The organism is Novipirellula herctigrandis (genome assembly GCA_007859835.1).
In the GTDB taxonomy this organism is placed as follows: Bacteria; Planctomycetota; Planctomycetia; order Pirellulales; family Pirellulaceae; genus Novipirellula_A; species Novipirellula_A herctigrandis.
In genome coordinates this window covers 2,819,941-2,877,611 of the sequence record SJPJ01000001.1, presented here as the reverse complement: position 1 = coordinate 2,877,611, position 57,671 = coordinate 2,819,941, and the positions used below count along the sequence as shown (strand labels likewise).

37 protein-coding genes and 1 pseudogene (2 of these 38 only partly in view) are annotated in these 57,671 nt (G+C 51.2%); 15 read left to right on the top strand and 23 right to left on the bottom strand.

The features are described from left to right. Positions 1–305, bottom strand: the 5' end (the start) of a protein-coding gene (locus tag CA13_RS10580; RefSeq protein WP_146396184.1) for an alpha/beta hydrolase. 634 nt of this gene lie to the left of the window's left edge; only the first 305 of its 939 coding nucleotides appear in the window; the start codon lies at positions 303–305; its stop codon lies off the left edge, out of view. A gap of 302 nt (positions 306–607) precedes the next feature. Here CA13_RS10580 and ribA point away from each other — a divergent pair, with 302 nt between their 5' ends. From ribA to CA13_RS10505, 14 genes are all read left to right on the top strand, one after another. Continuing rightward, entirely contained in the window at positions 608–1,819 is a 1,212-nt protein-coding gene (gene ribA, locus CA13_RS10575; RefSeq protein WP_146396181.1) for a GTP cyclohydrolase II, read from the top strand. A 75-nt stretch (positions 1,820–1,894) separates the two neighbouring features. Next, a complete protein-coding gene (locus CA13_RS10570; RefSeq protein ID WP_146396178.1) occupies positions 1,895–2,755 on the top strand; it encodes a prephenate dehydrogenase in 861 nt (286 codons plus the stop codon). An 11-nt stretch (positions 2,756–2,766) separates the two neighbouring features. Then, positions 2,767–5,709, top strand: a complete 2,943-nt coding sequence (gene purL, locus CA13_RS10565; protein WP_146396175.1) for a phosphoribosylformylglycinamidine synthase subunit PurL — start codon at positions 2,767–2,769, stop codon at positions 5,707–5,709. A gap of 230 nt (positions 5,710–5,939) precedes the next feature. After that, positions 5,940–8,117, top strand: a complete 2,178-nt coding sequence (locus tag CA13_RS34995; protein ID WP_419194168.1) for a hypothetical protein — start codon at positions 5,940–5,942, stop codon at positions 8,115–8,117. Between the two features lie 137 nt (positions 8,118–8,254). Then, positions 8,255–9,202 carry a DNA integrity scanning protein DisA nucleotide-binding domain protein gene (locus tag CA13_RS10550; RefSeq protein ID WP_146396168.1) on the top strand — a complete coding sequence of 316 codons (948 nt, stop codon included), beginning with the start codon at positions 8,255–8,257 and terminating at the stop codon, positions 9,200–9,202. A gap of 115 nt (positions 9,203–9,317) precedes the next feature. Further along, entirely contained in the window at positions 9,318–11,036 is a 1,719-nt protein-coding gene (locus tag CA13_RS10545) for a hypothetical protein (RefSeq protein WP_419194167.1), read from the top strand. 190 nt (positions 11,037–11,226) lie between these two features. Further along, entirely contained in the window at positions 11,227–12,114 is an 888-nt protein-coding gene (locus CA13_RS10540) for a DUF1571 domain-containing protein (protein WP_419194166.1), read from the top strand. Between the two features lie 234 nt (positions 12,115–12,348). Further along, complete coding sequence (locus CA13_RS10535) at positions 12,349–14,460, top strand: TolC family protein (RefSeq protein ID WP_146396164.1); 2,112 nt, start codon at positions 12,349–12,351, stop codon at positions 14,458–14,460. Between the two features lie 215 nt (positions 14,461–14,675). After that, entirely contained in the window at positions 14,676–15,611 is a 936-nt protein-coding gene (locus CA13_RS10530) for a CBS domain-containing protein (protein WP_146396161.1), read from the top strand. Between the two features lie 106 nt (positions 15,612–15,717). Next, positions 15,718–16,449 (top strand): zinc ribbon domain-containing protein, encoded by a 732-nt coding sequence (locus CA13_RS10525; protein WP_146396158.1) that lies wholly within the window; start codon positions 15,718–15,720, stop codon positions 16,447–16,449. Between the two features lie 57 nt (positions 16,450–16,506). Further along, positions 16,507–16,893, top strand: coding sequence for a heavy-metal-associated domain-containing protein (locus CA13_RS10520; RefSeq protein ID WP_146396156.1), 387 nt, complete (start codon positions 16,507–16,509; stop codon positions 16,891–16,893). Positions 16,894–16,916: 23 nt separating this feature from the next. Next, entirely contained in the window at positions 16,917–17,696 is a 780-nt protein-coding gene (locus tag CA13_RS10515; protein WP_146396153.1) for a sirohydrochlorin chelatase, read from the top strand. Positions 17,697–17,798: 102 nt separating this feature from the next. Next, complete coding sequence (locus CA13_RS10510; RefSeq protein WP_146396150.1) at positions 17,799–19,154, top strand: SAM-dependent methyltransferase; 1,356 nt, start codon at positions 17,799–17,801, stop codon at positions 19,152–19,154. 94 nt (positions 19,155–19,248) lie between these two features. Continuing rightward, complete coding sequence (locus tag CA13_RS10505) at positions 19,249–21,774, top strand: glycoside hydrolase family 95 protein (RefSeq protein ID WP_419194165.1); 2,526 nt, start codon at positions 19,249–19,251, stop codon at positions 21,772–21,774. Positions 21,775–21,799: 25 nt separating this feature from the next. Here the strand turns inward: CA13_RS10505 and CA13_RS10500 are convergent, their stop codons facing one another. The 22 genes and pseudogenes from CA13_RS10500 to CA13_RS10395 all read right to left on the bottom strand — a co-directional run bounded on the left by CA13_RS10500 (position 21,800) and on the right by CA13_RS10395 (position 50,753). Continuing rightward, positions 21,800–22,306, bottom strand: coding sequence for a GNAT family N-acetyltransferase (locus CA13_RS10500; protein WP_146396145.1), 507 nt, complete (start codon positions 22,304–22,306; stop codon positions 21,800–21,802). Positions 22,307–22,422: 116 nt separating this feature from the next. Then, the gene (locus CA13_RS10495) at positions 22,423–23,184 is read right to left on the bottom strand and encodes an FkbM family methyltransferase (protein WP_146396142.1); all 762 of its coding nucleotides are present in this window, start codon (positions 23,182–23,184) and stop codon (positions 22,423–22,425) included. Between the two features lie 77 nt (positions 23,185–23,261). Next, complete coding sequence (locus CA13_RS10490; protein WP_146396139.1) at positions 23,262–24,152, bottom strand: sulfotransferase family protein; 891 nt, start codon at positions 24,150–24,152, stop codon at positions 23,262–23,264. Further along, the gene (locus tag CA13_RS10485; RefSeq protein ID WP_419194164.1) at positions 24,149–25,399 is read right to left on the bottom strand and encodes a glycosyltransferase family 4 protein; all 1,251 of its coding nucleotides are present in this window, start codon (positions 25,397–25,399) and stop codon (positions 24,149–24,151) included. Before CA13_RS10485 ends, CA13_RS10490 begins: the two co-directional genes overlap by 4 nt. Positions 25,400–25,416: 17 nt before the next feature. Next, the gene (wecB, locus tag CA13_RS10480) at positions 25,417–26,598 is read right to left on the bottom strand and encodes a non-hydrolyzing UDP-N-acetylglucosamine 2-epimerase (RefSeq protein ID WP_146396135.1); all 1,182 of its coding nucleotides are present in this window, start codon (positions 26,596–26,598) and stop codon (positions 25,417–25,419) included. Between the two features lie 14 nt (positions 26,599–26,612). After that, a complete protein-coding gene (locus tag CA13_RS10475; protein ID WP_146396132.1) occupies positions 26,613–27,890 on the bottom strand; it encodes a DegT/DnrJ/EryC1/StrS family aminotransferase in 1,278 nt (425 codons plus the stop codon). A gap of 50 nt (positions 27,891–27,940) precedes the next feature. Further along, positions 27,941–28,576, bottom strand: a complete 636-nt coding sequence (locus CA13_RS10470; protein ID WP_146396130.1) for a sugar transferase — start codon at positions 28,574–28,576, stop codon at positions 27,941–27,943. A 3-nt stretch (positions 28,577–28,579) separates the two neighbouring features. Continuing rightward, positions 28,580–29,719, bottom strand: coding sequence for a polysaccharide biosynthesis C-terminal domain-containing protein (locus CA13_RS10465; protein ID WP_146396127.1), 1,140 nt, complete (start codon positions 29,717–29,719; stop codon positions 28,580–28,582). A 3-nt stretch (positions 29,720–29,722) separates the two neighbouring features. Continuing rightward, complete coding sequence (locus CA13_RS10460) at positions 29,723–30,808, bottom strand: SDR family NAD(P)-dependent oxidoreductase (RefSeq protein WP_146396125.1); 1,086 nt, start codon at positions 30,806–30,808, stop codon at positions 29,723–29,725. Between the two features lie 187 nt (positions 30,809–30,995). Continuing rightward, positions 30,996–31,910, bottom strand: coding sequence for a sulfotransferase family protein (locus CA13_RS10455; RefSeq protein WP_419194163.1), 915 nt, complete (start codon positions 31,908–31,910; stop codon positions 30,996–30,998). 1 nt (position 31,911) lies between these two features. After that, positions 31,912–33,060: a glycosyltransferase family 4 protein gene (locus CA13_RS10450; protein ID WP_146396119.1), complete on the bottom strand. Its 1,149-nt coding sequence runs from the start codon at positions 33,058–33,060 to the stop codon at positions 31,912–31,914. Between the two features lie 43 nt (positions 33,061–33,103). Next, the gene (locus tag CA13_RS10445; RefSeq protein ID WP_146396117.1) at positions 33,104–33,886 is read right to left on the bottom strand and encodes a sulfotransferase domain-containing protein; all 783 of its coding nucleotides are present in this window, start codon (positions 33,884–33,886) and stop codon (positions 33,104–33,106) included. Positions 33,887–34,003: 117 nt separating this feature from the next. After that, positions 34,004–35,197: a glycosyltransferase family 4 protein gene (locus tag CA13_RS10440; protein WP_146396115.1), complete on the bottom strand. Its 1,194-nt coding sequence runs from the start codon at positions 35,195–35,197 to the stop codon at positions 34,004–34,006. Next, complete coding sequence (locus tag CA13_RS10435; protein ID WP_146396113.1) at positions 35,194–36,372, bottom strand: polysaccharide pyruvyl transferase family protein; 1,179 nt, start codon at positions 36,370–36,372, stop codon at positions 35,194–35,196. The genes CA13_RS10440 and CA13_RS10435 overlap by 4 nt, the downstream gene beginning before the upstream one ends. A 572-nt stretch (positions 36,373–36,944) precedes the next feature. Continuing rightward, positions 36,945–37,166, bottom strand: a pseudogene (locus tag CA13_RS34990) (acyltransferase); the annotation flags it as partial. Positions 37,167–37,632: 466 nt separating this feature from the next. Then, complete coding sequence (locus CA13_RS10425) at positions 37,633–38,868, bottom strand: lipopolysaccharide biosynthesis protein (protein ID WP_419194162.1); 1,236 nt, start codon at positions 38,866–38,868, stop codon at positions 37,633–37,635. 32 nt (positions 38,869–38,900) lie between these two features. After that, the gene (locus CA13_RS10420) at positions 38,901–40,274 is read right to left on the bottom strand and encodes a hypothetical protein (protein WP_146396108.1); all 1,374 of its coding nucleotides are present in this window, start codon (positions 40,272–40,274) and stop codon (positions 38,901–38,903) included. Between the two features lie 105 nt (positions 40,275–40,379). Next, a complete protein-coding gene (locus CA13_RS10415) occupies positions 40,380–42,374 on the bottom strand; it encodes a nucleoside-diphosphate sugar epimerase/dehydratase (protein WP_146396106.1) in 1,995 nt (664 codons plus the stop codon). A gap of 111 nt (positions 42,375–42,485) precedes the next feature. Further along, positions 42,486–44,852 (bottom strand): GumC family protein, encoded by a 2,367-nt coding sequence (locus tag CA13_RS10410; protein WP_146396105.1) that lies wholly within the window; start codon positions 44,850–44,852, stop codon positions 42,486–42,488. Between the two features lie 17 nt (positions 44,853–44,869). Then, positions 44,870–47,578, bottom strand: a complete 2,709-nt coding sequence (locus CA13_RS10405) for an O-antigen ligase family protein (protein ID WP_146396103.1) — start codon at positions 47,576–47,578, stop codon at positions 44,870–44,872. Between the two features lie 662 nt (positions 47,579–48,240). Then, positions 48,241–48,933: a zinc metallopeptidase gene (locus CA13_RS10400; RefSeq protein ID WP_146396101.1), complete on the bottom strand. Its 693-nt coding sequence runs from the start codon at positions 48,931–48,933 to the stop codon at positions 48,241–48,243. Positions 48,934–49,097: 164 nt separating this feature from the next. Beyond that, positions 49,098–50,753, bottom strand: coding sequence for a peptidase U32 family protein (locus tag CA13_RS10395; protein ID WP_419194161.1), 1,656 nt, complete (start codon positions 50,751–50,753; stop codon positions 49,098–49,100). Positions 50,754–51,019: 266 nt separating this feature from the next. Between CA13_RS10395 and CA13_RS10390 the strand changes: the two genes are divergently transcribed. Further along, positions 51,020–57,671 carry the 5' portion of a secretin N-terminal domain-containing protein gene (locus CA13_RS10390; protein WP_146396098.1) on the top strand. 1,697 nt of this gene lie beyond the right edge of the window, so the window shows 6,652 of its 8,349 coding nt (coding positions 1–6,652); the start codon lies at positions 51,020–51,022; its stop codon lies beyond the right edge, outside the window.

Genomic DNA, 57,671 nt, shown 5'->3' with positions numbered 1-57,671 from the left:
GCCAAGTACCGCGAGTAACGTTCGATGGTCCATTTGCTTCCGCTCATCCAAGCTCCGCCGTGAATGACGAGCACGGTTGGGTAGCCGCTGGGCGATGGGTCGACCGTAGGAAGCAAAACATCGCATAGTCCTGCTTTTCCCTCAACATCGTTGTAGCGTTGGTTCGGAAAGCAAGGAAGCGGCGTGACCGATTCCGCAGACGCGGAAGCTGGATTCACAGCACCCGCCCACACGGCGAAGGCCAAAAGGAGTGCTCGACCGAGGCAGGCAAATTGCTCGCGATCCAATTTTTGGGGGAACAGCATCGATTTGTATTTTGATAATTCGTTTTTGCAGGATGGTTTGCTACGAGCATTCTAGCGTGCTCTGCAAGGATGCAATGGTCCGCTAATTCCCGCTGACCCGATTCATGCAAATGGCGGTTGCCCTTAGCACGGGGGGATGCCATTCGATTTCAGTGTTTGGAGCGAGCGGCTAGGGTATCAGAACGTGAGCGGTAGGGCGGTGGGAGGTTTTCGCCCTCAGACGTATAATAGGGTCCGTTGGACCGTCGCGCGGTCGAGTTTCCCCAAACGCTTTGTATTTAAAGCATTGAAAAAGTTCCCCAATGGCCATTGAGCTCAATTCTGTAACCGAAGCTGTCGAGGCGATTCGCCGCGGCGAAGTGATTATCGTTGTTGATGCGGAAGACCGCGAAAATGAAGGCGATTTTGTCTGTGCGGCTGAAAAAGCGACCCCCGAAGTGGTCAATTTCATGCTTTCCGGACGAGGCCAATTGTGCGTCTCGATTTTGCCCGAAGTCTGCAAACGGCTCGAACTACAGCCAATTGTCGCAAATAACGATGCCCCCCTGAAAACCGCCTTCATGACGCCGGTGGACATCCGAACGGCTCGAACAGGAATCACCGCGGCTGAGAAAAGTGAAACGATTTTGCGGATGACCGTCGACTCGGCATCGGCCAAAGAATTTGTCCGCCCCGGTCACGTCTACCCGCTTCTTGCCAAACAAGGTGGCGTGCTGCGTCGAGCCGGTCATACGGAAGCCGCAGTCGATTTGGCGCGCATGGCAGGGCTAAAACCAGCCGGCGTCGTTTGCGAAGTGCTTGATGAAAGTGGAGATCGAGCGAGCCGAGACGGGTTGGCTTCGATCGCCAAGAAACACAACCTGAAAATTATCAGCATCGAACAACTGATTGCCCATCGCCGAGTGAGCGAAAAGTTGATCAGCCGAGCAGCCGAAACGTCCTTGCCGACGATGTATGGGGAATTTCGGATCGTAGTGTATTCGGTTGAATATGAAGGCCAACAACCGATTGCACTTTTCTGCGGTGACCTAACTGCGCCCGGACCGGCACCATTGGTTCGGATGCACAGCAGCTGTTTCACCGGTGACTTGATCGCTTCGCTTCGCTGTGATTGTGGCGACCAATTACACATGGCGCTCGAAATGATCAGCAAAGAAGGTCGCGGCGCTTTGGTTTATTTGCCGCAAGAGGGCCGCGGCATTGGATTGGCACAAAAGATCCGAGCCTACGCGTTGCAAGACAAGGGGCTCGATACGGTCGAAGCGAATCATGCGCTCGGGTTCAAAGCGGACATGCGAGACTACGGAATCGGTTTGCAAATTTTGAAAGATCTCGGATTAAGCGATATGCGATTGTTGACCAACAATCCTAAGAAGGTTGAAGCGTTTAACTTACGTGGATTCGATTTGAAAGTCGTCGATCAGGTCGCGCTTGTGTCGGAGGCTAACGATCACAACAAGCGTTATCTGGATACGAAACGAGAAAAGATGGGGCATTTGTTGCCACCGGCTTAGTTTCTGTAGGCACACTACCTAGAGCGTTCACCATCCAAATGACTCCTCTTTCCACTTTAGATTCCTGAATCACCTATGCAACATTGGCCTCGACGAATTGCGATTGTTGGCGTGGGGTTGCTGGGCGCCAGTGTGGCGAAATCGTTGCGTGAGTCGTTCGGAGAGTTGCATGTCACGGCGGTTGTTCGTGATCCGCGTAAAGGTGAAGTCTTAGTCGAAAATCGAGTCGCTGACGTATTTACCCATTCGGTCGCGGTTGCCAGTGAAGCGGCGGATGTCGTGGTCATTGCAACACCCGTGGATCGGATCGCCGACTTCGTGATGCAAGCCGCGGTTGCGTCAAAGCCCGATTGCTTGGTGACGGATGTTGGAAGCACCAAACGTGGAATCGTTGACGCCGTGGCAATGGACGCTCTTGCTGCAAAGAAATTTGTCGCCGCTCACCCGATCGCTGGCAGCGAAAAAACGGGGGCCGAGCATTCTTGTGCGGACCTGTTTCGCGGCAAAGTAACGGTGCTGACTCCCAGTGACCAAACGCTCCCTGAATTGCTGAGTCGGGCCGAAGCGTTCTGGCAAGCCACCGGTAGTCGCACGGTCGTCATGTCACCGGCCGACCATGACCTCCACTTGGCATCGGTCAGCCATGTGCCACACTTAGCCTCGTCGGCGGTTGCCAAGTTGGTTTGCCCTGAATCGGCGGATCTGGTCGGTAGCGGATGGCTCGACATCACTCGCGTCGCTGCAGGTGATCCAGCGATGTGGTTGGCGATTTGCCAAGAAAACCGCGTGGCGATTGAGAACCAGTTGGCTTGCTTGATTGACTCGATTGACGATTGCCGACGAATGCTCAAAGATCATGACGACGCGGGGCTTCTGCGTTGGCTTGAAGAAGCGAAGACGATACGAGATCAAACCAAACCCTCCACCTTGGATTAGGAAACGCAAAGATGCCACTTTGGCAAATTGATATTTATCCCGCTGAAGGACAAACCGACCGTGAAGGCCTGCGGACGCAGGAAGAAATTCACGAACTTGGCCTGCATGATTCGTTGCAGGTTGATTTTGCGCGCGGCTTTTTGGTCCAGGGCGATTTTGCTCACGATCAAGCAGTCCAATTGGCTCAAACGCTATTGGCCGACAGTGTCACCGAACGATCCGTCGTCGCAATTGCTGGCCAAGATTCGCTCAACGAACCGCCCGGCGATAACATGACGTTGGTTAACGTGTTGCCCAAACCGGGAGTGATGGACCCGGTTGCTGCCAGTACGATCGCGGCCGCAAAGGATATCGGCTTTGATGTGCATGCCGTCCGCACGATGCGAAAGTATTGGCTCAGTGAGTTGGACGACACGGTGCTCGATTCGATTTGTCGTCGTGCCCTGTCAAACGATTCGGTCGAACAAGTAATCGTCGGCCCGTTGGAAATGGACCAACTTGACGTGGGGGAGCCTCATGACTTTAAGTTGACGACGGTGGCGATCCGCGAACTGCAGGGCGAGCAACTCGAAAAGCTGTCTCGTGATGGCCAGCTTTACCTGACGCTCGTCGAGATGGAAACGATCCGCGATCACTTCATTTCGATCGGTCGCGATCCAACGGACATTGAGCTAGAGACCATTGCACAAACATGGTCGGAACATTGCAGTCACAAGACCTTGGCCGGACGCATTCACTACCGCGGCCCGGGTGCCGATGGAACGCCCGAAGCGGATGAGCGTCAATATGAAAACATGCTGAAGGAAACCATCTTTGCCGCGACACAATCGATTCGCAAGTCGCTCGGCGAAGACGATTGGTGCGTAAGCGTGTTCAAGGATAACGCGGGCGTGGTTACGTTCGATGACGAGTACCACGTTTGCTTCAAAGTGGAAACGCATAATCATCCCTCGGCACTTGAACCCTACGGTGGCGCAAACACGGGGTTGGGCGGTGTGATTCGCGACCCGATGGGAACCGGGATGGGGGCGAAGCCCGTTTGCAATACGGATGTGTTCTGTTTTGCACCGCCAGACACCGATCCCACGACGCTGCCGCCGGGTGTGTTGCATCCGCGTCGAGTGATGAAGGGCGTTGTGTCGGGGGTTCGAGATTACGGTAATCGGATGGGGATCCCTACCGTCAATGGTGCGGTCTACTTTGATCCACGTTACCTCGGCAACCCGCTGGTTTATTGTGGCAACGTTGGCATGATCCCGATTGGCATGGAAGAAAAGGAAGTGATGCCCGATGATCTGATCGTGGCGATTGGTGGGCGAACCGGGCGCGATGGTATTCACGGAGCGACCTTTAGTTCGGCCGAATTGACTAGCGAATCGGAATCGTTGTCTGGCGGAGCGGTGCAAATTGGTAACGCCATCACTGAAAAAATGGTCCTCGATGTCTTGATGCAAGCACGCGACCGCGGACTTTACAGTGCGGTGACCGATTGCGGTGCCGGTGGTTTTTCGAGTGCCGTTGGTGAAATGGGGGAAAAAATCGGTGCCGAGGTATGGCTTGAAAAAGCTCCACTGAAATACGAAGGATTGACCTACACCGAAATATGGATCTCCGAAGCACAGGAACGAATGGTCGTTTCGGTGCCGCCGGAATCTTGGGAAGAACTGCGAGAGCTTTGCGAGAGCGAAGGGGTTGAAGCAGCCGTGCTCGGGCGATTCTCACCCACGGGCCGATTGACGTTGACCTATCACGGTCAAGTTGTCGGCGATTTGTCCATGGATTTCATGCATGATGGCCGACCGCCAATCATTCGTGATGCGGTTTATCATCCACAACCGACCACTTCGGTCGATTTGCCGGCGCTTGATGCAAAGGGACATGCCGATGTGCTGCTAAAGATTATGGGTAGTCTGAATGTTGCCAGTAAACACTGGATCGTTCGCCAGTACGACCATGAAGTCCAAGGTGGCAGTGTTGTGAAACCGCTCGTTGGGCCTTTGTGCGACGGGCCAAGCGATGCCGCCGTGGTGAGGCCGCGCATTGAAAGTCGACGTGGGTTGGTGATGTCGTGTGGCATGAATCCTCACTATGGGGATTTTGATACCTACCACATGGCAACCTCCGCGATTGACGAAGCGATGCGGAACGCGGTTGCAGTTGGTGCCGCTCCGGACAAAGTTGCGATCTTGGATAATTTTTGCTGGGGATACACCGATCGGTCTGAAACGCTCGGTTCGTTGGTCCGCGCCGCGATCGCCTGCCAAGACATGGCAGTCACACTCGGTACGCCATTCGTCAGTGGCAAAGACAGTTTGAACAACGAGTTCAGCTTTAACGATGCCGATGGAAAACGCCAAACGATTGCGATCCCACCAAGTTTGTTGATTAGTGCAATGGGGCAAATCGAGGATGTGTCACTGGCCGTAACCATGGACGCCAAAGAGGCTGATAACGTCGTCTTCTTGGTTGGTCAAACGAAATCGGAACTAGGAGGCTCGCACTTGCTATTGAATCTTGGCATGTCGGGCGGGCAAGTGCCAACGGTGGACCAACCATTGGCTAAGACGACGTTTGAAGCGATGCACCAAGCAATTCAGAACCGCTTGGTCCGTTCGTGTCATGATTTGTGCGAAGGAGGCTTGGCCGCCGCCGCGACGGAGATGGCAATGGCGGGCGGGCTTGGTATGGCGTTGGATATTTCGCCAATGGCAGCGACGGGATTGGCGGCCACGGAAACGCTCTTTAGCGAATCGAATACCCGATTCTTGTGTGAAGTCACAAGCGAAAACGCGGATGCCTTCGATAAGCTGTTTGCAAAGGCGGGGGTCAGTGCGATTCGTCTAGGTGTCATTGATGATTCCGGTCAATTAGCGGTCACCTCAGCAGACCAAACTGTGTTGGAGCTGGATCTTGCGGCAGCGAAACAGGCGTGGCTTGAACCGCTCAATTGGTGATCCGCAGATTCTATTTGTGTCACGCGGCGGATTGTTGGGGGTGACTCTCGTGTCCACTATGACCTTTAGCTATTCGTCGTAGTCCTGTCTATTTTTTCTAGTTTCGCAAGGTTCCCGGGGGGGCGGTCACGATCCCCGCGGTACCGCGCGGGAATGCTGTTTCTTAGTCAACTTGTTCGCGCCGATTTCCGATAGCTCTTCTTGTGCCCTTTCGCATCTCGGAGTAACTCGTGACCAAGAATTTAAATCGCTCCCGCAAGCGATCTTTCCTTGCTCTTTTGCTAGCAATTACATTTCCGTCGTCAGGGCTTTTACCTAATGGGTCTTCGTCGCAAGTTTTTGGCGACGAGGCTGAGGTTAGTGCTGTGGAGGGTGTGGCCGAACTCGTTTTGGCTCCCGCAACCGACATTGAGTTAAAGGATGTCCGCATTGCGCGTCGCCCGTTGGCGATCGACGCATCGCAGAAGACTCGCCAGGAGCTTGGAAAGAAAGCTCCGTCAACGCAAACCCCCGATCCGCCATCGATGCAACCGCGTGTTCCACAGCGGCGATATGAATCGCGGGCAACGCCAACCACAGCAATGGTGATTAACGATGGTTGGGTCGCTCGCGATGCGATGTCCAATCGCCAGCCGTTGACGGATCCTCGTCCCGTAAAGCAAATGCCTATTGATCAAGCGCCGGTCGGTCGGCCGCCAGCAACTCAGCAGGCACAGGCACCCGCAACGAAACAGGCACCCGCAGCGAAACAGGCACCCGCAGCGAAACAGGTACCCGCAGCGAAACAGGTACTGCGATCCGCTGAAGAATTTGCTGAAGTCGTCGTCAAACCGTTGCCAAGTGAGACGACCAAACCAACAGAGAAAGCAGCATTGTCGTTGGCACCGGCTCGCAAAAGTGCGTCAACGAAATCGCTTGACGTGGTTGATTCGAGCGAGAACCTTCCGACGCTTGAGAGTTTAAACGCTCCGAATCGCTCGCAAGAAGCTGAGCCTCAAACTGCTGAGCCTCAAACTGCTGAGCCCCAAACTGCTGAGCCCCAAACTGCTGAGCCCCAAACTGCTGAGCCTCAAACTGCTGAGCCCCAAGCTGCTGAGCCCGTGGAAGAGTCGGTTGGCGAGGTAGCGGTTCGCGAACTTCGCATCGACCGCGATGGGACGCCACGATCGATGGGAGGCCAAAAAACATCGTCTCGTGTGCTGAAGCCACTTGATGAAAACCAAGTTTTAGAAAACGAGCCGATTGAAAAGCGTCCAAGTCGTTCGGTTGGTGATCAGGTCCGCGTTGGCGACCAATTCGAAGACTCCGAAGTGATAGCCGATGCAGTGGAGTCTTCGGTAAGCCCGCCGATCCGAGTGGCACCCGAGATCATTCGTGACTATTCAGGTCGCCCGACCGAGCCGATTCGGTTGTCGCGCACCGTCCAGCAAATGCAAACGCCGCTCCAGCGTTGTCTGCAGTATTACTATCAACAAACCGAAGTTGCCAACGGGCGCAGCAATTGGGGCATGATGCATGCCATGATGGTTTGGGGTGTTGATACAAAGATCCTCGCCCATAATCGCGAATACAGTGCGATCGCTTGGATTGCAGGAAACAATTCGTGTCGAGGCCAACGACTACTGGGCTCCGGGCCTCGTGGTGGGATTGAAGTCAAAAGCGGCATCGGGCTACAGGGTCACCAGTCGCAGTTTTTGACCGTCTGTGCTTTGACAGGCGTTCCGATTGACTATCCGTTGTATGTTGGCCGCGAAAAGCTCTCCGTCCGTGATGTGGTTAAACTTGAGATGGCGGATTGCCAAAGTGGCGATGAATTGACTTTCAACTTGATCGCCCTTTCGCATTATCTTGACACCGACGAAGTTTGGATCGGCGCGGACGGAAGACGCTGGGATTTTGAGCGGTTGATTCGCGAAGAATTGTCTCAGCCAATTGTTGGCGGGACCTGCGGCGGGACGCACCGTTTGATGGCTTACGACCACGCACTTCGAAAACGACGAACCGAAGGAAAACCGATCACTGGTCAATGGCAGCGGGCGGAAACCTTCACGCATGATTTTGTGAACTACGCTTTTACCCTGCAAAACCGTGACGGTTCGATGAGCACGAAATGGTTCGAAGGACGCGATGATAACGGTGACTTGGACCGAAAGATTCAAACCACGGGCCACATTACCGAATGGTTGTTGACCAACCTACCGGATTCTCAACTGCAGGATCCTCGGTTAGTCCGGGCCGTCCGATTTTTGTTGGCGTCGATGTGGAACGAGCGTGATCACGAGTGGGAAATCGGTCCCAAAGGTCACGCGCTGCGAACCTTGGCGATGTTCTACGAGCGTGCTTACAAGTCGGGCCCGGCATGGCGGCAACAGGCGATGGCTCAGCAGCAGCGAAGCTCACGTCGTTAGTGACAGCGTAAAGAGCTTGTAAAAAAGCGGTATTTAGCCGGCGATCAGCTTGTCGGCTTCGGCGGCTTGGTTAATACTTGGAATCCACGCATTCTATACATCTCGGATTCCCTCTTTTCCTTGAAGGATCGCCCACTATGGCGACCCAACGACTTACCAAGCACAACTCAGCGATGATTCGCGCGGCGGTTTCTTTATTACAAGATCGCGGCGCGGACGCGATGTTGATGTTGTTGGACGGGTCGACTGATTGGAAAAGAATTGCCGAGATGACCGAGTCGGTCGACAAACCGATCATCGTTGCGGTCGATTCTCCCGAGGACCTTGAAGGAGCATCCGAAGCGGGACTCAAGCCGTTGGCTCTTAACAAGGAAAAAGCTCCCCTGCTTGAACGTCTGCAACACGCGCTTCTCGAAGCGGCAGCCGATGAATTCATTCGCACCAACGGGGAAGTGATCGCCTTGTACAGTGGTTTTCAACAAGGCCGTCTTGATTCGATCAGCCATTTGCAGATTGATGAACGGATGCGTCAGTTGACCGTTCGCGATCTGCAGTCGATCGAAAGCCGTGTCCCGCTCAAGACAATCAAGGCAGTGATCGATTTGGCGACGCAAATTGGCCGTGAAGGTCGCGAAGGGAAGCCGGTGGGGACGTTATTCGTCGTCGGCGACACTCGGAGAGTGCTCGATCATTCAAATGATAGTGGGGTTGATCCGTTTCGCGGATACAACCGCAAGCAGCGAAATTTGCTAGACAAAAAAGTACAAGAGGACGCCAAGGAAGTCGCCCAATTGGACGGTGCATTCATTATCAACAGCGATGGAGTCATCGAAAAAAGCCGTCAAATGCTGGAAGTTTCGCACGATGCTTTGACTATGAGCAAGGGGCTCGGTGCAAGACATTGGGCGGCAGCGGCAATCAGCCAAAAAACCAAGGCGATTTCGGTGGTCGTTAGTCAATCAACCGGCACCGTGCGGCTATACCAAAATGGGCTGCTTGTGATGCGAATCGAGCCGATGGACAAAAATGTCAAGTGGCAAGAGTTTAATTTCGAGCCTCCGACCAATAACCCGCCCGAAACATAGTCGTGGAGCGGCTGGTTGCCCAATTTTTAGATTACGGTGAAACTATTGACTCTAGTGAAGGGTAAACCAACTAGAGAACAACTTAATTTCCCGTATCCCTAAGGATGGTTCGAAAATGTTACTAACGCGTAACCGTGTCTTCACGACAATGGCCGTTGGTCTTACTGCTGCTTTCGCGATTTCCCTTTCACCCTTGAAAAACGTCTCGGCGCAAGAAAGCCTGCAACCTAGCAGCGGTGGGGGCTCCGCGGTCGCTGACTCAACCGACCCGGTCGTTGTTGTTTCGGTCGCCTCGGTGAATAAGTTGATGCAAGACGTCAACTATATCACCGGTGTGGTAGGTCAGCCTCAATTTGGTGGCATGTTCCAAATGATGGCAGGCACGTTCACACAAGGTGTCGATATGGATCGGCCCATTGCGGTTGTCGTGCCGCTGGTTAATGGATCGCCCGAACCGATCGCGATGTTGCCAACCAGCGACGTTAAATTGGTGCTCAAGCGGCTTGAAGCACAAACTGGCCCCGCCGATGAACTAGACGATGGAACGTTGGTCGTGGCCCTCGGCCCAAACACCGTCTATATCCGCCAAGTCGGTGACTGGGCCGCGTTGGCTCGTAATCGCGAACTGCTCGGCCTCGCTCCTGCGGACCCCTCGGCGATACTTCAAGGCATGGGGAACGCCTATGATGTCTCCATTCGATTGCGGATGCAACAAGTTCCGACCGAGACACGGAATATGTTGATTGCCCAAATTCGCCAAGGTTTCGAACAAGCGATCTCCAAGCAAGATCAAGCGGATGCCGAAGGTACCAAGGCGATGGCAGAAAGCTCGATCAAACAACTCGAACAATTGATTCAAGATACCGATGAATTGAAAATTGGTTTCAACATTGATCAGTCTGCCAAGGAAATCGTTTTTGATGGCCAATTCACGGCTGTCGAAGGAAGTGACCTGGCCGCGATTTACGGTGGTCAAAAAGCGATCCCATCGCAGTTTGCCTCGGTCATCCGCGAAGATGCCGCGGGTTACTATCACGCCGCCATGTCGATCAGTCCTGAAGCGATTGACCAGACGGTGCAAAGCATGAAAACCGCGACTGCAGCGATTGACAACGCCATCAACCAATCCGATGACCTTGATGACAATGAGCGACTCGAAGTTCAAGCGTTGGTGGGGCGGTTGATTGATCTGGCGACTGATTCAGTGAAGGAAGGTAAAGCCGATGTTGGTGCTCTCGTGCTGACCAATGAAAATGATTTTCAGTTTGTTTTCGGAAGCTTTGTTGCTGATGGAAACGAAGCAGCACAGATCGTCAAGGATTTGGCTGCAAAACTAAGAAGTGAGCCCAAGGCGCCTGCGTTCCTGTTTGATCAAGATACCTATAACGGCGTTACGATGCACCGGATCGAAGCGGAAGTCCCAGAAGGAGAAGACGAAGCACGAAGTGTCTTTGGCGATACCCTGCGTGTTCATATTGGGACTGGCCCGAAATCGGTTTACGTAGCGGTCGGCAAGAATTCCGATGAATTGATGAAAAATCTGATCGATTCGGGTGCTTCCGATGCGGGTGGGACTCGGCCGGTTGGGCAGTTGAAGATTCGATTGCTTCCCATTTTGAAGTATGCCCAATCGATCGAAGCGAATGATACGATCGCCGCCATGATCGACTCGCTCGCCGGAGCGGTGGATCAAGGGGAAGTGCGGATGGTTTCCAATAGCATTCCCAATGGCCAAGATTCACGCGTTACGCTGACCCAAGGTTTGTTGGAAGCAATTGGTGCCGCAGCACGCCAGGCTCAGCAAGCGAAGATGCAGCAGAACGGCCAATTCTAGTTGAGATGAATTGGATCCACCAATCAGCCGCTGTGCAGTAGCGAACGGTTTTTACCACCAGGCACGATTGCACACGCGGCTGATTTTGTAGTACGGTTGCGTCGTTGAAATCAAACGGATCATTGGCGGTTGCCTTTCACTTGGTTAAAGGCGACATCAGTGATCCATCAGCCTTTTCGGATAAGATACTTTGAAAAAACGCCTGACACTTTTTCTAGTGGCCGTGACATTTTCTCTAATTGCGTTGTCAATGGTTGCGATGCGTAGTCCCGGCAATGCGACATCCGAGAGTATTTCGACTGTTGAACGTTTGTCGGACAATCTCCGACTGGAGTCCGTCGAAACCGATACGCGTGCCTCTTCCATTGCCGAGGTGCTCGAAATCGCCAGGGCTGCTCGCGTTGCAATGGCGGGCAACTTGAAAGACTACACGGCTCGTTTTGTCAAGCAAGAAGTCGACACCAGTGGATTGCTTGGTGAGACGACCGAAATGAACGTGAAGGTGCAAACTCGACTTCGTGATGGCAGCGATAACGCTCCGATGCGTGTTTATCTTGGGTTTGAGTCTCCTGAATCGGTTCGCGGGCGTGAAGTGATTTGGGCAAAGGATCTGCACGATGGCCAATTGGTCGTGCACGAAGCAGGGTTGCTTGGAATGATCACGCTGCGGCTGGACCCGACCGGGATGTTGGCGATGCGGGGCCAACGCTATCCGATCTATGAAATCGGGTTAGTACGCTTGGTCGAAAAGTTGATCGAGCGAGGTGGTAAGGATTTGGACAACCCCGATATCCAAGTGACCATTACCAAGGAGGTCCCCTTTGATGATGTTTCCGCTGAATTGATTCAGGTAAAGCGGAGCAAACCGTCAGACGAAGAGGACGATTTTTCGCTTGCCGAAATCGTCATGGACCCCAATCGTCAGCTAGTTCTAAGTTACCGGAGCTTTGGATGGCCCGCGGATGAGGGTGAGAAACCACCGCTTCAAGAGTCCTACGCGTATCACGACATTCAAACCAACGTCGGTCTTGCCGAGACGGATTTTGACCCTCAAAATTCAGCCTATCAGTTTCCTTAGCGGAACCTTCGCGAGCCGCTTTTTCGACGAATGGCACCCTAACCGTCAAAGTCAACTACGACTTTGCGGGCTGTGTCGGTTGCTCCAAATTCGCATGTGTATTTCGAACGCGGATCATTCCAGATGTGCTGGGAAGACGGTCGATACCGGATGTACTGCCGCTAATCTTTCGCGCGATCGCCCATATTGTATGGGCGACGAGAATGCGGCAAGTCGACTCCGGCAAGAACAGTCATGCGACGAACACTTCGAAAAACCTGCCAAGCCTTATCGTCCTTGCAAACCGTAGCTTCCGGCAATAGCCACCGAGCCAAGAAGCTCACGCGGCCCACACGGTTTGCTCGTCGCACACGGTCCGCTCGCCGAGCCCTTTTGATAATGGCGTTGGCAACCGCCACTGCAGGTTGTGGTGTTTTTGACCGAATTAAGCCCGGGCCGCACGATACCGTCGCGTCATATCACGACGACTACGCGATGAGGATCGAGTATCCCGAAGTGCGAACCTGTTCGACATCCACAACTCAAGCAGCCGAACAAGCGATCGAGCCGATGTCGTTGGAAGATCCATCGAAGATTCCGGCATTGGAGCTGTCGCTCGAAGAGGCGATTCAATTGGCCGTGCAGCAAAGTCCGGTTCTGCGGTCGATTGGCGGAACCATTGTTGCGAATCCGCAAGGGGCGAAAACGGTCTATGACCCCGCGCTTGCGCATGCCAATCCACTTAGTGGTCCCGAAGCCGCGTTGTCTGCCTTTGATGCACAATGGACATCTGCATTGTTTTGGAACAAGAACGACGCTCCTCAAAACTCGCCACCGGCACCTCCTGGTTTCCCGGCGGCTTTATTGCTACAAACGCTGCAGCAAACGGCCGCAACTTCTACCAATCAGTTGAGTAAACAAACCGCTAATGGTGCGAGCTTTGCTTTGCGTCACAATGTGAATTACCTGCGAACAAATCAGTTCGTCGGATTTCCCAGTGTCTATACCGGTTATCTCGAGGCCGAATGGCGCCAACCGTTGTTGCAAGGTTCTGGCACCACGTTTAACCGAATTGCCGGACCGAATTCACCGATTGGGCAATACAACGGTGTCTTGATCGCACGTGTAAACGAAGACGTTGCATTGGCCGACTTCGAAGCCGCGGTGGTTGACCTCGTTGCGGATGTTGAGCAAGCCTATTGGGACCTTGTTGTTTCCTATCGGATCCTCGAAGCAAACGTCAAGGGACGCGATGCCGCGCTGCAAACTTTCCAGTACCAACAAGTTCGTTTGGAAGCAGGGGCAGGTCGCAGCGACGAAGAGGCCCAAGCCCAATCACAGTATTACCAATTTCGTGCTCAGGTCGAACAGTCTCTTGGTGGTACAACGGGTCTATACGCATTGGAACAAAAACTCCGTTACTTGATCGGACTGCCGGCTACCGACGGACGATTGATTCGTCCAATGACCGAACCAACCGACGTTCGCGTTGTCTTTGACTGGGAAAGTGCACTTGGCCAAGCGTTGACTCGCCGCGTGGAAGTACGCCGCGAACGTTTTAATGTCCAAAAACGTGAAATGGAACTAACCGCTGCTCGTTTGAATCGGCGGCCTCAGCTTGACTTTCTTGGTTTGTACCGATGGCGTGGTCTCGGCGATGAGTTGATTAGCGATAAGGACGGCGACCGCGACAACCTTTACGGCAGCATCACTGGTGGTAACTATCAGGAATGGCAAGCCGGGATCGAATTCAACATGCCCGTTGGGTTGCGACAAGCAAGTGTTGCGTTCGCCCATGCCAAATTGAACCTGCAACGTGAACGCGCAGTGTTAGCGGAAACGGAACTTCGTATTAGCCACGACCTGTCCGATGCGGCTCGCCAAATTGCACTGACACATCAATTGCTCGAAACCAACTACGATCGTTACCAAGCCGATTTGCGGCAAGTTGACGTGTTGCGTCGACGCTACAAAGACGGAACCGACAACATCAACTTTCTGTTGCAAGCTCAGCGACAGGTCGTGACAAGCGAATCGGAATTCTACCGTGCCCTGACCAACTACAATGTTGCGATCCGCGATTTCCACAAACAAAAAGGATCGTTGCTGGCCTACAATCAAGTCCAACTCGCCGAAGGCCAGTGGGCCGCCGGTGCGTATCGCGATGCGTATGAAGTCGGGCGTCATCTAACGCCGCGTATTGTCTCTGGCGAAACGTGTATGCCAAGGCCACTAACCAGTGGCCCGTTTGATCCTGCAGCGCCACAAGCTTCCATGGTGCCAGTTCAAGGCATGCCGTATCAACCTGCTTCGCCGTCGGACGTTGGTGAGTTTCTCGAAGCTACCATGATCGACGAAGTCAACTGAGCGATTGTCGGTCTCAACCTATTCGGCTTAGCAACACATTGCGCAATATCTCACAATACATTGCGCAATGTTTCACAAGCAGAAACCGCGAAAGTGTTTGACGTAGCCAAACGCAACTCGTAGGGTAGAAAGTGAGTCGTTTCCGTCACTGTAAGTCGAGTGACTTGCGTGAAACCGAAACGTCTTGTTCTCCTCTTCTACGATAAAGGTTGTCTATGTTTGATGTGAAGACTGCTGCGGATTTCATGCGTAAGAAATTGACAACGCTTGCACCTGAGACGGATGTTCTTGAAGGCGTTTCAAGTTTGCTCAAGGACAATATTTCGGGTGCGCCGGTAGTCGACACAGACGGGAACTACCTAGGTGTGTTCAGTGAAAAGTGTTGCATGAACGCATTGACCGCATCGGTCGAAGCGGCTAACGAAGCCGGTTTGCATTTGTCCCGAGTGCGTGAGTTTATGACGCACAAACTAATTACTCTGACACCGGATGTGGATGTCTTTGAAGCGATCGACGACATTCTCAAACGACATATTTCAGGTGCACCGGTTGTAGACGACAAAGGACGGTTTCTCGGGATCTTTTCAGAAAAGACTGCCATGCGAGTCTTGATCGCAGCCCTTCATGACAATCTTCCGGGGACGCACGTCAAGTCGTATATGAACACCGACTCCGAACGGATTATTCACGAAGAAGACACGCTGCTTGATGTTGCACACCGATTCCAAGAAACACCCTACCGTCGTTTGCCTGCACTGAAAGGCGGAAAATTGGTGGGACAGGTTAGCCGGCGGGACGTGTTGCGGGCCGAGCACCGAATTGCAATTGATGTTGCCACTGCGGCAAAACGCGACGATGCATCCGGTTCATTGAAAGAGGCAGCGGAACAAAAATTGGTCGGGCCGTTTATGGATCGCGATGCGCTGACAACCGTCCCTTCAACAGACATGCTTAGCATTGCGCAAATGTTCCTCAGTTCGCCCTATCGTCGATTGCCAGTTGTCGAACAAGGGCGTTTGGTGGGCCAAGTCAGTCGCCGCGATTTGCTTGAAGCGGCCGCACAGGTACTACGTCCGAAACCCCAACGGCGGGGAGCCGAAACGCTCTACCTCAGCGGTGTCGCAGCATCGGCCCCTCCGTCGCTTGGCTAGTGACGATGGGTCGCGAAGTGACCCGTAGGACGATATGCTAGAAGAATAACGGCAGCGAATCATTCTGGTTCCAACACGCCGTTTGGTTCTTTAAAGCATTGACGATATGTCCACTCGTTCCAAGATTGAAATCAGCACGGAGCTTTTGCGCCGACTACACCGAATTCATCGCCAATTGACTGACCTTCGGAGCCAAATTGACCGCTGCCCGCGGCAAATCAAAGCGGGCGAGGCGATGGTTGTCAAAGCGGAGAGCGATGTTTTGGCAGCCCAATCCGAGGTCAAAAAAGCTAAACTAGCCTCGGATGAAAAACAATTGCAGCTTCAAGGTCGGGAGCTGCACATCGAAGACTTAAAAGCCAAATTGAACATGGCGGCGAGTAATCGAGAATTCTCGCTACTGAACGAGCAAATTGCTGCCGATGACAAGGCCAGTAGTGTCTTGAGTGACGAAATTCTCGAAGGTCTCGAACGAATCGACGTTCTTGAGAGTAAATTGGCTGCATTCCAAGAGGAGCTTCAAGACCAACAGGTTGAGCATAGCCAGCGTGTTAAGGAGGTCGAAGCGAAACAGGTGACCCTCCGTAGTGAGCTCGCTCGCGTCGAAGCTGAATTGGAATCTTCCGAAAACGAGGTTCCCGCCTCTATCAAGGCGGAATACAAACGGATCACGGCCGCCAAAGGCGAAGAAGCTCTTGCCCCGACCGATGGCGATTCCTGTGGTGGTTGTTACCAAACGCTCACTACACAAGTGATGAGTACTCTGCATTTGTCGCAACTAGTCCGTTGTCCCAACTGCAACGCATTTCTATACTTACCAGAAGATCGACGGGTCTGAGACAAACATTCGTCGCCCGCCAAAACTATCCAACCTCCATTAACGAAAGACAAGCCAATGCGTGCCGTCGCCTATGTAGTCGCCGCTCTTGCCGCGATCATCATCATCGTTGCTATTGCTCAATCACCGACGAAAAAGACCGTCGAGTCGAATGTAACGACCGACAACGAGGCTGTCCTTGCCAGTGCAAATGTGATGGATAGCGACGGTGAGTTAACACTTGATGTTCCCGAAATGCATTGCCCGGTTTCCTGCTACCCACGTGTCAAGGAAACGCTAGAAGCTTCCGAAGCAGTCGAAGAAGTTGAGTTGGCGAAACAGGAGAAAGAAGGGATCATTGACAATCGCCAAGTAATCGTGCACTACAAGTCAGGCTTCGATGTCGACCAAGCAATCGCAAAGCTCGAAAAGGAAGGCTTTGCAAAATCAAACGTTGCTAAATAGCGAAACTATAGGACGCCCGAAACTTGAAAGACCAATACCGAGGCGTCCTACTTGTCGGGCATGGAACGCGTGACACCAAAGGAACCGCTCAGTTCTTTGAATTGACCGAGCAACTGCGAAACCAGTTGCCTACGGTCGCTGTGGAACCCTGCTTGCTCGAGTTTCAATCGCCAACGATTCCCGATGCATGGAATCGACTTGTCGAGCAAGGTGTCACCATGGTGCGTGTTGCTCCACTGCTACTGTTTGCAGCGGGGCATGCAAAGCGGGATATTCCTGACGCGGTCGAGAAATGCAGGGTCGGTACGCCAAACGTTTCCTGTTCGCAAACCCTACCGATCTCTCGACATCCCGAAATTGTCGAGTTGGTTGTTTCGCGGTTGAGTGAGTCGCTCAACCGAATGGATACGCCGCGTGATCGTGTTTCGCTTGTGATGGTCGGGCGAGGTAGTTACGATCCGTGCGCCACTGCTGACATGCGAGTGCTCAGTGAGATCGTTGCTTCACGGTTAGGGATGCAAAACCGTACCACAGCGTTCTACGCGATGGCCGATCCGCGATTACCGAGCGTTCTTGAGGCGATCGCCCGGTTGGACCAAAACGATGCCATCTTGGTTCACCCCCATTTGCTGTTTGATGGCCGCTTGTATCAGGCAATCGGAAAACAGGTAGGCGAGATTCGCTCGGCATTTCCGGAAAAGGACGTCTATTTATCATCCTACTTGGGCCCCGACGTTGGCGTCGCCAAGGCAATTGCCGGCCGAATCATGGAAAGGCCTCGCCCGCAAATTTTGGGCAGCTAATTGCTAGCAGCAAATTGCTCTAAGTATTTTTTTCATAATCTGCTACGCTCCGCACGCGTTGGCGTTCTGTACCCCCCAAAGTCATGACCGGAGATTCCACGGATGGGACATCCCTTTTCAGCTCAATCGCAGCTAAATTCGATCAAAGAAATCCTTCAAACGGTCGCTGGACCACTCGATTTGAACGTCTCGGTTCGACTTTGGGACGGCGAAGTGGTGCCGTTGGGCAATAGCGCCGATGGGCAATTTACGATCGCGCTTTCCGGTCCCGGCGTGATCGGGTCGTTGCTGCGTCGACCCGGGCTCGAAACGCTCGTTCGCCTCTATGCGACCGGCCACATCGACTTTGAGGGAGGCGATTTGATCGACTTTTCCGAGGCGCTGAAAACGAAGCGATCGAACCGCAATCGTCTTAAGCAGATCAGTAAGACAATGTTGGTCAAGCGAACTCTTCCGTTTCTGTTTGCAAAAACCGAAGTGGGTGACTTGGATCAAGGTTTCCGCGACGACATGATCGGACGCAACGAATCAAAACGCAAAAACTCCGACTACATCCAATTTCACTACGATGTAGGAAACGATTTTTATAAGCTGTTTCTCGGCAGCGAGATGCAATATACCTGTGCCTATTTCCGTGATTGGAACAATTCGCTCGATCAGGCCCAGCACGACAAACTTGATATGATTTGTCGCAAGCTCCGGCTCCAGCCCGGCGAAAAGATGCTCGATATTGGTTGTGGATGGGGCGGATTGATTTGTCATGCGGCAAAGAACTTTGGCGTCACAGCACACGGCGTCACCTTGTCACAACAGCAATATGAGTACAACAAAGCCAAGATCGAAAGGCTCGGTTTGAGTGACCAAGTCAGTGTCGAGATTTGTGACTACGCCGACCACCAAGGCAGCTACGACAAAATTTCGAGCATCGGAATGTCGGAGCATATTGGAATTGCCAATTACCCTCGTTACTTTGACAAAATTAACTCGTTGCTTCGTGACCGCGGCATGGTGCTCAACCACGCCATCGCTCGCAGTTCAAAAAAATCGAAACGGCATGCGGCAAAGATTCGACCCGAGCGAAAATTCTTGCTTAAATACATCTTTCCTGGGTCTGAACTTACACCGGTTGGGATGACAACCGATTTTATGGAACAAAGTGGTTTCGAAGTACACGATGTCGAATCATGGCGCGAACACTACGCATTAACGACTCGGTTCTGGTGCAAGAACTTATCTGCCAATAAGGACGAAGCGATCAAGTTAGTGGGCGCGGAGCGATATCGATTATGGGTTGCTTACTTAGCCGGCGCTTCGGGTGGCTTTACCGCTGGGTCGATCAAAATCTTCCAAGTTGTCGCAACCAAGAAAGCCTCAAAGGGATTGTCGGGAATGCCGCCTACTCGAGAGCATCTGTACCGTACTGATACATGCCGCACCGAGGCAAGTCGAGCGGCGTAGTCAGCGACGATCGTCACTCGCATTGCATCACCGGTTGGGTACAATGAGTCTTCCCTCATTGTTCGAATCCCACCTCGATGCAAAGAAAAACAACGTGACTTTCTCTCGCTGCTATCCTTTATGGATTCTGTTTTTTACTCTGTCTGTGAATTTGCACGCGGCAAAAAATGCTTCTCCTACGCACACGCTGTGGTACGAGAAGCCGGCGGATGCCTGGGAGGAAGCGCTTCCAATTGGCAACGGCGAATTCGGAGGTATGGTCTTCGGTAGAATTGAGGATGAACAGATTAGCCTCAATCACGATACGTTTTGGTCAGGTGGTCCTACTGATCGTGGGCGAGACGTTGAGCCGGAAACGCTCAAAGCGATTGGTCAAGCAGCACGTCAAGGCGATTATGCCGAGGCCATCGAAGAGATTAAGAAGCTTCAAGGCGCCTTCAACGAGTCGTATCAGCCACTTGGCAATTTGAAAATCCGATTCAAGCATCAGGGAGTCGCTGACTACAAGCGAGGGTTGGATTTGCAGCAGGCATTGGCGTGGACAGAGTACTTAAGCGACGGCACAAAATTTCGTCGCGAAGTTTTCTCTTCGGCTGCGGATGGTGTGATGGTTTTGCGTCTGACCGCCGACCGCGAAAACGCAATCACGCTAACGGCGGAACTGGATAGCTTGGTCAAATACAGACTTCGCGCCGAAGCAGATGCATTGGTCATGCGCTGTAAAGCTCCTCGTCACGTTGAACCAAGTTATCGGGGGGAATTCCAGGGAGACCAAGCAGTTCAGTACGATGACTGGGGTGGCAAAGGTATGGAAGCCGAAGTGTGGCTTAGGGCAAAAGTAATCGGCGGCACTTCACAGCTTAGCGACACGAGTTTGAAGATTGAAAACGCAACCGAAGTGACTTTGGTCATTGCGGCAGACACCAGTTTCATCGACTCTCCGTCTTGGCCAGACCCAGCGGTTAAGGACCCTGCGTTGTTGCCCAATCGGCAATCCAAAGCGGCGATTGCAAAAAGCTACAGCGATCTAGCTGCGGCACACGAGTCGGCGCATCGGGATCTATACGATCGTTGCGAATTGGCACTCGGTACCAGCAGTGAATTCTCTTTGCCGACGGACCAGCGCATTCGAACGTATCGCGAGAACCATGATGCATCTTTGGTTGCGCTGCTTTTTCATTACGGACGTTACCTGTTGATTTGCTCGTCACGACCAGGAACGCAGCCTGCCAATCTTCAAGGCATCTGGTCTCGCAGCGTTCGGCCACCTTGGAGTAGCAACTGGACGATTAACATCAACGCGGAAATGAACTATTGGCCTGTTCACAGCACCAACCTGGCTGAATGCTATCTGCCGATGGGTGAACTCACGTCAGCCATCGCCGCCAATGGAAGAAAGACGGCTCAGCGGACCTATCATGCTAGCGGATGGGTGGCACACCACAATGCTGATATTTGGGCCCAATCCGATGCTGTTGGCGATTTCGGCAAAGGCGATCCGCGTTGGGCAAATTGGAATATGTCGGCGGCATGGTTGTGCCAACATCTGTTTCAACATTGGCTCTTCACTCGTGATCAAATTTATCTCGCTGAGCAGGCCTATCCACTCATGCGAGATGCCAGTCGGTTCTATCTATCGTTTATCGCGGAGAACGATGCTGGCAAACTTGAAACCCCCTTTGGTACTTCGCCCGAGGCATCGTTTCGAGTCGACGGACAATCCTTTACCGTTACGCCTGGTCCCGCAATGGATTTGGCCCTGGTGAATGAATTGCTCGTCAATACACTGCGTGCCGCGGAACAGCTTGATCGAGACTCAGAATTCCAAGAAGCCCTTCGTAAGTCGATCGAGCAATTGCAGGGGCTTCGTGTCAACGATGAGGGGCGAATCCTTGAATGGAACAAAGACCTTGTCGAAGACGACCCAAAGCATCGTCACCTCAGTCATCTGTATGCCCTGTTCCCCGGAAATCAGATTAGTCCCTGGAGGACACCCGAGTTGTTCGAAGCCGCACGTCGATCACTCGAGCGACGTGGTGACGCAGCAACCGGATGGTCCATGGGATGGAAAATCAATTGCTGGGCACGATTGCTCGACGGCGACCATGCGATGCTGATACTTGATAATCTGTTGAACTACGTAGACCCCAACAAAGGAGGTCACGGTGGAGTTTACCCCAATCTGCTCGATGCTCATCCTCCCTTTCAGATTGATGGTAACTTTGGAGCTACCTCAGGCATCGCTAATTTATTGGTGCAATCGCACGATGGGGCGATTCATCTACTGCCGGCGTTGCCCACGCAGTGGCCGGATGGAAAGGTCCGTGGTTTACGTGCACAAGGCGGTTGCCACATCGATCTCGAATGGGCGGACGGAAAATGGACGAAAGCCAATATCAAATCGGATCATGATGGAAAGCTGCGAATCCGATCATGGCAACCCATCGCAATGCTCCATTCCGCCACGGGACGCGGTACAAGCCAATTTCAATTGCCAGTGTTTCCGGCGACTCCCGAAATTGATTCGGCAGCACGTTGGAGCGGAGTTGGGCTGGCCAAACCGAGTGAATATGAGCTAACGCTCAGCGCTGGTGAGACGGTCGTCCTAACGGTTCCTTAGTACAAACCGCCAGTCGACTAAAATTCTACCGAATCGGCTTTGTCAAAAAATATGTCTGTCCCAATCCGGCTTTTGCTTCGAGGGAACCGAAGCCGCTGGCTTCGTACAAGCCCCTCGCTACGCGGTTGTTCTCGTAAACCTCTAGCGTGATTTTTGCACAATCGGTTTCGATTGCCAATTGTTCGACCGCTTCGATCAGAAGTTTCCCAACCCCACGACCGCGGAATGCTTTGCTCACCATGATGTCGTGAATATTGAGTACGCTCTTTGCGGCAAAGGTTGAAAACGATTCTACGCAAATTGCTGCTCCCACCACTTGGCCTTGGCTATGACTTGAACCGTCAACAGCCAGAAGCGCAACAACTCCGGGCCGCTTTGCCATCTCATCGATCAACCGACCCTTCGCCTCTTCGGCCAACCCCGGACTGCCAATCGCAGGGTCCCCCGCATACTCGGCAAGCAAACCAACGATGCCCTTGGTATGGAATGGATTGTCATAGTTCAATCGGACAATGTTGAAAGAAGCATTCATTCAAAGAGTTTTATTGCACTAGGATGTGGGTAAGTCTGACTAGCTAAACAAACATGACAGGACAGCACATTGATAGAGGTCAATATTGCTGGAACGTCCCAAGCAAATTCCCTGTTCTAAGTCTTGCGTTGATAGGTCACGCCGCGATCATCAAACGCATACTCCTGATACCCAAGTTTTTCCATCATTTCCGGAATGTTGCTCAGATGCTTATGGGTTGCCAAACAAATGAAGGTCACACCTTTTTCCAATGTCTCTTTCATGCCTTCAAGTATCTCGACTTCGGCTCCATTGGTTGTGATACTGAGTACATCAATGTTGTCCAATTCAATAGGTCGCAGAAGGTTATCAACGGTATCGCATGGGACTTCGAATACGCTGAATTCCGAAAGCCTTTTAGCATCGTAATCGACCGTTCCCTCGGTGAAGTTGGTCGCAGGATGTTTCGGGTCGGAATAAATTTTGAGCTGTTTCTTTTCATTCCATGCACCGCTCCGACAAAACACGATGTCGCTCATTCCATGGGTTTTCGCAAGTTGATTAAATGCTTTTTCGCTCTCTGATGCCGGTTCAATGATCACGGTCTTGCCAGTTGGACCATTAAACAGGCTGAAATACAAACCGCGTGACCGACCCGCCTTCAATGTGTCCACGGGGGCACCAATTTGAACCAGTGTTGAGCCCGGTTTGATTAATTGGTAGGGAAACTTATTCTTCCTCAGCATCCTACCGATTCCGTATTTCATCTTGAACGGAATCATGGCGAAAATCCCGTTGTAGATCTTGACCAGGAAACGGTGCAGCCAAGCGCGGTGTGACCACTTAAACGTAAACGGATTCCGGCTTTTTGTTTTTGCGGTTTCGGGCGTGCTGCTCATGCTATGATCAATAATTAGTAAGTCAGGAAGTGGTTGTATTGGGAGAGCGGAGAGGCGTTCAGGAACGTCCCGTAAGTTTAATTCGAGGATGCGGTCTTGTGCTTTTCGGTATCGAGCGAAACCGCACCGTATCCTAATCGTTCCAACAATGGACCGATGATTTTTTGGAGTCCTTCCATTTGCTCGTTAGTCCAGCATCCCCGCCATTTATCATCCTGACCACGGCGGACCATATTTGAAAAGCGATGGCGAATCCCTTCATCGTCGTTGATCTCCAAAAATCGCACAATGGAATCAATCGTTTCGGATCGACTGATAAGATCCTCATAACGAACGTCAAGTGTGTTTTGTTCGTTGACACTCTTCAGATCTCGTAGGGCTGTTTCCACACAGTGGCACCACTGATGGCCACAGACATCCAAGCGACTCAAAGTCGATAAGTCATCGTCGATTCCATCGTATCGGGGGCCCCATACCCGGTTTGTAGGGTTCCGAGAATTCGCTAAGAACCACCATGCATAGCGAAAGTTTGTCACGGGAAAGTATCGCAGTTTCTTCAGCTTGTAATGGAGGGGCGTTGGCTCATCCCATACTCGATGAACCGATTCGACAACCGATCGACCATCACGAATGAGATGAATCAAACGTGCTTCGGGAAAGACTTTCAATACGAAAGGAATTCGTAACGCATTGGATACCGTCTTTTCTAACATGATCTTCCCGTTGGTCGCGTTTGCCATCCGTGGTAAGCGTTTCCGTAGATCGCGAATGACTCGCTCAGTGGCGAATTCGGCAGGTAAACCATCGTGCGGATAATGCTCGTTGCCACGTCGCCAAACGAAATTTACATCGAATGGGATCTCGCAAATGTTCGTGTCCGTGGCAATCAAATCACGCAAAAATTTGGTGCCGCTGCGGGCAGCACCAATTAAGAAGACAGGTTGGCAATCAAGTGGTTCGTAAATCATCGCTTTGCCCCCGAGGAAACTTGGTTTGCACTCGTCGTGTCACAAGACTGAATCAGGTTAACCCAAGCCGCGTCGATTTGTTCGCGGCCAAAAAAATCTTGCCATGCCTGTTGAGAACGCTCGCTGAACTCTGCTCGGTCTGACGCAGATGCAATTGCAAATTCGATTGTGCGAGCAATTTGGTCGACTGATTCCTGAGAGCATGAGTAGCCGATTTTATATCGCTCCGGAAAACGACCAAGCTCACTTTCGCTTTCCGCAAGAACGAGTACTGGACACCCCTGCGACATATAGGTGATCAATTTACTTGGGAAAGCGTAGCGGTAAACATCCGGAAGTAGACTTACAACACAAAGATCCGCTTCGGACATCAATGGCTCGGCAATACTTAGTGGCTGGTAAGGCAAGAAGACAACTCGCTTGTTGTTATTATTAGCTACTTGCTTTTGTAGTTCTGGTTTTGCCTTGCCATCGCCCATGATTACTAATTCAAACTCATGTTCCTCGCCCACGAGACTTGTCGCTGCGACAAGCTTATCGAGATTTTGGAAATGGCCAACGTTTCCAGCAAACAGGAGTCGGAAAATGCCAGGCTTTTTCTTAAAGCCCTCAGGGACGTCAAGCCGTTCGGAGTAATCAGGCAAATTGTAGTTCTGAATTACATGGACCGGTGAGTTAGGGTTTTCGGTGCGTTTGCGAATCGACTCGGCCATGTCTGTTGAAAGTACAACGACATGGTCCGCCTTACGACATGTCCGGGCATCAACCCAACGGAGAAGTCGAGGCACAAACGACTTGCGTAATTGGCCACCGACCCAGGCGACTTCCGGATGAATGTCTTGCAGGTGGTAGATGAATTTTGCCCTAATAATGCCCGCTGCAAATTGCGCCAATGCAGCACCAAAAATGGGGGGCTGAGTACTGCACATGACCACTTTTGGACGCTGCACCAGGATTCTCGCTGCCAATTGAAGCGAGAATAGAATCGCGTTGAGATTGCGAAACAATGATCGAAATCGCTGTTCCGAAAATAGTCTCGCCCGCATGACCGTGGCACCGCCATCGATTGTTTCGGTCCGTGGCCGAGGTCCCTGTGCGACGACCGCCTTGCTATAGGCAGGCTGGCCGGTGAAAACCGTGACTTGGAAATTCTCCTGTTGCGAAAGCAGTGTCGCAATCTGACGCAGTAACAAGCCGTAGGGAGCTGAGTCGGGCCAAAAGTAGCGATGCGCAAGTAGGATTTGCACCGAATTTTCCGATACCATCAAGCTTGCTCCGCGCTAGCATCGCGTCTTTCGATTCCCATCCAGCGATGAGCCAATGAGGCCGTTCCAAGAATCAATCGAACAACTCGCTGCGAGCAATTTCGGTGCTGATAGTCCATCGGAATGGGCGGCGTCATTCCTGCGTCAAATTCGTCGATTACGAGTTGGACACAGTCAAGTATTCGAGCAGGGTCCGTACCGGTTAAGACAATGCTGCCTGTGTCCAGTGCCTCAGGGCGTTCAATAGCGTTGCGCAGTGTGACTGCCGGGAATTTCAACAGCGATGATTCTTCGCTAATCGTTCCGCTGTCGCTTAGTACACACAAGGACTCCTTCTGTAACTGGTTGTAGTCGAAGAAGCCAAACGGTTTTAGGAACGTGATTTTACCTGGCGAGATCGTCTCGGATATGGAAACTTGATCGCTTCCCAGTTCCTGTAAGCGTTTTAACGTTCTTGGATGGGTTGATACAACCACTGGGACATTTCGATCATTGGCCAAGCACTGCAATCCATCAAGAAGAGATTTTAGTTGTCGCGGATTGTCTACGTTTTCTTCTCGATGCATGCTGACGAGCACATACGATCGACTTGTCAAACCGAGTCGGTTTAAGACGTCGGAGGCCGCAATTTTCTTTGCATAGAACTCAAGCACCTCGCACATCGGCGATCCGGTTAAATAGATCCTTCTTTGTGGGAATCCTTCGGCGATCAAGTGACGACGAGCGTGCTCCGTGTAGACCAAATTGAAGTCACTGATTCCATCAACGATCCGGCGGTTGGTTTCCTCAGGGACATTGAAGTCGAAGCAACGGTTTCCAGCTTCCATGTGATAGATGGGGATTCCCATGCGCCGTGCCATAATGGAAGCCAGAGCGCTGTTTGTGTCACCCAAAATGAGTACTGCATCAGGCTTTTCTTGCTTGAGCACTTTTTCGATCGCAATGAACATTCCGCCCAAGACGGTTCCAAGTGAAGAAGTATCCACACCGAGGAAATGGTCAGGCCGACGTACTTGAAGCTCTTCAAAGAAGATTTCATTTAACTCATAGTCGTAGTTTTGACCAGTGTGGATGATCAAATGATCGGTGGCTTGATCAAGCGCAGCGATCACTCTCGCAAGCCGGATGATTTCCGGACGCGTTCCAAGAATAGTCGCTACCTTAAGTCGATTCTTCGTCATACCACTATCCAATGTTAACCGAGTGAGATTCTTGCTGACGAAGAAACGCGGTTCTCCGAAATGATTTGCTTTATGGTATCTACCACCCGTCGGCTTTCTTCGTCGCGCATACCAGCGAATATGGGTAGGCTGACTAGGCGAGGCCATGCATCATCCATCACAGGTAAATCGGTTCCCGTCCAACCGAATCCTTCATAAAGTGGATGCTTGTGAAGAGGTCGCCAATGAACGGAGAATCCAATCCCTCGTTCGGATAGCTTTTCACAAAACGTATTGCGGTCAATCGTAAGGGATTCGAGTTGAAGACGCACGGCAAATAAGTGCCATGAATCAATTCGACTAGAGTCCTCCGATGGTAACGTCAATTCCTCAACGTCAGCGAGCGACTCCGAATAGTATCGGGCAATTGTTTGACGTTCCTGACGCATTGCCTCGGCACGTTTAAGCTGATGCAAACCGATCGCTGCCGCGATATCGGTCATGTTGTACTTGTATCCTTGCTCCACAATCCGGTAATCCCACGCCGCCGAATGCTCAAACCGTCGCCAAGCGTTGCTGCTGAGTCCATGAAGCGACATTTGTTGAATCCGTTCAGCCAACTCGGCGTTATCGGTGACAACCATTCCTCCTTCGCCGGTGGTGATGGTTTTATTCGCATAAAATGAAAAACAAGTCGCATCTGCGGTCGCTTCACCGCAACGAATCATCTTTCCCGATTCCTCTGATTGAAATGCCGCCGGAAAAGCGTGGGCGGCATCTTCGACGACCCATAGACTACGTCGCTTAGCGAATTGACGGACATGATCCATATTGATCATGCGGCCAGCAAAATGTACCGGCATGATTCCTACAATCTCCGAGACTTTGACCGGCAGTTCACCTCGCTCGGCAAATTCACACTTGCGATCCGCATCAGCCAAATCGATGTTTAACGTGTCCGTTAAACTGTCCACTAGAATTGGTACGCCTCCTTCGTAGAGTACGACTTCCGCAGTCGCGGCAAACGTCTGAGACGGAATCAACACGCCCTGTCCTGCTTTTAAACCAAGGGCTCGGACCGCAAGGTGGAGTGCTGCTGTGCATGAATTTAATGCCAATGCATGTGAAGCTTGTACTGCTTTTGCGAATTGAGATTGGAACTTTCGCGTTCGTGGACCGGTCGTCAACCAACCACTGCGCAAACAAGTAACTACCTCGCGAATTTCCGCTTCAGTAATCGAAGGCCGGAAATAGGGCACTGGCTCGTTTTCGTTTGTCGAATCAACAGATCGTTGATCAAAGGATTGATTCATTCGATGGTTGTTTACTTAAAGGATGTGGTTAAACGATTGATGCTATGTAACTAGGAAGAAAATACACGTGTAATTGTTTTAAGTACCAATCGCAAATCACTCAGGAGAGTTGCACGCTTTGCATAGTCCAGATTGATTTCGATTTTGTCCGGCATGACTGAGTCAATATAGAATTTCATTGGATCGGTTTGCTGCGAAAGCAATGAGTTCTCGTCAAAATATTTAAGCGACGCGGGGTCCGTAATTCCCGGGACTAGTCGGAGCACTTCTCGTTGTTCGTTGTTGTAGAGATCCACGTACTCACGAACTTCTGGGCGTGGTCCAACCAGTGTCATCTCTCCACGCAGCACATTCCATAACTGCGGAAGTTCGTCCATCTTGGTTTTTCTTAAGATGTTGCCGATTGCCGTGATCCGCGAATCACCGGATACCGTCACCTTAGGGCCCATCGATTCCGCTTCTTGCCGCATGGTTCGGAATTTCCAAAGCACAAATGGTTCGCCATGAAGGCCGATTCGTTCTTGCCGGAACAGAACCGGTCGACCGTCAAAGATGCGAATGGAAATGGCCACAAATGCCATTAACGGGGATAAAAAGATCATCCCGACTAACGATGCAAAAACATCGAGAACACGCTTGCTCCAGCGAAAGCTGTTTTTTGATCCGGGCACATCATCGGTAACCATGATTCATTCCTGCCCATCAGAGCTGGCACGGCTGGCACGAGCGGCGACGTCGCATGCGTATGTATCGGGATCGTTTGGATCGAAAAATTCGCCCGCCCAGAATAATGTCACTAGTGGGGCGTCCCCGGTGTTGGTGATGTTGTGAGTATGAAGCGTTGGGATGTCGATCGCTTCCGGCGCGTCACCGAAAACGTGGTAGGTGATTACTTCATTTGTGAACATCCTTCGCAAACGAATGTCGGCTCGCCCCTCGATGACGACAAACCTTTCCACTTTGCGAAAGTGAAAATGGTTGCCACGCGTGATGCCAGGATGAGTCGTCGATAAGAACACCTGTCCTTTCCCGTCAGCCCTTACCGTTTCAAATAGGCTGCCGCGATTGTCGGTGTGTAATTGAAAGGGAATTCGTCGTTTTTCGGGAGGCAGATAACTGCGATAGGTGTTAAATAGTTGATAGTCCAAAGGTTCGTCAAGTTTTGGTAAGACGCCACTTTGATAACGATCGCACACTCGTTTGAGTCGATTGTATAGATCGGCCACCGAAATATCGAAGCCTGCCGGACGGGCTTCCCCTGAATGCCCGCTTTCGGTCAAGTCACAAACTAGTTTTGCTACTTGCGAGGTGTGCATGAGCGATAGTTTGCCATCGCCCTGAATGCTCGAAGGTTCGTCATTGGCTAACTGTGATGCAAATGTACTGACCACCGAGTTGTACAACGGTTTGCCATGCTCGCCGAAAACGTGTGGCAACACCATGTTGCTAAAGAGTGCCCCGTTCGCATCCGCCCAAGCCTGGAAGATCTTGGCTGCAGTACTTTTGCCGCGTCCGTAGGGGATGTCGCGGTCGCAATGCGTACTGTTGCTATAGAGGACGTGAGGTGTGCTGTTCGTTTTCTCGCATGCATCGACCAAACGCTGTGCTAGTTTAGGGTTGTCGAATTCGACTTCCGCGTCAGTTCCTCGATTCACTCCGACTAGATGGACAACGGCGTCGGCATGTTGAACCGCTTTTTCCAGCCATTCGGAGTCATTAAACTGCTTTCGGTTTGCAGTGCTCGCCTCGAGGTTTGGCGCAGCAAAGAGGTGGCATTGCAAATGCCATCCAATCAATCCTTCTGAACCTGTGATCAAAATTCGTTTCATCGTTTAGCAATCTCGCGTCGTCGATGAAACATTGGTTAAGCTTTTCCAAGAATCCAGCTGCTCTCGGACTTCCGGCAAACTCAGTAGCAATTCACAAACTTCTGATACATTGAGTTGTTCGGTTGATTCCGAATCATAGTCCGTTAATTGTTGGGAAACTTGCTCGCCTTCACTAAAGAACTTTGCGTAATTCAGATCCCGGTCATCCATTGGAATTCGCAAAAAGTCGCCCATGTCTTCGGCGCGATGGACTTCGGCGAGACTCGCCAATGTCTCGTGAAGTTTCTCACCATGCCGGAGGCCAATACTTTGGACTTCGACATTGGTTCCAAACAGTTTCTGCAGTGCAGCAATGAGGTCTCCGATCGTGCAAGCAGCTGCCTTCTTAATGAACACATCGCCTTGGCGAGCGTTTTGGAAAGCGAACTCCACCAGCCGAACTGAATCACGTAGCGGCAGCATGAACCGTGTCATTGCCGCTTCTGTTACTGTGAGCGGACCGCCTTCGCGAATTTGATTGATGAAAAGTGGTATCACACTGCCACGCGAATACATGACGTTGCCGTAGCGAACGCTGCAAATCCGAGTTTCGCCGGGATCCAAACGACGTGCGGCGGACTGAGCGACTTTTTCCATTAATGCCTTTGTCATTCCCATTGCATTGATGGGATAGACCGCCTTGTCTGTACCAAGACAAACCACACATTCGGCTCGGGCCGCGATTGCCGATTCAATCACGTTATTACTGCCCTCAATGTTCGTTGCAACTGCTTCCATCGGGAAAAACTCGCACGATGGCACTTGTTTCAAGGCGGCAGCATGGAACACTAGGTCGACACCTTCCATCGCGGAATCGACACTCGCCCGGCTACGAACATCGCCAATGTAGAATCGCAGGCGAGGTTCGGCCATGCGAACCCGCATCTCCTCTTGTTTCCACTCGTCGCGGCTGAATATACGGACCTGCTCGTATCCTTGGTCAAGCAAGTGCTTGGCCATCGTTTTCCCGAAGGAGCCGGTGCCTCCGGTAATCAAAACCGTCTTGCCAGCACTGTTAACGGTCGCGGACCGATTTGCCGTTGGAGTCATCTAAATCACAACTTGCTTTTGGAGATTAATTGGATGCGAAAGCCATTCAATTAGAATAGGCCATCAGTATATTCACAAACGTTGGAGATTGCATTCATTTTTCAGCGGTGGTCAATCCTTCCGCCGTCGAGCAACGTCCGAACGCAACCGTCGAAATTTTTTCCTGTCGATTTCAATCGGATATTTTCTAGGGGCGGTTTGGCATTATTGCATCGCCATAACTGGTGACCCCCAAGTTCTTTGCGACATTGAGAATGCAGCTGATTTCATCTTGCTGAAGTTTCTCTTTCCAAGTTCCAAGTAGTTGCTCCGTCGTTCCCACCTTCTTGAGGCCGGAAACCCCCTTGTCGATTTGCCGCCTGACGCGTCTCCAGTCTTTTGCGTCCAGCTGCCATCCTAGAAAATTATAAATCCGTTCGACTTCTCGCTCTGTATCAACGACTAGATCCTCGTAGTGAACGATGTGAATCGGAAAACCGGCTGTTTTTTGGGCTAATGGAATGAGATTGTTAATCGACCAAAAAGCTGATCGAATCTCCCACGGCGATTCCAGGGTGCCAAGATATTCGGCATAGGGCCGAAGGTGATCCTCTACCATCGCAGAATTGCCAAGGAATCCATCAAGTTCGTTTGGCCAAGCCGCTCGATTTTGGCTTGCAAGCGTTGCACAGGGATGCCGCATCAGAAAGATCGTCTTGATCTGCATTTGCTGATGGAGCCATCCCAGCATGAAATTGCTGCGGATTTCTTTTACGAGAAGCCGCCTTGGTCGCACAAAGTCAAAAAGAAGTGTTGGATGTTTGTATGGACCACGACCTCCAAAAATCGTCCATCGGTTGAGGTACTTTCCACCGGAAAAAATGCCTTCAACAAACCGTGTCCATTCCGGAGCTGGGTCCGATGGACGCAGATACGGTCTGTGACTCGCAGTACCATTTGCAGGTGTGAGATTTTCAGGTGTCCGAACGTGCTGGGCATGCAAGGGTTCGAAAAGCATTGCCGTTCCCCGGATCGAAGCGAGCATGTTTCCTAGCCACGTGGTTCCGCTACGGCCACTTCCTCCAAGCCAAACGCGATCCGTTACGTTTTCTAATTTCCACATATTACTTCCCCTGTGAAAATTGGTCGTACGTGGTTCGCAAAAACTCGAATGTCCGGTCCGCACATCGACTCCATGTGTATTTGTTGGCAAGCTCTTTAGCAGCATGGGAATAGGTTCGTCTCTGCTCAGCGGACTCATAGATCCGTCGCAAACTCTCGTAAATCGAATGCTCGTCTTCCGCATCAAAGTAGTCTCCAGCGTTACGCAACACCTCAGGCATCGGTTCACGATTGGAACAGCAAATTGGCAACGCAGAGGCCATGGCTTCAAGGAGAATGATCGGAAGGTTTTCGCAAGTCGATGCAAATACAAACGCATCCGCATCGTGATAGATTCCAGGCAAGTCGGCATAGGGCACGCTTCCATGGTAGTGAACGAACTCACTATTGGGATCTGCCTTCGTTGTTGCCAATCGCAATTCTTTTAATGCAACGGACTCTGGTCGCCCATAGAGATCAAGCGTGATCGGAAAGCCCTCTTTTCGAAGCTTGCCAATGGCTGTCACGACTTCCCGGTGGTGCTTGTATCGATGTATCGAGGAGACGTATACGAAGCGGAATGGCTTTTCATATGAATAGTCTTCACGAATTGGATAGGACTCTGCTGGGCGACGAAAGTGGTCATTGATTCCGTGTGGAATGACGGCTACGTTTTTCTGTTTAAGTCGAGCTACTTTTGATACCGTTTGCTTTGCATATTCCGTCAGGAATATTAATCCGTTTGCGTTCCGAAAACTTGCAGTTTGCCGAATTGCCAGTAGTTCGAACTTTAATCGCATTGGACTCCATCCATAGCGGCGCCGTTCGTGCACATCGAACGGAAGCATGTTCTGGCTCATGGTCACTGTTGGGACCTTCATCGATCTGACGGAACCGCCCGGGGCAAAGACTAGGTCAACATTCTTCGCCTCGGTTGGAAAGCGATATCGAGACCAATGCGTTCTTCGCAACATGTTTCCGTTCAACGCATCGGGGGTGTGAAAGGACAAAAAGTCTCGGTCCACGGGGAATCGGGCTTTCACACTTGCACGCCCCCAAACATCAATACTTTCGAATTGATGAATCGCGGGGTTCGCATGCGTGAGTAACTCCGCCAAGTGAGTCAAACCGCCGCCGCCGATAATGTTCGAAGCGTCAATGCCAATACGCATAATTCTTACTATTCAATACAGTGATGTTGCCTGGGTAATGGTCTTAAGCTGGAATCGCTTCGACCCAACCGGAATTTGATTCGTAGCCCAAGGCAAGCATTTGTGGTCCTGCATACTTCCAAAGCGTTGTGGCTGCTTGTCTCGAAAAATGGTTTATCCAATCTCCAGCAATTCCCTTGCGAAGGTGACTTGATTTAACTTCGCTGCCTGCAGTGCGTTTGGCTTGGTTTGCAAACGAGAATTCTTCTTCGATACGCCGGGCTTTTTCGGGGCTCAGTTCCCTGTTAAACGCAGCGCAGATGCGAACCAATTCATCCGAGGTTCCTTTCAGCAGTGTCTCATATCGAGTCTGGACGACCCCGGGTCTGGATTCCCATGTGTCAACAAATTGAGACCAAGTGAATCGCGGCGAAATGGGGGACTCGTAGCAGAACTCGATAAAGCGAGGCAAGTTCTGACGCACATCTGACACATCTTCAAACTGCAATTCATTGCGACACCTCGCCTTGAAAGCAGGTGCGGAAAACTCATTGCCGTATAAGCAGTGGTGATACCAAGAAACGAACACATCTCGAGGGTCTCGCCAGAGCACGACGACATTCTTAAGCCCTGTCGGGTTACAGTAGTGGCCCTGCATGATTGCCGGTTTTAGTATTGGCATCCGATTGCGTGGATAGGGCAAATCTAACGCAGTAGCAAGCATTTGGCTTAACCACGTTCCGCCTGATTTTGGAAACTCATTCACGACGAAATATGGCAAAAACCCTGAGAGCCCTCGCACTAACACTTGCCGACTGACTCCCTCTAACCTTTTGCGAATTATCATAACTTGTTCAATTTTAAATCTGGATTTAGCCTCGTGCGACTTGCGTATCCGAGGCAATTAACAATGTTGAGAATCGATGTTTATTGGGGTGATTGAAAACACAAGGTTTGGATTTCACTACTCGAAATAGAGTGACTCAAGCAATTTCGTTCGGTCTGCCCATTGATAGTGCTTTAAGGCAAGAGACCGGGCGTTTTGCTGGATGTTTTGGCGACAAGTATCATCTGCCAATAACGCTTTGACGCGATTCGGAATGTCATCGGACGTCTCCGCGATAATGCAATCGCGGCCTGGTTCGGCCTCCGGTATTCCATTGAAGGTCGAGCGGTAGCCGACAACGGCGTGTCCCATTGCCATCGCTTCAATCGCCTTATTGATTTGCCCACATTTTTTGTCTACGGGGACAATGGAAACGCCGCCATGATCATAGGCTTCACTGAGACGTTCCACGAAACCGGCAAAGTTGACGCCAGGCATTTTAGACCAACTTGCCACCTGCGCTTCGGACGATTTAGCCCATGATCCAACGACCCACAACTTTGCATCGGGGAATGAGTTAACGACCTTGGGCCAAATTTCGTCAAGTAATTCAGATACGTAATCAAGATTGCGTCCGGCAATTTTGCCAACAAAAACGACATCGCGACTGTTATTGCGCGTGCTTTGCCGGTTTAGGATGTCTTCATCAACACCGTTGGAGATCACGTGGATTTTGCTTCGGCAACCTATCTGCTGCAAATAGTCTGCGTCTTTTTGACTTACAACATGCACCGCCGCAAACTTTGCATACTGAGTTGCTTCATAGCGTTTTGCAATTCTCAACTGATACTGAATGTACCACCGTCTTACCCACCCCGTCCCTTTTGATCGAATACGTTCTTCGAGACTGAAGGAAAAGCTATCGTTGATTGAAGCAACTGCACGGACGGTTTTCGGAACGACTGACACATATCGCGTCGTGGTGATTACGTCAAAATGGATGCAATCCGGTTCTACTTCCGCGATGAGGCGTTTTAGGTTCTCTGCGGCAGTAGGGGCCCAGTTCTTTTCGAGGAAGAAGAGCCTCCGTGAAATAATCGCCCGCAACATGATCGCCGGGCCTGATCGTGCCGGGATGCTGGCCACCGAATAGTTCGATACGAAGTGCATCGGCTCAGGAAGTTCGCTGGGCGCAGATCGGTTCGAGTCAATCACGTGGACGCTAACTTCATGTCCGGCTTGATGCATCAACTGCATGCTGTTCCAAACCGGGATTCGTACTCCGTTGATCGGCGGATAAGGTATCTCCGAGCAGACGTATAGGATCTTCATGCTTGGCCTCCTGGGTCCTTCGAAGGCTTTGGGGACCTCGATAAGTCGGCGCCCGCATCGGCAAGAACGCGGTTAAGGCTCGATGATGCCTGTTGAAGTTGTTGTGCCGATTTGACCGACTTCTGTCGCTGAGTATCCGTCATTGCTTCAACCAGGAATGAATCAACAGCATCCGCGTTGAAGTCTTGTACGGTTGTAAGGCGATGGGAATCCAGGTGATTCGATGAATAGAAATCGTCAATCTTTTGATCGTAGCTGATATGCAATACAGGAGTGCCAATGCCAAGAGCAACAACGCCGGGATGCATCCGACTTGAAATGATCGCATGCATGTCAAGAATGATATCCAAAACGGCTTGCGGATTATTTGGGTCGTGACATGCCGAGCGAACATCGAAACCATTCTGTTCTAGCATCATCTTGAGAGGCTTTATAAACAAACGGTCGTCATCTTTCGCGAATACGCAGGTAGCAACAAGAGTGATGGTCGGTCTCACGCCTCTGTTCGAAAATTGCTTGAGCCCTAAAGCAACTGCTTCAATAAATTGGGTTGCCTCATCGGAGGTTTCGACTCGGGGGTGGTTCAAGAAAATACCAATTCGCAATCCATCGGGCGGACTGATTTGCTGAGGTTTCTCTGTGAATAGTTTTGGCCAGCACAACGCAAGGTCCGCCCCGCATACAAGCGTTGTGCGCAATGAAAGTGACTTCAAGAATTGATAGGAGGAGTCGTCTCGAGTCACAATTAGGTCGAATCGACTAAAAAACAACTTTGCAGATTTCAGGCGATTGTCCGTGCTGTTTTCGGAAATGGTCACACCTAGTGCAACGGTTGGCGTCTTGGGGCGAAGGATTCGGCAAGCAAATAGAACGGACGCCCCGAGAAGAAATGGCGCTGCAAGGAAAATGCTACCGCCACCGAAGCACACCACTCTTGATCGGAGGATCGCAACGCCGTACGGAAGCCAATTCAGTCGTGCGATTCCGCCAAAACGGCGAGAAATGCATTGCACTGAAAAACTGCCGTAGTGGCTAGGAATTGATTCCTTCGGTGCGGAAACAAAAATCTTCGTGGCCCCGAAGTGCTGGTTCAACCATTCCAGCAAGACGTCAAAGAAAATGTCGTCTCCGAAATTCCCTCGCCCATGGTAGCCGATAAGCGTTGCTCTGGTCATAAATCAATACTCCGCATCGTTCCATTCATGATGATTTGGACTGCGTTGATAAACATGCTAAATGGAAAAAACGACGATCAATTGATGTGCGAATTCTAAGGAGGCTGGAATAGGGCTAAGCAATCTAAAATCAATCAGATGGAATACGGATTTCAGCAGTGACTTCACGACAAGTGTCTGCAAATTAGAGCAAACGAATATTCTATTGCATTGGTGACGTAGCAAATTCGCCACAAGACGAGGAGGATCGGAGCTCATTCATTATGATTGGCCCGCCCGCGTCGGCTATTTTAATCTTGCTTTTCCATAGGACAAGTTGAGGTAATGGGAACAAATCACGCTGCCGTGATGATTGACTAATACCTATGACGTTTTTGACAGTGACAAAAACTTGCAGTATTGATTTCTACATGATGCTAAGGCCTTAGAATATTCGTTCGATGCAATTGTCTCTATGTATCCATCGCTTTGTTGCGATCGTCCATTCTTCGCACTTTCTTCATGTGTTCGGAATGTAGCCTTTTTAGATATCCTTTTCTGTCCTGCTTTAATTCGAAGTAGTGCTCCATGTTTCTTTGTTTTATGGTGATCGCTGGGTTGCCACCCACGATGTCCCCTGCGGCAACATTTTTCGTGACGACGGTTCCCATTGCAACAATCGCGCCTTCTCCGATCGTCACCCCTGGTGAAATCATCGAGCGATAGCCAATCCAAACGTATTCGCGTATTGTTATCGGCCTAAGTAAGTTGACTTCATCGTAAGGCAATGAGGATGCATTTTCATAGTTATGCATTGAACTTAGCATGACGACTTCATCTGAAATTACCGTTCCTTCACCAATGTGTATTCCACCTTCCCCGTTGAGCATGCAGTTTCGTCCCACCCAAACATTTTCGCTGATCGTGATGTTTTTTTTGAACGGAAAACGAGAGCCAGAATTGACGACCGATCCCTTGGGGATATCCGGCCAATGGCGTTTTTCAAGGTGCCCATTCAAGCCTTGAAGCATCTTTGTGAAAGAAAATTGCATTTTGTGCGAGGCTGCTAATGTTGTTCGAATGAAAAGAATGTTAGACGTGTTGTTCCATTTTGGTCGCGTTCATGAGTTTTGTTGGTTCAGGCGACGCAAAGAAAGGAAGAATGTTTTTCTTGTTTACTCGTGTTTTGGAAATGTGGGTCGAAAGGTTCTTGCTAATCAAACGTGATGTGAAATATGAAACTTCACTGGTGAGCATGAAATGTGCATTTTTAGGCGCGTCCTATGCTTCAAGTGTTCTTGGTTTTGCAATGTCTTCGTCTCTTTTTGTTGCTGCTCCCAAGACGGCCGTGATTTGAGTCATGATTCCGACCATATGAGATACCAATAAATTGATGGCACAACCGACCACCCCAAAGGCTTGGATGAGAAAGTATCCTAACCCCACCGCAATTAGCCCTGATAGGATCGTCGCAGCTAAATACTGGCGATTGAGTCCCATTGAGACGGTGAATTGATTCACGATTCTTCCCGGACCTAGAGCGGTGCTCCAAATTGATATTACCCACAGGACAGGGATGCCAGGGTGTAATGCAACAGGAAGGAAATAGTAGATTGTAAGGCTGCCGACGATTCCAATCGCTATGGAGACTCCTGCAGATACGAGGGAAGAATGCATTAGCATTTTCCAAATCATGGGCCTGATTGGCTCGGGGCGTAGGACAGCCGAAGCAATTGTAGGGGCCTCAAGCCGCGTCGTCTGAGAGATAACCAATTGTGTCAAGAGAGAGAACTGGAAGGCGATGGCATAGCAGGCCATCGCGGAAGAGCCAAGTTGGTCCTTTAGAATCAACGGTGCGGCATGGGTAATCAGGACACTAAAACAACAGGCAATGAAAACAAGGAAGTTTCGCTGAAAGAGTCCTGCTAAACTTTTTCCAGCTTGTTCTATAGAACCACCGGGCCATATTGTTGCTTTGCTCCATTGCATGACGAAACTTACAACGCGTGTCGCGCAAAGTGCTACGGCGACCCATACAAATGCGTGCTCTGGTTCGGCTAAGAACAAAACAACAGCGACCGAAAGCATGTAGATGCCTTTTTCCGCCAAGATCATCGATGCATGGCTCGACATCTTTCGGCTGGCGTCGTAAACCGCTTTCGGTGAAGCAGCAAGCAAAATCCCCGTCACTACGATGGCTACAGCAGTGATGGATTGTGAGAAGGTTTCACTTTGCGCCCAGATGAAATAGAGAATTGGAGGGAGGCTTATCGATCCTGCAACCAAGTTCAGTAGCAACGATCCGGAAATGAGCGTTTTCTTATCTTCTGACTGAACCAAATCAGGTACGAGTGTCCTGTCCATCCCAAAGGCAGAGAAGACGAAAAACAACTGTGATATGAACAAGCACCAACTGAAAAAACCGTAGTCACTCGTTGGAAGGTATCGCGCAAGAAGGAAGTTTGCAGCAAACGAAAATGCCGCAACGCCACCGCCAAAGGAAACCAGTTTAAGCACTTCGCCATGCTTTTTCGCAAGTCGCTGTACTATCACGAGCATGGATCGCTGTTTTTCATTAAGTAACGATCGAGGACGATTGCCACAAGGATAATGATCGCAAACTCTTTTCCCCTGTTTAACAATGCGCCGCTAGCGAATTGGAAGATGACAATAAAGATTGCGAGGACCATCGCGGTAACAATGATCGTCTCGCGGTATTGAAGCACCTTCATGGAGGCCGATGACAAAGCGATCAGCGAAAGTTGCACGGCTAGCATGACAGGGAAAAACACGATTGGGATGCGATTGCAAAACAATGCAAAGAAACCAATTTGCGTACAGCCAACTGCGTTGATGCTTTCCTTGGATCCGGTCACGCTGGTGGTAAAGTTGTCGGCAAAGTCACCGGGGATCAATACATCAATTGGCGCCGGATTCTTGATGTCTTCGGCATACTCCATCGAGAGCAGGACTTTCTCAAACCCATTGATGCGATTCAAAATTCTACTGCCCGATTTTTCATCGGTAGCAGCAAATACTTTGGCGAAATCAACCATTTCAGTAATGCTCATCTCTTGGCCACGTAGTCGGGCGAAGCGATAGTAATTGACATACTTGTATAGAACCAAGCAGGAAGATGCTGCGAAAAACAAGAAAACGTAAAGGGCGATTGGTGGCCTTCGGTTTGTCGTTGAATACTGAAAGAGTACTAACGCAGCGATCACCACGACGTAAACGAGTGAGTATTTTGACCCAATGCCCAGGTCCATTAATACGAATGCCATGGTCACGGTGGAAGCGAGTGCCGCTTTTAACAGGCTCCGTTTTACTACCAACGCGTGATAGATGGTCGCGGTGAGCAGAAGTAATAAGCCAAATCGGCAGTAGATCACCACGACGCCAGTAACCAATGGGATTGCGCCCGAAATTTGGGCACCCGGTACGCCCCATCCCAATCGATAAGACGCGATCCATTTAACGACGAGGCTAACAAGGATGACTGAATAGAGCAGCGGTTCGTTGATTCGTCCGTGGCGTTTCATCTCCAGTTGAGGTGCGAGCTTCGTTCGGGATAGCCAAATTGCCAGCCAACTTGCTGATACGCCTGTTGCAGCCATGGTGAGCGCGAGTCCGAACGATGGCGAAGTGGCTCGATCGCCATCGCCAAAAATCATAACGACGACTGTGTTGTCGGGGTTATATGAGGCAACCGCTTTGTAGACGTACGCGAACAGTAAGTAGAAGCAGAAGGGCGAGAGCAATATGAAGGTGATTTGGTTTGGCTTGATGGATTGTGAAAGGGCAATCGTCAGCAATGTTCCCGTGACAACCCATGCGGCCACTGCAAAAGCACTTACAAATGGGCCTTCAACGCCGATGCAAAGCAACGCAAAAATGCTCGTTGCCACGACGGCGAACGGCATTACTTTCAACCTTTTCTGGTTAAGCATAAGCCTACACAAACCTCGCTTGAACCCAGCAGTAACTCTGCCTTAGCGAAGTGAACCGCAGTGGTCTCAATTTCATTGTCATTGAGTGACTGCCTGGTTCTCAGAGGTGGCCAAGGCTTCCGCTTTGGAGGGACTGTTATCTTGATGGTAGGATGGGACGAGCGTTCTTAACGCATTGAAAATGCCGCTACGATCCAAATCTGCTATTTCAAGAAGGCGATCGAGCGGCTCGCCAACGATCCTATCCTGGAAGTCGCTTGCATATGCGGCACGAACCTTGGGGTGGGAAGTTGCGATCGTTGCTTCATCATCAAAGTAAAGCTCCTCGTAGAGCTTTTCTCCCGGACGAACGCCGACAAAGTCAAACTCAATGCTCCCTGGTGGAAGCCCGCTGAGCGTGACTAGGTCTTCGGCAAGTTGCACGATTCGGACGGGGTCGCCCATGTCCAACACGAAGATCTCTCCACCTTGGCACATCGACGCGGACTGCAAAACAAGTTGCGATGCTTCTGGGATTGACATGAAGTAGCGTGTCATTCGTTCGTCGGTGATCGTAATTGGACCGCCACGTCGAATTTGTTCTTGGAACCGTGGAATGACACTTCCCGCACTGCCGAGGACATTTCCAAAACGAACGACGGCAAATTTGGTGTGGCTCGACTGTGCTAGGTCGTATACAACACGTTCGGCCAGATGTTTGGTGCATCCCATGACGCTGGTTGGGTTGACTGCTTTGTCGGTACTGACCATGACGAAGTGACCCACACCATATTGGTCGGCCAATGAGGCAATGTTTTGTGTGCCCCCGATATTATTTTTTACTGCCTCGCCAGGATGCATTTCCATCAGTGGAACGTGCTTATGAGCAGCAGCATGAAAAACGATTTCTGGTTGCCGTTCACGATAAAGTCGGTCCATTCGAGGATGATCCGTGATGTCACCAATTTCGACATGGAGAGTAACTGCTTTTTCTTCAGCGATAGGAGCAAGTTCGTGGAGTATCGCATGAATTCGATTTTCACCACGTCCTAGCAGACTCAGTTCGCCGGGGTTGAAGTTTAAGAGTTGACGACAGATCTCGGAACCGATGCTGCCGCCAGCTCCTGTGACGAGCACTCGCTTTCCGGCGATCAGCTTGGCGACTTCTGTTGTGTCTAGCTGTACCGGATCGCGTTTTAGCAAATCTTTGATGTCGAGGGGCCGCAGCGGAATTTTACTGCCCCCTGACATGGCGTCTTCGAAACGCGGCAATACCCGAACCGTTAGCTCGGCTTCGTTGCACAGGGCGATCAGTTTGCGAAGCTCTTTTCCACCGAGGCTACCCGAAGGAACGAGAATGTCGACAGCTCCAATTTTATTGGCGATTTGAACGACGTCGGAAATATGTCCCATTACGGGCACGCCGCCCATGATTGCTTTACGGCGGAAGTCAGAGTCGGTGCCAAGTAACGCTTTGACTCGGCAAGGCATTGCCGGATTGGAATTAATTTGGGATGCCAGTTGGCCGAACCGGTGACCGGTGCCAATCAAAATTGCAGGAGTTGCCGTCTTTCCGCTAACAACACTAGCGAATGATTCATCCGCAAATCGCCAAAGACTCCGTAGTCCGCCAATGACAAGAATTGTCGTAAAGGTGTCAAGCACAATTGCCAGCCGCGGTATGGCTCCCGAAAACTGCATGAAGAAGTAGTCCACAAAGGCAATGGATACCATTGACATTAATGAGACTTTTAGCAGCGACCGCAGATCTGCGAAGGTGACATAGCGCCACCAGCCATGGAAGTGAGAGCCGAAGTAGAAAACGACCAATTTCAAAAGCACGACCGGTCCGATCGTTGACCAGAATAAACGGGTGCGGCTTTCGTTTAGTTCAAAATTGAATCTAGCAAAGTACGCAAACGCGTAGATTGCTGTAAATAAGATGGTATGAAGCACCAATAACAGCGGCAATCGCATTGCGGGATGCCGAAGCACATCGGGCAACAGTTGCAAGCCCGCATTGGGTAAATGGCCCCGTTGCGCATACGGCTTTTTCGCCGACGGTGTTTGCGTTGATGTTGTGTGATCGTTCACGATTTAATAGCACATAAAATTGTATGGGTATTATGACGAAAGTTCTGTTGCAAAATATTGCATCGAGTATGTAATGGAACTCTTGATGGATTTGACTACATCGTCAAGTGGTTAACTCGATGTCGATTGCAAGGGTCGTGAACCTTTTTTGCTTTCCCGATAGTAGGCTTTATGCGTTTCACCATAACCATATCCATAGGCCTCCGCATCATAACCTCCCGTGTATCCATAGCTTCGATCTTTGGTTTGATAACCGTTAACAACGATTGCCGCAATTGATGCTCCGGTTTGACGGAGGATGTCGCGTGCTCGTTTTGCGCTGCGACGTCCATTTTTCACAATCCGAACAGTTAATAGAACCGCGTCTGTTTCTTCGGAGACGATCGTTGCGTCGGACACCGCTAATACTGGGGGCGTGTCGACAATGATGAAGTCAAATTCCGATCGCCATGCATTTAGCAGCTGAGCAAATTTGTCGGATTGAAGTAGCTCGGACGGGTTCTCGGGAATTGATCCTGCCGAGACGGCAAACAAATTGTCTTGCACTGTGGTTTGGACAACTTTCGAAGGATCCAAACTTTGCCTCAACGCATCGGAAAGTCCAAGCGATCCTTCCAAGTGCAAGAGCCGTCCGACACGAGGTTTTCTAAGGTCTGCATCAATGATCAGTGTTCGCTTACCGGTTTGAGCAAACGCCGTTGCTAGATTGACACTTGTCGTACTCTTTCCGTCACCGGGCAACGGAGATGTTACCTGGAATACGTGAAGCCCTTTCGCTTTCGCTTCCACAAGCAATCCGGTTCTCATCACGCGAAAGACTTCGGCAGAAGGGCTGCGCGGTTGGTGGTAGACTCGTATCGATGAATCGATTTTCAGTGGTGGGTCTTTGCGTTTGCGTTTAAACGGTTCGAATCGTGGCACATGCGCTAGAACGGGAGCCCCGAGTGTGTGTTGAACGTCATCGGGATCGACAAAAGTCGTGTCCATGACATCGGCGAGCAAAGCGGTGCCAAAGCCAAGTAACCCACCGGCAAATATTCCAAGGGCTAGAACGATCAATGGATTTGGCCAACTCGGTCTTCTTTGCGTTTCAGCGTCGCCAATGACATCGGTCGAAAAACCAGCGTAGTCGCGTACGAAGTTCAATTCTTTGAGCGTATCTTGAGTGTCTTTGAATAGCTCTTGACGGCGTAACACTTCGCGACGCATTGTCTCGGTTTGCATTTCAACTTGCTCAAGTTCTTTCGCAAGTATTAGTTCGGCCCCGCTTCGTCGGATCAAAACCTCACGACGTTTTTGAATGCCGGACAAGTCGTTTTTCAGAAGCCCCACATACGTCTGAAGCATTTCCGCCGGTTCCATTCGTTCACGAATTTCACTTGCGGTTATTTTTGCCGAGTTCTCGTCAATGAATTGACGCATCAGGTCAATCTGCTCGCGAATCGAAACCACTTGTGGGTGGCCTTCGCTAAATTTCTCAGCTAGTTTTTTCTCTTTCATGACAAGTTGTAGATATTCGTCATACTCTGCTCTTGCCGTTTCTTGACGAATCGGTTGTTCGGCCTGGAAAGCCTCGCTTGCGACATCGCCACGCGTGATTTCGTATAGCAACTTTAATCGATTGACTTCCTTTTCACTAAGGAGCGCCAAGCGGTTGAAGTCGGTGATTGAATTGGGATCCGTGTTTTGTAAGAAATCGGTGATCACCGCTAACCGGGACTCTACCTCTGCCTCTTGTTCGGTGAGTTCAAGAAGGGATTCTTCGATCTTCATGAGACGATCTTTGTGGATGTTGCGCGCCTTCTGGCCGTCCCACATCAACGTGCTCGAAGCAACATGGCTCGCGAATGCTTCTTCAGCGTCCTTTACATCTTGAGCCGTTTTATCCGAGAGTTCCGTTAGTAGATCGACTGCTTGAGTGCTCGTTCCTTCAAAGTGTTCTTTTAGATAGGCAGCGTACTCATCAAAAATCGCTCGCAAAATGACTGCACAATCAGATGGAGAGGGGTCGTCGTAAGATGCTTGCAAGATATGAGCATCGCGGGCGACTCCCTCGCCACCTTTGGATACGGAAAGATTGTCCATGACAAATTTGAGCGAAGACCTACCTTCGGCGACCACTTCGGCAATACTCGCTAGGTCTTCCAAGCCATGTTTGTCGATCGCTGTTTGCAAGATACGACGACTCGTCATCAGTTCGATGTGTGTCGACAAAACGTCTTCGGCCGCTTCGGCACCTTCCACTGACGAATCCGAGGTTGCACCCTTGACCAGATCGCCCGACTTTTGCCCAACCAAGATTTCCATCTTGGCGCGATAGGTTGGCGGAGTCAGGAAAAAGTAAAGGACAGCGGCGGCGACGCCTAGAAATAGGCCAAGTGCAATGAAGCCCTTTCGTCGGCGCAACATGCCGAGCAGGTCTAAAATGTCTGTGTCGCCGGCAGATTCGTTAGGCGAAGAAATAGTTGTGTCATTCATAGATGGGTCAGTCCGGATTATTCTTGTGCCGTCAACGATGGTGTCAAATTTTGCTTTAAACTTTGGTTGTGATGCAGGCGTTTGGCTTGATTGAAAAAGCGACGATATTTTTCGCTTTCGGGTGACAAATGCATCGCTATACGAGCTTCGTTCACAGCTTGCTCACCGTTTTCGGCTCGGTAAAGCACCAATGCATATTGATATCGAAGTTCAGGGTCTTTTGGGTCGGTTTGTACGGCTTGGCTGAAACTATTGAGTGCAGATTCAAAATCGCCTTTTGCAGACGCAATCATTCCCTCGGCGGAATCGCGGGGTACGCCTTCTGCTAAATTTTCGATTGCAATCTGATGCGCCTTATCCAGCAATTGGTCGTGAAAAGCGTCTGCTGACGGCTCTTTTGCGACAATTCTCGCTAATCGGTACGGCACCACCCAGCTTTCTGGCATGAGGCAATCGACAACGTCCTGATCGCTCAACCTTAGCCGAGACAACCGATAAATCAAATCGAGATGGGATGTATCGTTGGCAAGTGTCCGACGCCATTGGGATGTCATCGAATCGACGTCACCTGCGGCCCAGGCCAATAGGCCATTGCCCAGGCTGAGGTCGGGGTCGACGACAGCCAAGCGAGTGGAATATTCAAACGGCTTTTGCCAATCGAGCCCCGAGGCACAGGCAAGCAGGGCGGTTCGCAATTGCGTCCGAGCTTGGAGCGGATTGTCCGCCAATGAAATGTGCAACTGTTGCCAAGCTTCCTGAAGAGACGGCTCCTGGCGAATGACTTGCTGAATCTGTTTCCGTTGTTCCTGCGGAAGGTCGGTTTGGTAGAGCGAGGTGATGATCAGTTCGAGCGAGGTATTGTCCCAGTCGGCGACGGGACTTGCCGCTGGTAGGTTTTCGACTTGACCGGATCGAATTTGATCATAGGTCGCTCGTTGAGCTTGGTGAAAAAGCAATTGGATTAAGCGTCTGCGGAGTGGTTCATTGTGCGGACTTTGCTCGAGTTCGGATTTGAGTTGTTCGATCCACTCCGCCGTGGTTGAAAGGTTCGGTGACGGATTTGAGGGAGCGAAACGGGTACTCGCAAGCAACCGATCTGCATGCACGCATCGCGATTGATGCCACATTGCAGCGAGCAAACCGGCTGAAACGAGGACCGGAATCACCCATGAACAAGCGGTAGCCAAACGGTTTGAGTGGGGCGCCGATGCGGCTACCGTCTTTTTGGCATTCGGTTTCCACTGACTCAGGCGGTTTCGATCGCTTGACGCATGCAAGGCTGCTCCAACCAAAACAGCAAATGCCAAAAGATTCGCAGGCATCATCAAGCCAAAGTCGGTGAACGCATGGATCGATGTCATCGCCAAAACGCCTAGTGCTGAAATGCCGATCGCTTGCTTTTCCAGACTTCGATCTGACTGGCAAAGATGAATGACGGCTGAGAAAGCAGCGAATAAAAATAGGCCAAGGAACATCAGGCCAACCACGCCCGTTTCCATAAAAAGTTCAAGATATTGATTGTGAGCATACAGAAACCAACCAGCCGCAGGAGTCGGCTCAAATGGCAAATAGGCGTATCCGTACGTCCCCACCCCTGAGCCAAATGGAATGTACTCCATTGCCGCGGGCAACGCTTCGAACCAGTGATCCCAGCGGCTATCTTGCATTATTTCGTTCCATTGCAAGCTTTCTACCTCGCGGTTGATCGCATCTCCAAATCCAGCAAATTGCACCGCGGAAATCGACGCAATTGCCGCGATGGCGATCAGGAATATTCGAGTAGGTTGGCGTTTCTGGTTACGACGTCGCCAACACACCGGGATCGCAATAGAAGCAAGCGTAAATGAAAGCCAAGCACCGCGAGAAAATGTCAACAATAGGCCACAGGAAATCCAAAGAACCAGCAGCCAAGAGGCAATCAATTGGGGGCTGGATATTATGCGCTGCAATGCGCCCGATATTTGGTACTCCTTACTGCTCGATTGGATCAGTTTTCGATCGAGATACCATGCGAGTCCGATTGCACAAAACAGGGCCATGCCAAGAAAATCGGCTGCGTGGTTCTGGTTTAAAAAAGTGCCAAAAGGATTACTGCCTGCGGGGTTCGGAGTGTTCCAAAATATTTCATGTGGACGATTGACTCTTTGGATAACCCCCCAGAATACCTGTGCCGCACCGCAAACGGCTATCGTTGTCAATAACGCCATCCTCGATCGGCGACTTTGGAACAGCAACATTCCTAGCAGCAAACCGGCTACGCCAATCATCGCCATCGCCAGCCAAGTTTGGGTCGCCCAGGGCACAAGCGTGAATGGAAAGGTCCAATCCGAAATGGCTTCGCTGCCATAAGTGTGGCGAAGCATTTCAACACCACCGATCCCAAATGACATTGCACGAGGGATCTGTATTAACTGAAATAATCCGTATAGCATCAGCCCCAATACGGGAAGCATCGTCGGCCACACCCCCAAAAGGCTACGGCGTACTGAGCCAAATTCCATCCAGACCAAAACCATCGCAGCGCAGAGTAGTGCCAGTACATAGAATCGTGCCGTTGAATAGTAGCTGCCAATCATCCAAACGGATGCGAAGAGGGTCACAAGTGTGATGACCCTCGCTAAATCGAGAAACAGAAATTGCGTGACGCGTTCTGACTTGCTCTTCGGATGCGAGGCCCCCTGAGACTTGCGCGAACGAAGCTTAGACGATTGGGTGGTAGATACCATGGCGATCGATTACAGAATGGTCTGTTCGATCCATCGAACCAAATGAAGAATATGCGAAAAGTATCTAAATGTAGATATGAGACTCTTCTCGACAATACACCGAGATGCTGACCGCAGCTAGTTTCGCCTCTTTTGTTAGCGTTTAATTAATCAAAACACGGCAGAGGGGGTCAGTAGACACTTTGGAACCGTTGGGCCAAATCGGAAACCAATATGCGTCTTTAGTGTACCTACGATGCGAACGGATGCAACGTGAAACCAATTCGATTGAAATGGAAATCCCGAAGGGGTGAGATCCTTCACTTAAATAGGCGGTAATGCCAATCCTGCGTACATGGATGTGCTGTTGGGGGGACGAGCCGCAGATAGGATGTGCTCGAAAACACCACGGAAATCCAGGGCGCAATTGGGTTTGCTTATGGCGTAAGAAATCGACGATGTGGATCGGTTTCGATACCAAATCAATGATTGAGCGTAACTCTTTCGGCCTATGTGATTCGAGTGCTTGAGATTCGAAACAAGCATGTTCGATTATCGAAACCTCGTGAATTTGGCGGGACGTATTTGTGAGAAAAAAATGTATCCATTGCCAAATCAATGAAGCATCGAATCAAGAATACAGCTATCGATATATGTGACCCAAATCGTGCAAGAAGTGGGCTTCACACTCGACGTCCTCGGCCGAGGAAAAATTTCGCGAAGTAGAGTGCTTGAATGATCGCACCGAGTGCAGCAACAACGTAGGTCATCGCCGCCCAAAAAAGTGCTTTCCGCGCTCCTGCGTACTGGTCACCTACTGCGATGCCGACATCTTCGAGCCAGTTTAGCGCTCGCCGGCTAGCATTAAATTCCACCGGCAATGTCACCAGGCTGAACAACGCTGGCAATCCCATCGCGACCAGCAGCAGCATCGCTGTCCCATGGTTGCCGGCTATTTGTGAAATGCCTGCTCCACCGAACGCCAAGACTGGAATCGCAATGTTGCTTAGCTTCATTAGCGGTACCATCTTTGATCGTGCCGTCAACATCGCGTAGCCAGTCGCGTGTTGAACGGCATGACCGCATTCATGGGTAGCCACCGCGACGGCGGCGACATTGCGTTGGTCGTATACCACTTGGCTCAGGTTTACTGTTTTGCGTTGTGGGTCATAGTGATCGGTTAATTGGCCGGCAGTCGACATTACTTGCACATCGGTGATTCCGTTTTCAAACAGCATTCGCTCAGCCGCTTCTCGACCTGACAAAGGCATCGGATCTTTTGAAAATTCCACAAATCGTTTTCGCATTTGTGTGGAAACCATTTGGCTAATCAGTGGAATGCCAAAGAGTAATAGTAAGAAGAACGGGTCGCCCATCGGGGGCCTTTCGGTGCAGGTGGAAGCGAGTTGCGAATAGACTCGGGGGCGAACTCTACTGTTATACACACATTCGGGTTGAACGGCTATGAATTGAGCAGCGGAGGGCGATGGCGTTTCTGCTTCACCTAAAAGTTGCTGCTTTACATAAAAACGTGAAACGATCAGTCGCGATTGACTCCCTGTTTCAGCCGTTCTCCCATTTTTTTCTCTTTCATCAATTCACGCCCTTTTGCGAAGGCCGGGTCGTGCCAAAATACCAAGCAACCGTTGCAACCTTTTCCACAACATCCGGCGTTCCCCATACGGATGAACTTGGGTTCCTTGCGAACCGCATTGGCTTGCAACGCATCATTGAGTTCACTTTGGTGCAATTGATACAAGGTCTGGTCCGTCGACGGATTCGCGTTGGGTGTTTCATCGCCCGCCGTCTCCAATCGCCGCGCATCACGGTCAAGTTTCACTCTTGCGAACTCTGCTTCGGTTAACGGTTTCTCTTTGCGGATGACGGTGTAGATGGGCAGTTTTTCTCGCAGTGTCGTTTGATCTTCATGATCAAAGAGCGCAAACGGAATTCGTAAACGTTTGCCTTGTCCGGCGTGCATGAGGTCCACTCGCCCGGTTTGACCAGCCACTTCAAATTCATACAGCCGCAATCGAATCACGTCATCCGATTGTGGCGGGATAAATTCGAGCACGTCACCGGCGTCGAGCCGATTCCGGATGTCAATGATCAATGCGTCTTCTTCGTGGGCTTCGACGAAGCCAGCAAACGCTGCGGCGGCGACTTGGCCGGTATGTTGATATCCGTGTGCCAAATTCGTCAACCTGCCGTCGTGAAATGCGAGCGTGTATCCACGGTTGGGCACTCGATCGAGTTCGGCGATGTAGGGTTCCGGAGTCCAAGATTCCGGATCACGTTGCCAGGCATCGATCGCCATTCGATAGGCACGCGCGACGACGGCGACGTAATACATACTCTTGTTGCGACCTTCGATCTTCAGCGAATCAACGCCAAGTCGCAGGTACTCATCTAGCTTTGGAAGCAAACATAAATCTTTGCTGTTCAATATGTAGGAACCACGTGCATCCTCGACGATAGGCATCAATTCGCCTGGCCGAACTTCTTCTTCCAAGAGAAATTCGAACATCTCGCGATTCGAACCGTCGATGATCAACTCTTGCACCGTGCCATCTTTTAGACGCAAGTGCAATTTGTAGTTCCAGCGGCAACTGTTCGCGCAATTGCCTTGATTGGCCCCGCGTTCACACATGAAATTGGACAACAAGCAGCGGCCGGAATAGGTCATACACATTGCGCCATGAACGAATGCTTCGAGTCTCACATCGGGGCAATCCCGCCGGATTTCAGACAACTCTTCAAACGAAACCTCTCTCGCAAGAACAACCAGTTCGGCACCTTGCGATTGCCAAAATCGAACCCCTAGTGAGGAGCATACATTGGCTTGTGTCGAGACATGCAGGGGGATCTCTGGGGCACGCTGGCGAACATATTGGAACACCCCGGGGTCGGCAACGATCAGGCCATCGGGTTGGACCGATTTGACGGTGTCAATGAAAACATCGAGCTTCGATACATCCTTGTTGTGAGCGAACAAGTTTAGAGTCAGGTAAACGCGGACGCCATGTTGGTGGGCAAAACCGATTCCTTCGACCACTTCGTCAAGCGAAAAATCGGATTTTGTCCTCAGGCTCATGTCGGGCGTGCCTAAATAGACGGCATCAGCACCATATAAGACGGCAACCTTCAGCTTTTCCAGCGAACCGGCAGGCATTAGTAATTCGGACTTCAGCGACACAGGCAATTTCTCCCCTTGTATACGTTCTCTCAGGAAGTATCGCATGAGGCACGGAAAAAATGTAGTGCTCGGTCCGAGCGACCGTTCGGGAACAAAATCAGCGGGGGGGAACCGCTGGGATTGCTTGACCAACCCATTCCAATAGTTAGAGTGGGGTAGTAGGTCCAAACCTTGGGCCTCGAATCTTTGATGGACACAAACAACCAGTTTCGCAGACACGGCGTTTTTGAATGCCAAGACGAGACTCCCGCCTGGATCCCAATTGCATGTTCGCCCTGAAAAACCTGCTCAGTCTGGTCTTTTTCCTCTCGTTTTGCCTGTTGTTGGCAACCGATTCTGTCTTTGCCCAAGAGCCGCCAGCCGAGCAAGCTGAAGAAGTTCCAGCACCCGAAGCTCCAGCACCCGAAGCTCCAGCACCCGAAGCTCCTGCACCCGAAGCTCCTGTACCCGCAGCTCCTGTACGCGTCGTTCCTGCCGTGGAACCCTCGCCGTCGGCGTCGTACTCGGTTTCCACGGAAAGCCTTAATCGCTTGCTTCATCCCGAGGTGGCGGACAGCTTGGGGCTGAACGACCAACAACGTGCTGCGCTCCAATCGCTACTAGAGAAGCGGACCGAAATATCAGCTTCGGCCGATGCGGAGGACAAAACGCAACGTCTTGAGGCAATCGACCAACAAGTTCGAGACACGCTTAATGCGGACCAATTGAAAGAGTGGGCGGATCAAGGTGAAACGAAAAACTTGCGTTTCCAATTTCGCGAACAACTTTGGGGCGACGTGTTGCAGTGGTTCGCTCGCCAAGAAGGTTTGACGTTAGTGATGAATCAAGTCCCAGCTGGAACCTTCACTTACACCGACACTCGATCTTACAGCGCGGCTGAAGCGATTGATCTTCTTAACAGTATCCTGCTAACGCACGGCTACACGCTTGTTCGTCGCGAGAAAATGCTGACGGTTTTACAGCTTTCCAATTCGATTCCCATCGAGTTGGTCCCGCGAGTCGAGTTAAAGAATTTGCCAAGCCGTGGCAAATTCGAATTGATCAGCGTGTTGTTTTCTCTTGGAAAGCGTCCGGTAGATGCTGTGATGAAAGAGGTCCAGCCCTACCTCGGTTCCTTTGGACGTGCAGTGCCATTGCCGCAAAGCAAACAGTTGTTGGTGATTGAAACAGCGGGAAAGATGGAGACGATCAACGTTCTGATCAATACCGTTCCGGAACCGTCACGTCCCGAGCGGCCCAAGGAACCCGAAAAACCGCCAACGCCGGTATTCGCTTCTTATGCGCTTGGTGAACTTGATCCGACGATCGCGCTGAAAACGATCAAGGAGCTGATCGGTAGCGAGCGAATCGCTGTCGATGAAAAGACGAGGCTCATGACGGCCTATGTCGTACCGGGCCAACAGTCAGCGATCCAATCGGCGATCGAAAAGATGCGGCAGAATTTGGAGGAGGCGCCCGCAAGTGTATCGGTCGCTTACCCACTGCGCAGCGGAAGCGAAGAACAAATCCGCGAACAAGTCACCGCAATCGCGCCGCGTGCAACGGTCAGTATTGACGAAAAGGCGGCCCGTGTGTTGATTACCGCTGCACCGGAGGACCAGAAACGCTTGGCTGATGCTTTCACCGCCATGGGCATTTCGGCACTCGAATCCGACATGGACGTGCAAGCCTTCCAAGTCGAGCCTGCACAGGCACGGGTGATATCAGGCTCGCTGCAGAGCATGATTCCGGAGGCACAGGTCGTCGGCAACACGTCTCTAGGAACGGTGGTGGTTCGTGGCAGTACCGAGGACTTGGCTTTGGCCTCCGAGGTGATCCAACGATGGCGTGGGACGGACACAGCAAGCGGCACCGTTCTGCACCCCTTTGACCTACCTCGCCCAGGCACGCCGGCTTGGCTCACAACGATCGAAAAAGTGGTGCCTCAAGCCAAGATTTGGCTGAGCTCGGATGCGAAACAGCTGATCTTGTTAGGGTCTAGCGAAGAAAAGACGCGGATCGAAACGATGTTACCTCAATTATTGACCGCGCTGCCACAACCGCCTGATCGCGTGTTGAAAACTTATTCGCTTTCGGCAGCCGAGTTACAGCGATGGCAAGAATTCCAACCGTCTTTGGCCCAGCATTATCCTGAGGTTCGGCCGATTATTCGTGCGGCGGGCGAAGACGGTTCGTCGGAGTTGGTCGTTTGGGCTACCGAAGAAAATCAAGCTCGTGTTAGCGAAGCGGTTGGGCAAGTGAAGCAGGCGACGCCCGAGGCTGAAATGCAATGGCCGAAGACTTATGATCTCGAAAAACGTGATCCCAGTCTATTCAGCGAACTGCTTCGGATGCGGTTCCCAGGAGTTCGTGTTACGCTTGATCCGCCATCGGGCAAGTTGACGGTGTGGGCTGAACCGGCAACACACGCGAAAGTTGGCGAGTTGCTTGCACAGGTAGCTGACGAATTGCCAATCGATCCAGAGTTGATCTTGAAAAGCTATCGGGTCGAGGGACGTACGCCGGTGGAACTACAGGGATTGCTTGCTCCGGTGATCGCCTCGGTTACCGCTTCGGGTAGTCGCGGTTCGTTTAAGCCGATTGGTACGATCACGGTGGACAATGCGGTTCAGCGATTGATGATCATGGCGACGGAGGAGGCTCACCAGCAGATCGACCAATTCGTCGCCGAATTGAGCAAGCCGCTTCCCGCCGAACAGGAATTGATCCTTCTGGCCTACACTCTTAATGAAGCTCAACCGTCCGACGTGAAGGTGCTAATTGACAAAACGATCGAAGGAGCATCCGTCATTGCGGACGATCGTCGGCAACAGTTGGTCGTGACTGCGACTCTGGCACAACACGGGCGAATCAAGACCTTGCTTAGCGAGGTTGACCGACCCGCATCAAAGTATGCCACAGAGCAAGTGCGTGCCTATGAGTTGACGGATTTACAAGCCGCATCGGTGCTTCCGACGCTGCAATCGATGTGGCCTCGGATGAAGTTAACGGTCGATACGAAAAACAATCGCGTTGTTGCTTCCGGTAACTTGGAAGACCACGAGGCGTTTCAATTATCGATCGAGCGACTCAATATGGCTCCTTCCGGTGAAGAGATGCGAGTCCAGACATATGACGTTCCCATGGGCGACCTACGCACCCTGCCAACGGTGCTGAACCAAATCGCACCGCAAGCCATTATCAGCACCGATGCAATCAATCGTGCGATCATCGTGTGGGCCAGTGACGAGCAACACAAGCGGATTACCGCCGCGATCGAACAACTCAGTGCCACTGCCGAAGGTCGGCGTGAGATTGAAATCTATGAAGTCGCACCGGAAAAAGCCGTGATCGTTCGCTACGTATTGACTTCGCTATTCCCTACGGCGCAGGTCGGCGTTGATGCCGCCAGCGGTCAATTGACGGTCTTGGCATCGAAGGATCTGCAAGTCAAGATCGCCGAAGTTCTCGAAAAGACGAACAAAGCCGACAAAGAAGGGTCGAAACTTGAGCCACGTCTTTATGACACGACCGACTCGATTCGCACGGCGTTTACGAGTGTTTTGCGGACAACGGTTCCTCGAGCCTCGGTTGTTGTCACAGGCTCTTCGGACCTAAATCGGCTAATGGTTTTGGCATCGCCCAACGATCACGAGCGGGTTGCGGCGCTGTTGCAGCGATTGTCGGATGAGGCGGGGCCGACACCAAAGACAAGTGCGCAGGCGTACGAATTAAGCGACACAGATCCAGTTGCTTTTCAAACGTTCTTGGCGGAACGCGTACCCCAAGCCAAGATCCTCAGCGGTGCCGGAACGAATCGTTTGGTGATTGCAGCGACCGAACAAGGGCATGTTGCGATTGAAGAAATCCTTGGAGAACTGGAAACGGCGTTTGGGGAAGCCGGTCATCGAGATTTGCAGGTCTATCAAGTTCGCAAGGACTTGACGCAACAGGCCGTCACGGGGGTTACGACCGAAATACCGCGTGCACGACTGCTGCCAAGTAACGATCCTGAGCGAATCGTGATTTTGGCATCTCCCACCGAACATGCGAAGTACGCAAAATGGCTCAAACAGTTGCATGATCAAGTGCCTGAGCCTGAGCCGACCACTTCGGAAGTCTACCCGCTTGAATATGGTGACCCGAGTGGCGCGGTGCGGGTCTTGCAGACGTTGCTTCCTAAGGTGGTGTTCGCAGCGGATTTGCTTGGCAAGTCAATTGCCGCCACGGCGACGTCCGAAGATCACGAGACGATCAAAGGGTTCATCGAACAATATGACAATCGGCAAATGGACGATGCCGAAACAATGGTGTTTGAGCTTGGTGATACGGATGCTCTTTCGCTTTCGCAAGCGGTCACGCAAATGGCCCCGACCGCTCGCGTGACCGTTGACCGGCTAAGCAACCGGCTGATCGTGACGGCGCCCCAGAAAACCTTGGCGAAGATCACCGAAGCAGTCCAAAGTATGGAATCCGATACTGGGAATCGTCGGAGTACCAAGAGTTACGAATTGAACCAAGGAAACTCCTATACGCTATCGACCGCGATCCAAGGTTCTTTCCCACGCGTGAAAATCTCGTCTGACTACTCCAACAATCGGTTGATTATTTCAGCTACCGACGGCGAGCATGCTGAAATCACCAAGTTGTTCGAGGGGCTCAATTCAGGAAGCGACAAAGTCACTCGCAATTACGAATTGAAAACAGGCAACGCCTATGCACTTAGTTTGGCAGTGCGAGCAAGCTTTCCCAAAGCCACGGTCTCACCCGATACGACGACCAACAGCCTCATCGTTTCCGCATCCGAAGAAGACCAACAGAAAATCACAGAATTCATGGATTCGATGAATGTCGGTGGCGAGAAGATCACTAAAAACTATCCGCTTGAAACGGGCGACCCCTATGCATTGAGCATCGCCATACGGACGAGTTTTCCAAGGGCGACGATCTCGGCCGATAGAGCAGGCAATAGTTTGATCGTTTCGGCATCCCAGACCGATCACGAACAAATCTCGCTTGTTATTGAGGAAATGAATAGCGATGGCAAGAAGATTACAAAGAACTACTCGCTCGATTCTGGAAACGCCAATACCATGCGCATTGCCGTGTTGCAAAGTTTTCCCAATACGTCGGTCGGCGCAGATTCGGTCAGCAACAGTTTGATTGTGTCAGCAAAGGAAGCGGAGCATGCACAAATTGCGGAGCTGATCAAATCTATCAATTCCGAGGCAAAAAAGACGACGAAGAATTATGCACTCAAAAGTGGGAGTGCCACCTCGATGCGATATGCGGTTCAAGCGAGTTTCCCCAAAGCGGCGATCGGCTCCGATTCGGTCAGCAACAGTTTGATTGTGTCAGCAAAGGAAGAGGAGCACGCACAAATTGCGGAACTGATCAAATCAATCAATTCGGAGGGGCAAAAGACGACGAAGAACTATGCACTCAAAAGTGGCAGTGCCACGTCAATGCGATATGCGGTTCAAGCGAGTTTCCCCAAAGCGGCGATCGGTTCCGATTCGGTCAGCAACAGTTTGGTCGTCTCGGCTACGGAAGAAGAACACCTGCAAATCGCGGAATTGGTCAAGTCAATCAATTCCGAGGGCCAGAAGACGACGAAGAACTATGCGCTCAAAAGTGGCAAAGCCTCAACCATGCGATTGGCAGTTCAAGCGAGTTTTCCCAAAGCCTTAATCGGAGCCGATTCGGTTAGCAACAGTCTCATCGTGTCGGCTACGGAAGAAGAACACCTGCAAATCGCGGAATTGGTCAAGTCAATCAATTCCGAGGGGCAAAAGACGACGAAGAACTATGCGTTAAAAAGTGGCAAGGCCTCAACCATGCGATTGGCAGTTCAAGCGAGTTTTCCCAAAGCGTTGATTGGGTCCGATTCCGTTAGCAACAGTCTCATCGTGTCGGCTACGGAGGAAGAACACCTGCAAATCGCGGAATTGGTCAAATCAATCAATTCCGAAGGTCAAAAAACAACAAAGAACTATGCCTTGGAAAGTGGTAATGCCGCGGCAATGCGATCGGCAGTTCAAGCGAGTTTTCCCAACGCTTTAGTCGGAGCCGATTCGGCTAGCAACAGTCTTATCGTGTCGGCTACTGACGAACAACACCTGCAAATCGCGGAATTGGTCAAGTCAATTAATTCCGAGGGCCAAAAGACGACGAAGAACTATGCCTTGGAAAGTGGTAATGCCTCGGCAATGCGATCGGCAGTTCAAGCGAGTTTCCCCAAAGCGTTGGTCGGATCCGATTCGGTAAGCAACAGCCTCATCATCTCGGCCACTGAAAAAGAACACTTGCAAATCGCGGAATTGGTCAAGTCAATCAATTCCGAGGGACAAAAGACGACGAAGAGTTATCCATTGGACACTGGCAGGGCCAGTACGATGCGGTTGGCAGTTCAAGCGAGTTTTCCCAAGGCGTTGGTTGGGGCCGATTCGACGAGCAACAGTTTGATCGTTGCGGCACGAGAAGAGGAACACGCACAAATTGAGGAATTGATTGAGTCAATTAATGCCGAAGCGCAAACGACGACGAAGAGTTATCCGTTGGAAAGCGGGAGTGCCGCATCGATGCGTTCGGCGGTTCAAGCGAGTTTTCCTAAAGCGACAATCGCAGCGGATTCCACGAGTAATAGCCTGATTGTTTCGGCGACCGAGGAGGACCATGCGAAAATTGCGACATTCGTCCAGGGGCTTAATCAAGGGCAACAGCGAACGACTCAAAGCTACGTCTTGGAAGATGGCAATCCCTCAGCGTTGCGATTGGCACTGCAGGCGACTTTCCCACAAGCCACGATCGGCGCCGATAGCGTCAACGATAGCTTGATTGTGTCAGCGACCGATGAAGAACAAACGGAAATCGCGGCACTGGTGGAGCAGATCAACAATTCGCCGAATCGATCATCCGCAATGCAGGCATACCCGTTGG

Excerpts from the sequence above, each read along its gene's own strand:
- CA13_RS10450 (WP_146396119.1), bottom strand. The coding sequence starts at position 33,060 with ATGCGTATTGGCATTGACGCTTCGAACATTATCGGCGGCGGCGGTTTG.
- CA13_RS10445 (WP_146396117.1), bottom strand. The coding sequence starts at position 33,886 with ATGATAATTCGCAAAAGGTTAGAGGGAGTCAGTCGGCAAGTGTTAGTG.
- CA13_RS10525 (WP_146396158.1), top strand. The coding sequence starts at position 15,718 with ATGTCCACTCGTTCCAAGATTGAAATCAGCACGGAGCTTTTGCGCCGA.
- CA13_RS10570 (WP_146396178.1), top strand. The coding sequence starts at position 1,895 with ATGCAACATTGGCCTCGACGAATTGCGATTGTTGGCGTGGGGTTGCTG.
- CA13_RS10475 (WP_146396132.1), bottom strand. The coding sequence starts at position 27,890 with ATGAATCAATCCTTTGATCAACGATCTGTTGATTCGACAAACGAAAAC.
- CA13_RS10490 (WP_146396139.1), bottom strand. The coding sequence starts at position 24,152 with ATGATTTACGAACCACTTGATTGCCAACCTGTCTTCTTAATTGGTGCT.
- CA13_RS10530 (WP_146396161.1), top strand. The coding sequence starts at position 14,676 with ATGTTTGATGTGAAGACTGCTGCGGATTTCATGCGTAAGAAATTGACA.
- CA13_RS10440 (WP_146396115.1), bottom strand. The coding sequence starts at position 35,197 with ATGAAGATCCTATACGTCTGCTCGGAGATACCTTATCCGCCGATCAAC.
- ribA (WP_146396181.1), top strand. The coding sequence starts at position 608 with ATGGCCATTGAGCTCAATTCTGTAACCGAAGCTGTCGAGGCGATTCGC.
- wecB (WP_146396135.1), bottom strand. The coding sequence starts at position 26,598 with ATGACGAAGAATCGACTTAAGGTAGCGACTATTCTTGGAACGCGTCCG.
- CA13_RS10420 (WP_146396108.1), bottom strand. The coding sequence starts at position 40,274 with ATGCCGTTCGCCGTCGTGGCAACGAGCATTTTTGCGTTGCTTTGCATC.
- purL (WP_146396175.1), top strand. The coding sequence starts at position 2,767 with ATGCCACTTTGGCAAATTGATATTTATCCCGCTGAAGGACAAACCGAC.
- CA13_RS10455 (WP_419194163.1), bottom strand. The coding sequence starts at position 31,910 with ATGTGGAAATTAGAAAACGTAACGGATCGCGTTTGGCTTGGAGGAAGT.
- CA13_RS10435 (WP_146396113.1), bottom strand. The coding sequence starts at position 36,372 with ATGACCAGAGCAACGCTTATCGGCTACCATGGGCGAGGGAATTTCGGA.
- CA13_RS10500 (WP_146396145.1), bottom strand. The coding sequence starts at position 22,306 with ATGAATGCTTCTTTCAACATTGTCCGATTGAACTATGACAATCCATTC.
- CA13_RS10495 (WP_146396142.1), bottom strand. The coding sequence starts at position 23,184 with ATGAGCAGCACGCCCGAAACCGCAAAAACAAAAAGCCGGAATCCGTTT.
- CA13_RS10520 (WP_146396156.1), top strand. The coding sequence starts at position 16,507 with ATGCGTGCCGTCGCCTATGTAGTCGCCGCTCTTGCCGCGATCATCATC.
- CA13_RS10460 (WP_146396125.1), bottom strand. The coding sequence starts at position 30,808 with ATGACTCCAACGGCAAATCGGTCCGCGACCGTTAACAGTGCTGGCAAG.
- CA13_RS10550 (WP_146396168.1), top strand. The coding sequence starts at position 8,255 with ATGGCGACCCAACGACTTACCAAGCACAACTCAGCGATGATTCGCGCG.
- CA13_RS10465 (WP_146396127.1), bottom strand. The coding sequence starts at position 29,719 with ATGAAACGAATTTTGATCACAGGTTCAGAAGGATTGATTGGATGGCAT.
- CA13_RS10405 (WP_146396103.1), bottom strand. The coding sequence starts at position 47,578 with ATGGTATCTACCACCCAATCGTCTAAGCTTCGTTCGCGCAAGTCTCAG.
- CA13_RS10510 (WP_146396150.1), top strand. The coding sequence starts at position 17,799 with ATGGGACATCCCTTTTCAGCTCAATCGCAGCTAAATTCGATCAAAGAA.
- CA13_RS10410 (WP_146396105.1), bottom strand. The coding sequence starts at position 44,852 with ATGAATGACACAACTATTTCTTCGCCTAACGAATCTGCCGGCGACACA.
- CA13_RS10470 (WP_146396130.1), bottom strand. The coding sequence starts at position 28,576 with ATGGTTACCGATGATGTGCCCGGATCAAAAAACAGCTTTCGCTGGAGC.
- CA13_RS10545 (WP_419194167.1), top strand. The coding sequence starts at position 9,318 with ATGTTACTAACGCGTAACCGTGTCTTCACGACAATGGCCGTTGGTCTT.
- CA13_RS10535 (WP_146396164.1), top strand. The coding sequence starts at position 12,349 with ATGCGACGAACACTTCGAAAAACCTGCCAAGCCTTATCGTCCTTGCAA.
- CA13_RS10400 (WP_146396101.1), bottom strand. The coding sequence starts at position 48,933 with ATGGGCGACCCGTTCTTCTTACTATTACTCTTTGGCATTCCACTGATT.